Origin of the sequence: Ruegeria haliotis, from assembly GCF_013377785.1 — a bacterium.
Lineage (GTDB): Bacteria > Pseudomonadota > Alphaproteobacteria > Rhodobacterales > Rhodobacteraceae > Ruegeria > Ruegeria haliotis.
Window position 1 is genome coordinate 57,672 of the sequence record NZ_JABXWT010000014.1, and the last position, 57,671, is coordinate 115,342.

The window sequence follows — 57,671 nt, forward strand, 5'->3', positions numbered from 1 at the left end:
GAACGGTGGCGCCAAAGACGGTGGATTTGCCCACAACACGGGTGAGGGCGGTCTGTCGCCGCATCATCTGGCCGAAGGCGGTGACATCATCTGGCAGATTGGCACCGGTTATTTCGGGTGCCGCACTCCCGAGGGTGGATTCGACAAGGATGCCTTTGCTGAAAAGGCTAAAAAGGACGTGGTCAAAGCGATTGAGATCAAGCTGTCCCAAGGTGCAAAGCCTTCGCACGGCGGCGTCTTGCCCGCCGCAAAGGTCGATCAGGAAATCGCCGAGATCCGCGGTGTTCCGGAACATCAGGATGTCATCTCTCCGCCGATTCATTCAGCTTTCGAAGGGCCGACTGGCCTGATGAACTTTGTGCAACACTTGCGAGAGATGTCAGGTGGCAAGCCCATCGGGTTCAAGCTGTGCATTGGTAATCCGTCAGAATTCATGGCCATCTGCAAGGCTATGCTAGAGACTGGAATTCTGCCGGACTTCATCACCATAGATGGATCCGAGGGTGGCACCGGGGCGGCACCGGTTGAGTTCACCAATCGTCTGGGCATGCCATTGAACGAAGCCTTGATCTTTGTGAACAATTGCCTGCGCGGTGTCGGTCTGCGCGACAAGATCCGGATCATCTGTTCGGGTAAAGTGGCAACCGGATACGATATGGTAGAAAAATTCGCGCTTGGTGCGGACATGTGCAATGCGGCGCGCGCCATGATGTTTGCCGTGGGCTGTATTCAGGCCTTGCATTGCAACACGAATCGCTGCCCTTCGGGCGTCGCCACGCAGGACCCGATCCGGGGCCGGGCAGTGAATGTTCCGCAAAAACGGCAGCGTGTTCATCGCTTTCATGACGCCACACTGGAAAGCTTCCGAGAGTTGTTGGGGGCGATGGGCAAGGCAAAGGTTTCGGATCTGAGTCCGGGCGACATCCGACGCCGCACAGCGGACGAACGCGAACGATCCTATGCCGAGCTTTATATGTGTCTCGATGACGGGGTACTGCTGACCGATACCATCCCGCAGGAGTTTGCGGCTGACTGGAAACGTGCCTCGGCTGACCACTTTTAATTTTTTTTGCACCATTGCCAAGGATTGACCTTTCTCATCCGTCTTACAAACGTGATGCGGATGAAAACTTCGGATGAAGACTTGGCCATGGCGGCGGCTAACGGTGATGCTGATGCGTTCGCCACTCTTTTGGCGCGCCATTATGATCGCGTGTTCCGTCTGGCGTTTCGTCTGACTGGACAGGCCGAGCGGGCCGAGGATCTGACGCAGGACATCTGCGCCGCGTTACCGACCAAAATCGCGGGGTTCAGGGCGCAGGCAAAATTCACCACTTGGCTGTATCGGGTGGTCGTCAATGCCGCTGAAGACGCCCGCCGCCGCCATGTCACTCATGACCGTGCTGCTGCGGGTTGGGGAGATTTCGAACGCATGCGGCGCGCTGAGGAAGCTGAGGCGGCAGACGCTGTGGATTGGCTTCATCGTGCAATGAGGGACCTGCCGCAAGAGTTACAGGATACATTGGCCCTGACGCTGGACGACGAGCTGACTCATGCCGATGCGGCCGAAGTGCTTGGAATTTCCGAAGGCACGGTATCTTGGCGAATGTCGGAGATACGCAAACGCTTGCGGGCGATGCGACAAGAGGAGCTGGCGCAATGACAGACGATCTTGATGACCTGAAGGCACTGATGACCGCGGCAACCCCGGCGCCGGATGCAAGCCGCCGTGTGGAAAATCTGGATATGGCACAGAAAAACTTCGCTTGCGCCCAAGGATCGCGTGCCGGGATGCGTCCCACTGTTGTGCGAGGCCCGATGGCCCGCCTGACAGAAGGAGCGAAATCCATGTTGAATGCCCTCTCACATCGCGGTGCGTTGACGGCGACAACCGCAATTGCTGCCGTTGCTTTGGTAATGATCGTGCCGCAGACCCGGGATATTGTTGTGAGTCCCACGTCTTGGACCGAAAGCCGGAGGCCGGAGGCACAACCTGAGCCCTCGGAGGCTGACCAAGAATACAGTCCTTTGGGAGGGACGTCTGAGGCACCCCTCGTTGAGGCCCCGGTTGCTATTGAAGAAGAAGTCGCGCCGCCGCCGAGCCAATCCCCCAACGTTCGGCTGTCTAAGGACGCTGCGCGTTTTGGCATCGCTAGCGATTCTTTGTATGGGAATGAAGCCCGATCGTCGGTTGCACCAACCTTTAGGGACGACAGCGTTGCATCAAGCCCAAACACCGAGGCATTTGCCAATTCTGATGTGAACCCGCTGAAAGTGACGGCTGATGACCCGGTTTCGACATTCTCAATTGATGTTGATACCGCCTCCTACTCCATCATCCGGTCGTCATTGATGAACGGCCAACTGCCACCCGAAGATGCGGTGCGGGTTGAGGAGATGGTGAATTATTTCCCCTACAACTACCCTGCTCCGGCAGAGGGCGTTCCGTTCCGGCCCACAATAACGGTTTCACCAACACCGTGGAACGAGGGTACACAGCTTGTGCATATCGGCATTCAGGGGGTTTTGCCTGAGATTGATAGTCGCTCGCCCCTGAACCTTGTTTTTCTGATCGATACGTCGGGATCGATGCAGGATGCTGACAAACTGCCTTTGCTGAAGCAGTCGTTCCGCTTGTTATTGTCTGAACTGAGACCCGACGATCAGGTGTCCATCGTTACTTACGCAGGCAGTGCCGGACAGGTTTTGGAACCGACCGATGCATCTGAGCGCACAAAAATTCTGACCGCTTTGGAGCAGTTGGAGGCGGGTGGCTCGACTGCCGGGCAGGCGGGTCTACAGCAAGCTTATCAAGTCGCCGAAGGTATGGCAGCGGACGGAGAAGTGACTCGTGTAATTTTGGCCACGGATGGCGATTTCAACGTGGGTTTGTCCGACCCGGATGCACTGAAGGATTTCATATCCCGCAAGCGTGACAGTGGTACTTTCCTGAGTGTTCTTGGTTTTGGACGTGGCAATCTGGATGACGCGACGATGCAGGCGTTGGCGCAGAACGGGAACGGGCAGGCGGCCTATGTCGACACACTGAGCGAGGCACAAAAAGTGCTGGTCGACCAATTGACGGGCGCTTTGTTCCCCATTGCCAACGATGTAAAGATCCAAGTCGAATTCAACCCGGCCCAAATTGCTGAATATCGTCTGATCGGCTATGAAACCCGGACCTTACGGCGTGAGGATTTCTCGAATGACAAGGTTGATGCGGGTGATATCGGTGCAGGCCATAGCGTAACTGCGATTTACGAAGTAACACCAGTGGGTTCCGATGCGATCCGCAATGGGCCACTGCGCTATTCGGCCAATCAGGCACCGGAAGAAGCTGAAGAAATCGGCTTTTTCAAACTACGCTATAAAATACCCGGCGCTGACCAAAGTCAGTTGATCGAGCAACCGATCCTACCGGATCAGGGGGTAAGGGGCGACGATGTGGAATTCTCCTACGCGATCGCAGGTTTTGGGCAATTGCTGCGTGGAGGTGCCTATCTGGGGAATTGGTCGTATGATGACGCAATAGCTTTGGCAACTGCGGCCAAAGGGGATGATCCGTTCGGATACCGGGCAGAGGCCGTCACCTTGATGCGCTTGGCGCAGACGCTGTCACGATAAACCCAAAGGGCGGGTTGCTGTACTGCAGCCCGCCCTTTGCACCATCAGTAAGGGGAAGTCCGTGGATTGTTCACGGCATGAGAGTTGATCTTACGAATGCTCCATTCAACGGCATCGCGCATCGTCTTCCCAAGGGCGTCATCGAACGCCCTGACCAAATCCGGGGTCTGATCGCTGGCAGCGACCACATTTTCCTGGAACGAGCTTGAGGCAATGATCTTGTCTTCGAACTCGTCAATGATCTTGATGTTCATGCGAACTTCGATGCGCACGGTTTTTGCGTTTTCGGTATCGGCAACCACAATGCCCTGAAACTCGCGCAGGTCCGGAACGATGACGTAATCGGCGCGCAACCCAACGGTCGAGCGCCCAACCGCCGCCACCTTGCCGGAGTTCTCATAGCTTTCTACCAACAGCGCCTGAACGATCAGCGGTGCGCGATCCACCCAACGCGCGCGGGGCAGATACTGCACTTGCAGGCGTGTTGGTTGTACCGCGATCTGATCGGTGTTGACCGCCGCCGTCGCAGTTGGTTCCTGAACAACGATCTGTTTTTGAATACGAGGCAGCGAAGAAGAAAACGTGCTTTTGGGTGACAACAGATACAGATCGTTGGGTTTGGCGGCCTGCTTCAAGGTCCCCAAACCGGCGCAGCCGCCCAATGACGCAACCAACAGGGTCATAAGAAATGGCCTAATCATTGACGGAACTCCGATGCTTGGGTGCCCAATAGGAAGCGCGCGGGGTCGCGCTCGATCTTGTCTACAAGACGATCCAGGCTGATGACCAGTCGCTGGGATTCTTCGACAAACCGAACGAATTGTGGCAGGCCTACACGCAGGAAGTCCGACACTTGCCGACGGTTACTTTGGACGATGCCATCAATCGTTCCCAGCAACTCGGATGCAGAGTTTGAGGCACTGAGGACATCATCAGAAATTTTATCGATTTTCTCGGTGATGTTTGAAACCGTGGTGGTGACCTGGTTCGCCGCTTTGCGAATATCTTCCGCAACTGGTGCCACATCTTCTTTCATCACCCGATTGGCCGATTTAAAGGCAGTTTCAGCCGAAGTCAGCGCGCCTTTTGCTGTATCCATAGCTGATGTGATCGAGCCCAGCGTGGTGTTCGCATTCAACACCGTCTCAGTCACGACACCCAATGTCACGCTACCTTCATCCGACAGCCGGGTCAGGCGTTCCGCCAGTTGCGAGCCACGCTCGATGAAGGGTTTCAGGTCCTCTTTGATCACTGTGTTCGCGGTGGCCAGCGTCTCTTTGGCCCCGTCCAGCGTCACCTTGGCAGAATCCGACGCAGTCTTGATGCTTTTAAGTGTTTCGGTGCCAGTGGTCAGCGTGGTTTCGGCTTTTTCGATCAACGGGTCCAATCGTTTGGTGAAGGCGCCGATGTCTTTAGCCGCACCGCCGATATCACTGGACACGGATTCGAAATCCGACATGGTTTTGTCCAACCGCCCGGTAGCAGAAGCCAGGTTTTCCAAGATGTCGGACACAGCCTTGCGGTTTTTTTCATCCACGACCGAATTCAACTCTTTCAATAATGTGATGGCCTCATCCAGCACCTTGGGCGCGCCTTCGAACAGAGATTGGATCGCACTGCGTTTGCTTTTGATTACGCTATCTTGAGGCAACCGCTCGGCGGACGCTGATCCACCGGTCAGTTCGACATATCCGACGCCGGTGACACCAAGAGATTGCAATTGTGCGACCGTTTCAGCGGTAACAGGGATATCGGCATCCACTTCGATCCGAACCCGCACCTTCGAGGGGTTTTTGTCATCCAGATTCAGCGAAATCACTTGTCCTACGGGCAGGCCATTGTAGCTGACCCCACCCGCCGCAGACAGGCCCGAGACGTTATCGAACAGCACGTCGTAATAGGCATATTGGCGGCTCACTTCGAATTTGGCGAGCCACAGGAAAAAGCCGAACGCGCCCAGAAGACCCGCAAGGGTGAACGCGCCGATCAGGATATAATTCGCTCGGGTTTCCATTGCCTCTACCTGTCCTGTCCCTTCTGTTGCGCCGCGCGGGCGCGGGGACCTGTGAAGTATTCCTTGACCCAAGGATGATCGACCTTGGTCATGTCTTCAATCGGACCTTCAACCAGCACGCGTTTTTCTGCAAGCACTGCAACACGGTCACAGATGGCATAAAGGCTGTCCAGATCATGGGTTACCATGAACACTGTCAGGCCAAGCGCCTGCTGTAGCTCTCCGATCAACTCATCATAGGCGGCGGCCCCGATCGGATCCAAACCTGCGGTGGGTTCGTCCAGAAACACAATCTCGGGGTCCAGCGAGAGGGCCCGCGCCAAAGCGGCGCGTTTGCGCATGCCGCCCGACAATTCAGACGGGAACTTTCCACAGCTCAGTTGCGGCAAACCCACCAGGCTGATCTTGAGCGCCCCAAGCGCCTCCATCAATTTTTCGCTAATTCCTGTGTGCTCGCGCAGCGGGGCCATCACGTTTTGCAGCACGGTCAGCGAGGAAAACAATGCCCCGTCCTGAAAAGCCACACCCCAATGTCGTTCAATCCTGCGCCGGTCTTCCTCAGGGCCGTTCAGGACATCAACGCCCAAAACCTCGATGCTGCCGGCGGCGGGTGTGTTCAGGCCAACAATCGTGCGCAGCAGAACTGATTTGCCGGTGCCTGATCCGCCAACGATGCCCAAAACTTCGCCACGCCAGACGTCGAGATCCAGATCATCATGCACTACCTGTTGGCCGAACTGGTTTCTAAGGCCGCGCACGCGGATCACAGCCTCGCGTTGCGCGTCAGCCTGTGCCATTTGCTGCTGAACAGTGCCATCCATGTCACACACCGATCTGAGAGAAGAAGATCGAAAACAGCGCGTCGATGGCAATCACCATGAAGATGGATTGCACGACTGATGCGGTGGTTCTTTGTCCAACACTTTGCGCCGAACCTTTGACCTGCATGGCCTGCCAACAGGCGACCACGCCGATGACCAGGGCGAAAAACGGTGCCTTGATCAGGCCAACGGCCAATTGCCAGACATCGGTGTTTTCCTTCAGGCGCGTGATGAACATGCCGGGGCTGACGCCAAGGTCTATCCAGCTCATCAAGGCGCCGCCGAACAGACCTGCCATGTCGGCGACAAAACCCAAAATAGGAAGCATGATCAGCAGGGCCAGTACACGTGGGATGACCAACACCTCGATGGGGTCCAGACCCAGTGTACGCATTGCGTCGATTTCTTCCTGAACTTTCATCGACCCGATGGATGCGGTGAAGGCCGACCCCGACCGACCCGCAACAATGATGGCTGTCAGTAGAATTCCCAATTCGCGTAGGACTGAGATCGAGATCAGCTCGACCACAAAAATCTCGGCTCCGAACTGTTTCAGCTGGGTGGCACCTTGAAAAGCCAGAACAACACCGATCAGAAAGCCCATAAGGGCGACAATGGGCAGGGCTTTGAAACCAGTCTCTTCCATATGTGTGACCAAGGCCGCGCGGCGCAGCCGCCAGGGCATGGCAAATGTGCGGACAAGCCGATGCAATGTGAGGCCCAGAAACCCAAGGATCGACAGCGTGTCTTGCCACGCCCCGAATGTACCCCGGCCCACGTGTTCGACCCAATCCACAAAACTGCGCGGCTTGGCAAGCTGACCAGGATCATCGGGAATGTTGTGCGACACGGTATCAATCAGTGCCGCGTGCGCGGGCAAGACGCCCTCAAACTGCAGTTTCGCGCCGTCGGACGTGAAACGCCGCGCCAGATCTGCGACCAGCCAGGCGCCGCCGGTATCCAGCGCTTCGACGCCGGATAGGTCCATTGTCACGTCGCCCCCAGCAGGTTGAATCGCGGCAAAGTCGTGTTCCACGGCTTCCAGTGAATGCGTCAGCATTTCACCAGCAATCCGCACATGGGTGCAGTTGGTATTATGCTCTGATGTTATCGTTGGCCGCGTCATGACGATATGTGAAGTGAAATGACCAAGGGCTGCAACGGTTTATGTCGCTTGGTTCGGATTTGACTGCTCAGGATGGCGCAGTTGCGACACCCGGTGACATATCCGCCAGACCTTTTCCCGAAGGATAGACGGTCAAAGGACTTGTTTCACTCGGTGGTGATGTTATCCTTAAGGATGTAATTGTGTTTTTGTTATTTGGTTGTGTTCCATGTCTGATCATCACTCCAATGTTGATGTCGAAATCGGGTCCGAGCGTGGGTTTGGATTTGTCTTTACCGCGGTTTTTCTAATCATCGCTCTGTGGCCGCTTTGGGGCGGGGGGACGGTGCGTTGGATTCCATTGGCTATCGCTGCAACCATTTTGGCGCTCAGCCTTTTAGCCCCGCAAACGCTGACCACACCCAATCGACTGTGGTTCAAGTTTGGTATGTTGCTGGGTGCAGTTGTTGCGCCGATCGTAATGTTCCTGGTGTTCATCACGACATTTGTACCGTTCGGCGTAGTGGCGCGCCTGTTTGGCAAAGATCTTTTGTCTGAGAAATTAGACAGTTCGGCAAAAAGCTACTGGATCGATCGCAAAGATCAGCCTGGCAGCATGAAACAACAGTTTTAAGGAAGGGAGTACCAGGCGTGACATTTGTTTCCGAGCTCTGGTCATTTATGAGGGTTAGAAAGAAGTTTTGGCTGCTGCCCATCCTGATTGTGTTGGGTATTTTCGGCGGCCTGATCGTGCTTAGCCAAGGTTCGGCGATTGCACCGTTCGTCTATACGCTGTTCTGATCCATGACGTATATTCTAGGCATTTCCGCGCTGTATCATGACAGCGCAGCGGCATTGCTGCGCGACGGCAAGATTGTTGCCGCCGCGCAGGAAGAACGTTTTACCCGTCGCAAACACGACCCGGGATTTCCTGAAGAGGCCATCGCTTACGTTCTGGCCGAATCAGGGATCAGCCTCTCGGACGTGGACAATGTTGTTTTTTATGACAAACCGTTTCTCAAGTTCGAACGGCTCATCGAAACCTACATCGCGGTCGCTCCGCGCGGTTTCAATTCGTTCCGTATGGCGATGCCGGTTTGGCTGCGCGAAAAGCTGTTTCTCAAGGATCTGTTGAACAAGCAGCTGCGCAAGATCGACCCGGAGTTTACGGTCGATAAGATTCTGTTTTCTGAACACCACGTCAGCCACGCGGCCAGTGCGTTTTATCCATCACCCTTCGAAGAAGCGATTGTTCTGACAGTAGACGGTGTGGGCGAATGGGCCACAACGACGGTTGGTATAGGTCGCGGCAATGATCTGACCATAGTGAAGGAGCTGCACTTCCCCCACTCTCTGGGGCTGCTTTATTCAGCTTTCACCTATTATACCGGGTTCAAGGTCAATTCTGGCGAGTACAAGGTCATGGGCCTCGCGCCCTATGGTGTGTCGCAATACAAGGACCTGATCCTTGAGCATCTGGTTGATCTGAAAGAGGACGGATCGTTCCGTCTGAACCAGAAGTATTTCAACTACACGGCTGGTCTGACGATGACCAACAAGGCGCTGGAGGATTTGTTTGGTCATCCCGTGCGCAAACCGGAAACGGATCAGCTGACGCAATTCCACATGGACATCGCGGCCTCGGTTCAAGCCGTGACCGAGGAAATCATGTTGCGCATCACCCGTGATTTGGCGCGTGAACATGGTATTCGAAACCTGTGCATGGCAGGCGGCGTGGCACTGAATTGTGTCGCCAATGGTAAAATCCTGCGCGATGGTGCGTTTGACAATCTATGGGTACAGCCCGCGGCTGGCGATGCCGGGGGGGCCTTGGGTGCCGCTTATGCCGCTTGGCATCAAGAGATGAAGCAGCCACGTGAAGTTCCTTCGGGCGATCAAATGCAAGGGTCCTACCTTGGGCCGCATTTCGAAGATGACGAAATCGCGCGTGAATTGTCCGAAGTAGGGGCGAAATTCACGACCTATGAAAACGGCGAGATGGTCGATCAGACCGCGCAGGCGCTGGCCGATGGCAAAGCCGTTGGGTGGTTTCAGGGGCGTATGGAGTTCGGGCCGCGTGCCCTGGGCGCGCGTTCGATCCTGGGCGATCCGCGGTCGGAGTCGATGCAGAAAACGCTCAACCTCAAGGTCAAATACCGCGAGAGTTTTAGACCTTTCGCGCCTTCCGTATTGCGCGAAGACGTATCCGAGTGGTTCGAGTTGGACGGTGACAGCCCCTATATGCTGATCGTCGCCGACGTTCAGGATCGTATCCGGCGTCAAATGACAGACGATGAAAACGCTTTGTTTGGCATCGAAAAGCTGAACGTAAAGCGGTCCGATATCCCGGCCGTCACGCATGTGGACTATTCCGCGCGTATCCAGACAGTGCATGAAGAGACGAACCCGGCCTATCACGCTCTGATCTCCAAGTTCAAAGAATTGACGGGCTGTTCGCTGGTGGTGAACACCTCGTTCAACGTGCGTGGAGAACCGATCGTGTGTACGCCTACGGACGCGTTTCGTTGTTTCATGGGCACGGATATCGAGGTGCTGTCCATCGGCAATTGCCTGTTGCGCAAGGACGATCAGGACCCGGCGCTACGGGAGAATTACGAGACTAAATACGAGCTGGATTAACCAGTTGCATGGGCGTTTGAACCACGACACATTCCGCATCTGAACAACGGGTGCAGAATCGGGGATCGTGGCATGCGTCAGGCTGGAAACGTCTTATTCATCATCATCGATCAGCTGCGGGCGGATTGCCTGTCCGGCGCATTGGCGTCGCATGTGGATTTGCCGAACCTGCGCGCCTTCATGGGCGAGGCAGTGACATTCACGCGGCACTTTTCGGTCACCAATCCTTGTGGACCGTCGCGCGCCTCGCTGCTGACTGGTCAATACGCCATGAACCACCGGTCGGTGCGCAACGGCACACCGCTGCGCCACGACACACCCAACCTCGCGACCGAAATGCGTAAGGCCGGATATCTGCCCAAGCTGTTCGGCTACACAGATACCTCCGCCGATCCTCGGGTGCATGATCCCAATGACCCCATGCTCAAGTCGTATGAGCAGGTGATGGATGGTTTCCTGGAAGTCGTGGAAATGCGCGCGGATGTATCCCATCCTTGGCAGTCGTATTTGATGAAGAAAGGCTATGCTTTTGATCGCTATTGGGACGTTTACAAGCCGGTTTCCCCGAACGGCGGCACGCCGAAGCTGAACGACCCCGCATTGTACAAAGCCGAAGACAGCGACACCGCTTTCTTAACGGATGCGTTTCTTGATGGCATTGCGCCGCTTCGTGGTCAGAACTGGTTTGCACATCTGACGTATATCCGCCCACACCCGCCATTGGTTGCGCCTGCGCCGTTTAACGACATGTATGACCCGGCTGGCATTCCTCTGCCCGCGCGAATGGATACGGTCGAAACTGAACGGGCACAGCATCCGTTCTTTGGCCCAAAACTCAATGCAAATGCGGCTCGCGATTTTGTTCATGGATTTGATGATCTCGAGCCTACGGACGAGGATATCCGAACCCTGCGCGCCATCTATCTGGGGTTGGCGACAGAGGTTGATCATCACATCGGGCGTGTCGTTCAATACCTCAAGGATAGCGGGCAACACGACGACACGCTCGTGGTGATCTCCGCCGATCATGGCGAAATGCTTGGGGATCGGCATAGCTGGGGTAAAATGACAGTCTATGACGCGGCTTACCATACGCCGCTGATGATCCGTATGCCTGACAATCAGGCACAGGCCGGGACGTCTGTTACGGTTCCGACCGAGGCCGTGGATATCACGCCAACCATCCTTGATTGGGTCGGTCAATCGGTCCCAAATGCGATGGACGGTCGGTCCTTGCTGCCCCTGTTGCAGGGCAATGTGCCCGAAGACTGGCGCAGCTATTCCTTTAGCGAACTGGATTTTTCCGAACCCGAAAAGCCTACCGTTTGGCAACAACAGCTGGGCACCAGCAACAGCGACTCGTGTCTTGGCATCTTGCGAGATGAACAGTTTACACTGGTTGAATTTGCGGCTGACCTGCCGCCGATCCTGTTTGATCATCATGGCAAGGGCGAGTTCGAGAACGTTGCGTGCAAACCCGAGTTTGCAGCAGACCTCGCGCGACTTGGCCGTCAGATGCTGCGGCACCGGATGCGTAACATGGATCATACGCTGTCGTTGCACACGATCACGGCGGCAGGTGCAAAGTCGCGCCCAAGGTACTAACAGATTGTTTGGTTACGTCTTGTAGCTGGAAAAATCCTAGACAAATTCATATCTTACGATATCGTCATCTTCAAAATACTTTGTTTTGATTGAACTTCGCCGGGCGGCAGTGTCGGTATGGTGGGCTGATTTTTATTCATATGGTTTGTCGACGCTGAATGTCCGCGGCTTCTGGGATCTTGGGTGTTCCTGACACATTGTCAGGATGACCCGACGCATGGGAGGTAGACGATGGTCGAATGGTTTGTGAATGTGTTGCGAACCTATCCTGAATTGGCGGTATTTCTTTCGATAGGTATCGGATTTCTGATCGGGCCCTGGAAATTCATGGGCTTCAGTCTGGGGACTGTTACCGGGACGTTACTTGCTGCTGTGGTGATCGGTCAGGTTCACATCGACATTGATTCCGCCGTCAAATCGACATTCTTCATCATGTTCATCTTCGCTGTCGGTTACGGCGTCGGACCACAGTTCATTCGGGGCCTGAAGGCTGATGGCGCCCGCGAGGTGCTTTTTGCGCTCAGCGTTTTGGCGCTTTGCCTGATTGTACCGCTTATTGCTGCCAAAATCGCCGGGTTGGAACTGGGCTATGCCGCAGGTCTGTACGCTGGATCGCAGACAATTTCTGCGGCGATCGGGGTGGCGACTGATCAGATCAACCATTTGGGGCTTTCGACCGAACAGGTACAAACATATGCCAACCAGATTCCCATCGCATATGCGGTAACCTATATTTACGGGACCATTGGATCCGCCATCATTCTGGCCAAGATCGGACCTCGACTGATTGGCGTTGATTTGGTCGCGGCATGCAAGGAATACGAGGCCAAGCTGGGCGGCGGCGCGGCGACTGAAACCGGTGAAGGCATAGTGTCGGCTTATCGGGCCATCGAAGCCCGGGCTTTTGATATCCCCGAAGGAAGTGATCTGTTGGGCCAACCGGTTAAGAATCTGCTTCCCGGCGTTCGCATTTATGCGGAACGGATCAAACGCGGCGACCAGATTATCGAAGTTGATGACAACACGATGTTGCAGGCGGGTGATATCGTAATGTTCTCGGGTCGGCGTGCGGATTTGGTGGGTCTGCTTGAGAACAGCTTGAAGGAATCTGATGCACCCGAACTGCTTAGCATTCCATCGGAGAAACTGGATGTTCTGATCACGAATAAGGAAGTCCATGGAAAGACTCTGGAACAACTGGGCAGGTTGTCCATTTCACGTGGTGTTTATGTTTCGAAACTGATGCGGAACATGATTGAACTACCATTGCTGCCCGGAACCATCGTGCATCGCGGCGATATATTGACGGTGCTTGGCAGCAAGCGCCATGTTGAGGCTGCGATTGCCGAGATAGGGTACGCAGACCGCCCGGTGGACACCACCGATCTGGCGTTTGTTGGTTGGGGCATATTCCTCGGAGGATTGATCGGCACGTTGGCGGTCATGATGGGTGGATTTCCGATCAGCCTGTCGACAACTGGTGGCGCGCTGTTGGCTGGGTTGTTGCTGGGTTGGTTGCGCACTGTGCACCCCACGTTTGGTCGCATTCCCGGCCCATCGCTCTGGTTGATGAACACGCTGGGACTGAACGTTTTCATTGCAGTGATTGGTATAACGGCAGGTCCCGGGTTTATCGCGGGCTTGCAACAGGCAGGTATTGCCCTGTTGCTATGGGGTATTGTGGCCACGTCCTTGCCGATGATCTTTTCAGTTTATGTCGGCCACTACGTTTTCAAGTTTCACCCCGCCATCCTGTTCGGCGCCTGTGCGGGCGCTCGGACCACGACGGCCGCCCTGGGGATGATCCAAGAGGCCGCCCAAAGCCGCATCCCAGCATTGGGGTATGGCATGCCCTATGCCATCGGCAACACATTGTTGACCATCTTTGGTATGGTCGTCGTTTTGATCCTCAGCTGATTTGGAAAGGTTTGATTCATGGACCGCCTGAAACTGCACGATTACGAAGCGCTCAGCCCTTTTCAAATCAAGGACGAGCTCATCAAATTGGCCTCGGACGAGGCGCGCAAATCCAACAGTGCGTTTTTGAATGCCGGACGCGGTAACCCCAACTGGGTCGCTGTTCGACCCAGAGAGGCGTTTTTTGCCTTGGGGCAGTTCGCAGTCGTCGAGTCCAGGCGAGTTATGAACCATCCCGCCGGTCTGGGCGGGATGCCGGCGATGAAAGGTTGCTATGACCGCCTGCTAAGCTGGGCCGAAACCAATGCAGACATGCCGGGCGTGAACACCCTGCTGGAGGTCGTCAAACATGCCATTTTCGCCTTCGATTTTGATGCCGACGAATTTGTGCACGAGCTGACAGATTCCATAATTGGCGACAATTACCCCGTGCCGGATCGTATTCTGAAACACAACGCTGTCATCGCGCATGAATACCTCATGTGGGCCATGTGTTCAGGCCACCGGCCGGACGCCCAATTTGACCTGTTTGCTGTCGAAGGTGGCACTGCCGCGATGTGCTATATCTTCAAGACGCTCAAGGCGAACCGGGTGCTGAATCCCGGCGATACAATCGCGCTGTGTACCCCGATCTTCACCCCCTATCTGGAGATGCCAGAGCTTGAGGATTACAGCTTGGAATCCGTCCATGTCGAAACGGATGAAAAAGACGGATTCCAGCTAACTGATGCGGCAGTGGAAAAGCTAAAGGACCCCAAGGTCAAGGCGTTCTTTCTGGTCAATCCCGGCAACCCATCCTCGGTCGCACTGAACACGGCGTCGTTGCAGAAACTGGCAGATTTGGTCGATAATCACCGACCCGATCTGATTGTTCTGACCGATGACGTCTACGGTACGTTTGTGCATGATTTCACGTCCGTAATGGGGCAGCTGCCGCGCAACACGATTGGGGTTTATTCCTACTCGAAGTACTTCGGGTGCACCGGATGGCGACTCGGTGTGATCGCGGTGGCGAAGGACAATATCTTTGACATCAAATTGGCGGATCATCCAGAAGACATCAAACAGGCACTGGACAAACGTTATGGAACGCTCAGCCTGACACCGCGGGACATCCGATTTATCGACCGTCTGGTCGCAGACAGCCGGGACGTTGCGCTGAACCACACCGCCGGGCTTTCCCTGCCTCAGCAAGTGATGATGACCCTATTTTCATTGGTTGAATTGGTAGACACCAAAAAGGATTACCAAACCGCATGTATGGAGCTGGTTCATCGCCGTTTCCAAATGCTGACCGAGGCGATGGGAATCGATGTGAAAGCGGGCGAAAACTATGATGCCTATTACGGGATCATTGATTTTGAATACTGGTTGCGCAAATACGTGGGCGAGGATGTCGTCGCGTGGATCAAGCAGAACGTCCATCCACTGGATATCGCGTTCAAACTGGCTGAGGATTACGGCATTGTCCTACTGAACGGCAGCGGGTTTGATGCGCCGGGCTGGTCGGCGCGGGTGTCCTTTGCCAACCTTCCAGACGAGGCTTATGCGCAGATTGGCCGCGCCGTGCGTTCTGTTGCGCGGGGCTATGTCGAGGCTTATCGCGCGGCGAACAACCAACCTATGCACGGATAGTTTTAGCGTGCGGTCGTGTCAGCCGCATACTGCGCTCTATCTGATTTTGTGGGTGCAATCCCCTCTACACCTGCAGCACATCTGATGTTACGCATGTGCCGCGGGGAGGATGAATTTGGAAATCACCGAACAGCGCATCAAGGCGATGACAACCGCCGGTCTGAATCTGATCGGTCAGGCCCTTTCCATTTATGACAGTAAGTTGCGGTTGGTGCTCAGCAATCGACGCTTCCAAGAGATGTTTGATCTGCCGGATGATCTGGTACGGCCCGGGGCCTTGTTTCGCGATACCATCAATTTTCTTGCCAGCCGTGGTGAGTATGGCGAGGAAGAAGGTATCGAAGACATCGTGGCTCTGCGTGTCGATCAGGCCCTTGCGTTCGAACCTCATTATATGGAACGCGTTCGACCCAATGGGCAAGTGGTGTCCATCGAAGGTGCGCCGCTGCCTCAAGGTGGTTGGGTTGCAGTCTATACCGATATAACGGGAACCAAACGCGCCGAAAATCTGCTGCGCGCGCGGTCCGAAGAATTATCGGGGCAACTGCTGAGCCACGCCGAGGAATTGTCTGCCACCAACCGAAAGCTGGCGGCGACCATAACCGCTCTGGAAGAGGCAAAGCGGGAACTCACCGAGATCGAAGCGCGCACGCGCATGACGACCGAGATGATGCCCGCCCATATCGCGCATCTTGATGGTAACGGGCTGTATGATTACTCGAACCGGCGCCTCAGTTCCGTTATGCCGGGGCGCCCGTCCGAGATTCTGGGTCTCCATATTTCCCAAGCATTGGGAGCAGCCGCCTTTCGCCGAGTCGAATCTTTTTTGCAAAAGGCATATGACGGCGAAACTTCGGTCTTTGAGTTTACAGAGGATCACGATTCCCGCCGAATTCGGGCTTCGTTCACCCCGGATGGGACAGGGGGCGTATACGTAATGTCTGTGGACATTACCGAAGAGACCCAGGCCCGAGTCGCGCTGCAGCAAACCCGCCGCCGTGAGATGGCCGCGCAAATGACCAGCGGATTGGCGCATGACTTTTCCAACCTGTTGACCATCATTTTGGGCATGCAGGCCAGACTGGACAAAATGGGTATCCCAGACGACGCCCGTGAGCTTGTGACGGCCACCCGGCAAACGGCGCGAAGGGGAGGGCAATTGCTGAACCGGATTGCGGATATGACCGGCAACCGGACGCCTCAGCCGCAGGCAACTGATATGCGTGGTCTTTTAGAGGATCTGCGGGTTCTGGCCTCACCCTCACTGCCGCGCGGGATGGGGCTGTCTGTGATCAATACACTGCCGGACCAAGCGCTGATGCTGGATCCCGGAATGGTACAGGATGCTCTGTTGAACCTCGTGTTGAATGCGCGTGATGCCTGTGGCAGCACCGGTCAGATCACCATCAGCGCCCATGCTATTGGGGCAATTTGGGTTGAGATCACCGTATCCGACACAGGTCCCGGCTTTTCCTCTGATGCGTTGGAGAAGGCATTGAATCCGTTTTTTACCACCAAAGGCAGCGAAGGCTCCGGCCTGGGTCTGCCAATGGTGTATGACACGGTCAAGCTGGCCGGTGGTGATCTTAATTTGCGCAACACTCCGTCTGGCGCTTCCGTTGTGCTGCGCCTGCCTTATCGCCCTGCGGCCCCGGTTCAGGACGGGCTGGTGCTATTGGTCGAGGACAATAATGATCTGCGCGGTCAGTTCCGCGACATGTTGGTGGATTTGGGCTTTTCGGTGATCGAGGCGACCTCGGTGGATGAGGCGCAGGCCCTGATCGCGGATATCGCGGATATTGCCCTGGTTCTGTCCGATATCCGATTGGAAGGGTCAGAGACTGGCCTTGATCTGCTGACACAACTGAGAAACGGACCGCCGTGTATTCTGATGACCTCCCTACCATATTCTGATCCGTTGCATCGACAGGCGCTTGCTATGGCCCCAGTGTTGCGCAAACCGTTTACGCGGGCCCAATTGTCCGCGCTGATCCGAACCGAGGCGACCTCATGACCCAACCGCTGGTGACCATTCTTGATGATGAGCCCGATGTCCGTCGCATCCTGACCGAGGCGTTGGAGGATGCCGGTTTCCGAACACAGAGCTTTTCTCGTGCACGGGAGTTTGAGGCCGCGCTGAATCGCGTGACGCCTGATGTTTGCCTTGTTGACCTGTCGTTGCCGGATACGGACGGGCTGGCGCTGGTTCATCGGTTGGCACTGGAACAGGGTGCGGCGGTGATCATTATTTCAGGGCGCGCGCAGGTTCAGGATCGCGTGACGGGTCTGGAGCTTGGGGCAGATGATTACATTACCAAACCCTTTGACCCGGCTGAAGTCGTTGCGCGCATACGCGCCAGGTTGCGATCCCCTCGTGGACAGACCGCACATTCGGATGTTGCTGAATTCAACGACTGGATTGCGCATTTTGACCGGTACGTTCTAGAGGATGGCACCGGTACAGAAACTCCGTTCAGCCATGCTGAAGGAGAAGTTTTGCGTCTGTTTCTGGAAAGCCCAAAACGGTTGATCAGTCGCGCCCAGATGCAGGAATCGCTAGGTGGTGCGGCAGGAGACAGTTTTGACCGGGCAATGGATGTCCGAATCTCGCGGCTTCGGACCAAGCTTGGCGAAGATCCGAAGAATCCGCGCTTGATCAAGACAATCTATGGTGCCGGCTACATTTTTGTGGGAGATGTGGAATGGCGATGAAGAAGCCACTAGGTTTGGTGGTACAGCCTTCCCATTCATGGAAAACTCCGCTCAGATTGATATGCCATGGCAATGATCAAGGGCTGATGTCTCAGCCGTTTACTAACGTATGGTCATATTGAGCGCAGAATTGCGCGAATTGATTGTGCTACGTGCTTTTGCTACTCGCGCAGCGCTTGATCTTTGATCTTCACGACGGGTTGAACCAAGTAGTCCAATACTGACTTGCGACCGGACAGAATATCCACTTCGGCGATCATGCCTGGAATGATTTCAACAGCAATTCCTTTGCCGTCCAGCATCGTGTTGGTCGTGCGGATTTCAACCACAAAAACCTCTTCGTCATTACGCTCGGACCGGGTGATGGTGTCTGCGCCAATTCGAATGATCTCACCGTCCAACCCCCCGTACCGCGCAAAATCATAGGCCGTTATCTTTACCTTTACCGGCTGACCCGCCCGCAAGAAGGCGATATCCTCAGGGCGCACATAGGCTTCGACCAGTAGCGTGTCGTCCAGAGGCACGATTTCGATCAGGTCCTCTCCGCTACGCGCAAGGCCACCTATTGTTGTCCCGTGTATTCGATTGACGATCCCCCGAACCGGGGATCGAACCTGCGCGCGCGAAGCCCGGTCGCGTAAAGCGGGAAGGACAGGTTGCAATGCCGCGAGTTCTGCCGTTGCCAATGCCAAATCCGTCAGCGCAGCACTGCGGAATCGGATGCGCGTGGCAAGAATACGATCGTCTATCTCGCCCAGACCAGTTTTCAGCCTGTTGGTCACAGCCTCAGCCCTGACTTTGCGACCCTTCCATTCCGCTTCGCTACGGCGTAATGCCAACAAAGTCGTTGCCGGTTCCATCTGCCGCTCGACCAGCGGGGCCATAATTGCGCGCTCCTCAGCCAATACGATGAGCGTTTCGTCCGCGGTCACACGATCCACCAGGCCTTCTTCATACTCACGATGCCGCTGTTGCCTTTGGCGCTCTAGGATGGCAATTTCAGCGCGCAACTCCGCCTGTCGCCCTTGGTACAGTGCGGTTTCAGAACGCACGACATCCGGTGCACCCTTGATCAGCTGTGCGTCAAATTTCAGATCGGTTTCATCAATTTCTGCCTGTAAACGCTGCGCCCGCGCCATAAGGCCAAAAGCGCGCTGTTGTTCCTGGCTTAGCTGACTGTCGATCTGTGTTGTATCCAGTTCCATCAGCAATGCGCCTTTGGCTACCACCTGACCTTCGCGAACATGCAAAGATTGCAGCACACCCGGTTCAGTCGCCTCGATCAGCTGTACATCTCCAGATGGCACGATCCGCCCATCCACGCGCGTTACATCGTCCAGCTCTGTTACATAGGCCCATAATCCGGCTGCCAACAGACAAGACAGGATCACCAGCAGCAGGAGCGAGCCGCGCAAAGGTGAACGTCCGTGCATTTCACGCGCCAGAGCGGCCAGATCAGGATGCTGCGACATTTAGGTGCCTTCCCGTACGGCGTGTGTGTTGTGTCAGTAGGCTTTTGGGACCATCCGCACCGATCTTACCGCCTTCGATGACAATTACGCGGTCGACGAGGTTCAGTAAGCTTGTCCTATGTGTGACAATCACCATGGTTGTGTCTTGGGTGGCTTGTTTGAGACGTTGGATGACCTGTGCCTCGGTCTTGACATCCATTGCGCTGGTTGGCTCATCAAGCAGCAGAACCGGAGGTCGCCCGATCAGCGCGCGCGCCAAGGCGATAGCTTGCTTTTGTCCACCCGAAAGTCCCTCTCCGCGCTCAGCAATTCTCAGGTCATAACCACAGGGGTTGTTCGCCACAAAATTTTCCACTCCCGCTACACGGCCAGCTTCGATCAGATCTTCGTCACGCGGACGTATCGCGCCGCTGGCAATGTTTTCCCGTACCGAACCGGAAAATAGCCAGACATCCTGCAACACCGATCCGATGTTGCGGCGCAGGTCGCCCGGGTCAATCTGGCGAATATCCAAACCATCCAGTAATACGGATCCGACGCGCGGCGTGTATAGCCCCAGTAGAAGCCGTGCAATTGTACTTTTCCCAGAGCCGATTTGACCTAGAATTGCTACCTTTTCACCGGGGTTTATTGTGAATGACACTCCGTTCAGCGTGTCTTCGCTCTGATCCGGGTAGGAAAAATGAACATTGCTAAAGGAAATCCGCCCGTTGAAGCCAGAACGATTGATCCAGTTGCGCCCGGCGGGCCGTTCGCTTTCGGCTTGCATCAACGTGTTGAGGTTTCGATACGCACTGCGCGCCTGATTGACCCGGGTGAGGGTCTGAGCCAATTGGCCAAGCGGTGCCAGCGCACGGCCGGTCAGCATGACAGATGCAACAAGCGCACCCATGCTCGCCTGACCTTCTGTGACCAAAAATACACCATAGAAAACGATCAGAACCTGAGCCGCCTGTTGCGTGAACCCGGTTAGATTAAGAGCAAATTGTGTGACTGCCCGACTGCGCGCGCTATGCGCGGATTGCTGCTCGATGGCCTTTTCCCATCTGGTGCGCATTTGCCGTCCGGCGGCCGTAGTTTTGATGGTCTCGAGACCAGAGACAGCCTCGATAAGAACCGATTGCTTGGATTGGCCATCGGCAAGGCTTTTGTCCGCCATGCGTGACAGGATTGGTTGCACGGCCAGACCGGCCAGCAAAACAATCGGAACGGCCAGAGCGGGAATCAGAGCCAATGGCCCTCCGACCAGGTAAATTACAAAAATGAACAAACCGATGAATGGCAGATCAACCACGGCTACCAGAGTCGCCGACGTAAAAAATTCTCGCAACGTTTCAAACTCGCGAACGGTACTGGTCATTGCACCGGTGGATCCAGTGCGTGACTTCATCTGAATGTTGAGCAACTGGTCAAATACACGACGCCCCATGAACATATCCGCCCTTTGTCCTGCCCGGTCGATGAACCCAGCCCTCAACAGTTTAAGAACAAAGTCGAACACCAACGCCAGGCACACTCCTGCCGTCAAGGCAATCAGAGATTCCGTCGCCTCGTTCGGCAGGACGCGGTCATAAACAACCATGATGAAAACAGATGTAGACAGGCCCAGCAGATTGGCCAGCGCCGCCGCCAAGGCGACCTGCATGTAAGACCATCTGTTGGCTGAAAGGGCTGACCAGAACCAATGACTTGTTTGAGACACATCTCCTGTGGATATGTCATCGTTGTGATTACGGCGAAGTAAAATGGCATAGCCGGTATAAGTTAGTTTCAACTTGTCTTCGGGAATTTCGCCAATTCCTTCACCGAGCTCCGGATCAAAGATCAACAAAGTGCCGTTGGGTGTTCGTCCGTGGTAGACAACAGCTCGGTTTCCGCCCAACAGCAGAATTGCCGGGGCCAAGCCGTCGTCAAAGGCGGCCAGATGCCGTTTGCCGTAACCGGCCTGCAATCCTGTCCGGTGTGCCACATCGATGATATCACGTACGGTCAGGTCGTCGTTTGAACCGGATTGCGCGGCATGCAACGAGGCAAGCGTTAGCGGTTGCTCAAGCGTGGCAGCCACATTCAAAAGACAGGCCTCAAATGCGGTCAAACAAGATATTTCAGGAACAGCATTTGGTTTCGTCATTACAGTCCACCCCAGGAGTTCAGCGAAATCCCAAGCAGGTCGAGAATATCTCCCGTCAAGCTGAGAGCTGCATAATTTGTCAGGAAAGAGCTTTGTTCCGCCAGGATAAACCGCTCCTGCGCATTCACATAGTCGCGCTGTGCATCCAGAATTTCAATTAAACTACGGCGCCCGATTGTGAATTGCGCGCGGGCTGCTGTGACGCTGTCCGCGTTGGCCTGCGACGCAACTCTGGCGGCGCGAAGTCGCTCAGCACCTGCTTTTTGATCCGATCGAATGAACTCTAGTTCGCGACGGATCTCGCGGATCAGGGACTCGCGTGCGAATTCTGCTTCCTTGACTTGTGCTTCGGCAGCGGCGATTGCGGCACGGCGTTGGCCGGTGCTGTCCAACTCGTAGTTAAAGGAAAGATCCACTCCGAAATTGGCGTCGCTGCTGTCGTCCTGATTGGCGAAAGCGGCGACGCGTACATCCGGCTGGCGGCGTGCCTGTGTGGCGACCCACTCAGCCTTGGCCGCCATCAAACTGGCGTTGGCGCGTCGAATCTGGGGGCTGTCCATTACGATTTGAGTGTCACTGCGCGTCAGATCTGGGGCTGGCACAGGTGCCGGTAATACACCGGGCGCAGTTCCGAACACTTCGCGAAACCGGGCCTCGGCGCGGTCGACTCGGGCCTTGGCATCGGCGAACCGGGTGCGGGCGTCAGCCATGCGAGACCTGGCCGTCAAGACGTCCGCGTTTGATCCGGCACCACTTGCCGCGCGATCAGAGATCTGGCGTACCAATGCTTCATGTACAGCGACATTCTGGGCGGTTATGTCCAGAATTTTACGACGATCCAAAACAAAGACATAGGTTTCTACAGCCGCAAGCGCAGTTGCGGCGGCCGTCTGCAATTGATTGCCGCGGCTTTCCAATAGGCGTGCCCGAGCAGCTGCCAGATCGCCCGAGGCCGCTCCGCCATCGTACACCAGCTGCGACACGCGTAGATAGGGCGATACATCTGCGATATCCGACTCGATACGCTCAGATCGCGCGTTTATGCCCAGTGAGACTTGTGGCAAAAATGCGCCTTTGGCCGCGTCCTTATTGGCGTTGGCGATCTCCATTCTGGTGTCGCTTTGTACGAGGTTTGGACTGGTTTCCACGGCTGAGCGCACCCTTTTTCCAAACTCGCTTCGGGTAAGGTTTGCTGAGGGTCGCGTTGCGCCCGCACCTGTCGTACTGGCAGAAAACGATGCCTCAACCGCCGACAGATCCGGCGGCGTTGCGCAAGCGGAAATCTGAACCGTCATGAGCAAAACGGCCAGCCGCTGAAGAACGTGTTCAAACATCGGCATGGAATCTCTCCGGTTCGTGGAATGCGAACATCTCTTCGGTTTGCTGTGCGGATGCCATTGCATCCAGGAAACCGGAAACATCCGAAAGTTCGCCACTTTTGGGATGCGGGCTATGCTGCCTTGCCTGTTGTTGAGCTCGCATCAGCCAGGCCGTGTGAGAGAGAGAAACCTGATGCGCATGTATCAAACGCAGGGCTTCGCTGTTTGTCAGAACCGCCTTCTGGGCTTGTGGTAGGTCCCGGAGCGCCCTCGAATTGATACCCAGCAGTCCGGGCGGATATTCCATCCCCAGGTGTCGGGTCAGGGGGGTAAACAATTTCATCCCATCTATGATGCGACACAGTTCGAACGTTTCGTCAGCAGCCACTGTACGGGCCTGAAAGAAAGCTAGAATCTTTTGCAATTCAGGTGTCAGTTCGCCTGTTGGATCAAAAAAGGCCTCGTCGGTTGGATCGTCTGTCAAAAGGCCAAGGGTTTCATCAACCAACAATTGGAGCTGGGTTTTGGGTTCGTTTTCGCACGCCTTGACCCGACTGACGTGAAACGGGGGGCAGCGCAGGGCGGATGGTACATAGGGTGCCAGCCATGCCCCGTCGCCCGAAACAAAAGGTGTTGAAGATTCCGGGATCAAAGACAGTATGGCCACAGGTTCGTGCCCCTCTGCTACGGACCTGAATGCGATCGGCAATGCAGCCGCTATCTGAAGTATTTCCGTCTCTACCACTGGGCAATCGGTGACGTTTCGCGCGAACTCATACGAAGTAAAACGTCGCCAAAACCGATGCCCGTGCCTTGGATAGCTGATTGGAGTTAAGCCATTCTGCGCCATAACTGCCTCATAAGATTTGCGTGACCCTTTGTGATTTAAAAGTTCGGCTGCGGGCTTGCTTAGGCCGTTGCTCCAGTTGGATCGGTGTGCAGGATATTGTCCGAATCCAGGCCGCTTAGATCGTTCAAGCCATCGAATATGGCGATGGTTTCAATGCTGGCAGTGTCCGGAGTTGAATAGTCGACTTTCACCAAGACACTGTCGTTTCCATCAGTTGCAAGCACGTAAACTTCGTCACCGGATATCGCCCCGGAGAAGCTTTCCACCGCGGTTTCAATCGTTCCCGCTGTGAGGTCCGAAAGGACCGTGGTCAGACCGACAAAGCCCGTATCGGCGCCAAGAGCACTGCCAAGCGTGAGGGTTTCGGTGTCGGTGCCATCGCCCCGCAAAGATCCGACATCCAACCCACTAAACATCAGCGCGTCGGAAACTTCTGACGCCGGACCGACCGTGAATCCTGTGACTGTATCGATGCCGTTATCCGCAGGGGTTGCTTCGAACACGACAACGTCTCGACCAGCATCCGTGACATCGATGGCGTCGTCACCTTCGCCGCCGCGAATGATGGTATCAACTTCTGTTGCAGTGAGGGTATCGTTGCCATCGGTGCCAAGTTGTAAAGCTGTCGGCCCGCCATCAGGTGTAGTGATCGTCAATTCGATTGGCTGGCTTGCGTCCTGAACCGTCATGGTGAACGTAACCAGAGGTTGAGAAAGGTCGGTAAAAGTTGTCGCTGCTCCGGCAAAATTGATGGTATCTCCTGTGCCGGGATTTGCCAGGAACAGGTCAAACTCGCCGTTTTTTGTTTCTGATCCTGTGTCAAAGGTGGCGACTGACGAGTCGAACGCCAGTTCTGCGGTGATGGCCAAACCGCTGGAGATATCGCGATCAGAATCTGCATGGATCGCAAATGTCACGGTTGATCCACTGTGCGCCACTTCAGTAATGACATAGGCTGCGGCAACGTGTGCCGTGATCCCATCGGACACGGGCAGAGGATCAGGCCCGCTGACTACCGTGGCCTGCGCTGAGAAATTCAAGTTGTCACCTGCAACTACCCCAGAAAAGTCAGATGCAGGAACGGTCAAGGACCATGAGCCGTCCGCCCCCACGGTGGCAGTACCGACCGAAGTGCTGTTGAGCAGAACGTCTACTGTTTGACCCATACTTAAACCGACCGAAGAGCCGCTGATTGCCACACCTGCAGTCTGCGCATCTGTCAGTGAAAGCGTATCGTTTGACCCAACGGCATTCAGGCTCAGAACGGGTCGAAAATCTGTGGCGATCGAAGCCGTCGCCACGGAAGAGCTGTTTCCGGCCGCGTCATCAACGGTTGCCGTGATAGGAAAACTCGTTCCGTCAGCCAGCGCAGCGAGATCCACAGCAGGCACTGTGGTCGTCCACGAACCTCCCGATGCGACAGCGGGATAGGTCTCGCCACCCAGAGTGACAGAAATTGTCTGCCCGTCTTCGGCTGTTGTGGTGCCTGAGATGTCAAGATCGCTGCCCCGTTCTACGACGTCAAGCACAGTGCCGACGGGCAACGCGTCCAGCGAGATGGTCGGCGCTGTGAAATCTGTTGTAAAAGTGGAAACATCCTGATTGGTGTTGCCTGCTGTATCCGAGACAGAAGCACTAACCCCATAAACTTCAGCATCCTGCAGCGTACTTAGGTCGGAAGCAGTAGCTGTATAAGTCCAAGTCCCACCAGTCACAGTGGTGGTTCCACTGACATCCACTGTGCCGTCAGCGCGTTCAATATTGACTGATATCACTGTGCCATCAGGCGCGTCCGAGGTTCCGGACACAGCCAGATCAGTACCTTGCTCGACAGCATTCATCACCGAACCATCCGACAAGCCTGTTATGGCAAGCGTGGGAGATGTGAAATCCGTAGCATAGCTATTGCTGGCTTGAACGGCAGGATTACCGGCAACGTCAAGGACATCTGCAGTAACGTTCACAGTCGCTCCGTCCGAAAGGGCGGTAAGATTGGCGGCGGGAACGGTCACGCTCCATCCGCCGCTCGAAGCCGTGCCGGTATAACTCTGACCATTCATGGTGACCGTTACAGTTTGCCCATCTTCAGCCGTTGTCGAACCTGTGATGGTTAGGTCGGTTCCTTGTTCCGCCGCACTCATGATCGGGCCGTCGGAAAAACTGTCGATACTGAGCGTTGGTGCGCTGACATCCTTTGATAGGGGGACGCTGGCTTGTGGGGCGACAAGGCCGTCCGCATCGGTGACGTCGGCCGTTATGGTAAAATCATTTCCATCCGCCAATGCTGTCAGGTTCGCGGTTGGGACCCTGACGCTCCAGCTGTCGCCTGACACTGTCGCGGAATAGGTCTGACCGTCCAGTGTTACGGTGACTTGTTGACCATCGGCGATATTGCCGGTTGTACCGGTGATGGTCAGGTCCGACCCAACTTCGCTTGCGTTCAGAATGGCTCCCACAGGCAGTGATGATATGGTGATCGAAGGGCCAGTCAGGTCCACCGGGACCGACACCGAGGCCGGTACCGCCGGGTTGCCTGCCGCATCGTCCACTGTCACGCTGATCAATGCCGGAGTTCCAGAGGTCAGGCCGGCAAGATCGCCGCTTGGGATAGTGATATTCCAACCGCCGCCTGTGGCCGTGCCGGTATAAGTTTGACCGATAAACGTTACGGTTACAGCCTGTCCGTCTTCGGCTGTGGTTGTGCCTGTCAGGGTTAGATCGCTGCCCAGATCGATCAGGTCGATCGACCCACCCGCCACGGCGTCAAGAGTAACGGTTGGCGCACTGAAATCAGTGTCGAAACTACCACTGACCTGAACTGCAGGGTTGCCCGCGCTGTCGGCAACATCCGCAGTGACAGCAATGGTTGCGCCATCCGGCAGTGCGGTAAGATCCGCTGCCGGAACTGTCACACTCCACTGTCCACCTGATACGGTACCCGTATAGTCCTGCCCATTCACTGAGACGGTTACAGCTTGCCCATTTTCCGCGTCTGTCGTGCCTGTTACGATCAGATCCGTTGCCTGTTCGGCGGTGTTCAAAACGGCTCCGTCCGAAAACCCGGCAATCGACAGGGTAGGTGGGAAAGTATCGACGTTGAACTGGGTGGTCTCAACAGACAATTCTTGACCCGCGTCATCCAGATTTCGGATTGTCACGGTCGAGACACCTTGGGGCAAGCTGCTGGCCTCAGCTGGTGTTAGCGAAATACTCCAACTTCCGTCAGCATTGGGCGTAACGGTTTTGACCAAAGAGCCAATTGTGACTTCAACAGTGGTTGTTCCGTCCGTGGCGAAGGCGTTGGTGCTGGTGCTGTTCAGGGCAGTGGATTGAAGCCCGGCAAGGTTCAGGCTCGGGTGACTGGGTGTTGGCGCATCTGTGTCATCGCCACCGCCGCCTCCACCACCGGCCGCCGCTGCGGCGCCGGCCAGGCCAACGCCACCCAATGCCATACCGGCACCACTGATGCCACCTGCTGCAGCAGCACCGCCAGCTTCAGCGACACTGAACTGTGCAATTTCCGCGATTGCTTCTTCGGCGATCATGATTGCGCCACTGTCCAGAATCTGAACGTTTTCAGCGGCCACAATCAGCGTGCGCCCGTCGGCCATTTTCAGCAAAGCATCGCCATTTTTCAACAGCTTGACCGATCGCACACCAGGAATCGTTTCCGCGAATTGAAAGGCGTATAGTTCTTCAACCGAGGCTTGGGACAACGCTGGTAAAGCCATCAGTGTCGATCCAAACCCACCGGCGATGCCGCGTCCGGCCCAGCGACGGACCTTTCCGTCAATCCATTGACGGATGTGCTGTTTGCGTTCGGTGTCCGGTTGATCAGCAGCCGGATGAATAATGGAATCAGTTGCTTTGGTCATCGTTCGTGCCCTCACATGTGGTTTCCGCGTTCTTCCAAGGGGACAGGCCGGCCCGGTTGGGGTTTTGTTCATCTGTCTTGCCCTCTGATTATTGCTGCGATCGGACGAGGAAAAATTGAGTTAAACTGAAGCCGAACTCCTCGTTTTCACCACATTCTTGCTTTGGTTTAGGTCTGGGCATCGGATCATCCTGTTGTCAGTGCCAGGGGTGGCGTTGGAGGTGACGGTTGTGATGCTTCAGTTCGAAGGTGTGGTGGCAACGGGGAGCGTGGCGCTCGATTCAGGTATCGGCGATACGGCTTTAAAAACGTTTAACGGGGACACGTATCTCTACACCGTGACCGGACCGACCGGTGGCATTGCCGTGTGGCGGCTGGTGGACGGGGCGCTGCCGCAAATTGTGGATACCGAGTATTACGGCGGCGCGATCACTTTTCAGATGGGCCGCAGCGGTATCCCGGTGACGCTGGCAGGAGAAGACCAGTTGGTGTTGGACGTGAACACCGCGACGGGTCTGGTCGGTTATGATCTGAATGCTGACGGCACCATAGGCAGCCTGCAGGAAACTGACACGCTGAGTGGTGGTGGCGATATCTCGGCATTGGTTCAGATGTCGCTGGGATCAGCCGATCTGCTAGCCATCGCGCATGAAGATACCGGTCAAATCGGGACATATCATGTCAATAATGACGGGACGCTCAGTCTTGCGGGGTTCGTGGTCGGAGAGGCTGATTCGATGCAGGCCATCCAGTCCGGGGCAGGGCGGTTCGTAGTCTCCTCCGATGCGGCCAGCAATGCCATCACCACCTACAGAGTTGATCCAAATAGCGGCACCTTGAGTGCAATCGACAACAGTGCCACCACTGGAACACTTGGGATTGCAACGCCCACAGCGGTCGAGGTCGTTGAAGCCTATGGTCAGTCCTGGGTGGTCGTGGCGGGCTCTGGCAGTAATTCGGTCAGTGTGATGAGGCTGAGCAGCGATGGGCGCCTGATCCCTACAGATCACGTGCTGGACACACTCGATACGCGGTTTGAATCGGTTCAGGACCTCTCTGTGATCGAGGTGGATGGGCGCGTCTTTGTTGTCGCCGCTGGAGGGGATGACGGGATCACATTGTATACCCTGACGCCCGACGGGCAGTTGGTACATCTCGACAGCATTGCGGATTCGGTGGAGAGCGGGCTGCAAAACGTTCAAACCCTGAGCGTCGCTCATGTTGGGGACGAGTTACAGATTCTAGCCACTGCCCAGCAGGATGCCGGAGTGAATCTGCTGACCGTATCGGTCGCTGATCTGGGTGTGGTGCGCGAGGGGTTTGGCACAGTCAATGGCACCGCCTCGGATGACATGCTGAGTGGCAGCGTATTGGAAACCACGCTGTTGGGTGGGGCCGGAGAGGACATCCTGATCGCCGGTACTGCTGCCACCACGATGACAGGCGGGTCAGGTGCCGACATCTTTGTTATGCAAGCTGGGAGTGACCCGACCACGATCACTGATTTCGAAGCCGGCATCGACCGATTGGACCTGTTCGACTACCTGTTGCTGCGGTCGCCCACGCAATTGACGTTTACCACGACGGCCCAGGGGGCCGAGATCGAATACCGGGATGAGTCAATTCAGATATTCTCGGCCTCGGGTGGGTCTCTGACGAGCGCTGAGGTGTTTGGTGCGGGATTCGGCGGTCCGGATCACATCCCGGTTGATTTTGGTGATTTTGGTGGATTGGAACCTGACAGTTCGGGCGGTGTTCAGGGGGGTATTTCTGTGAATTCAGAGACAGCCAATCCCGGCCTGACTGACGCGGAGATCAGATTCACACCAGACGGCGGCGGCACAATCAGCGTTACAGCTGATGAGGATGGGGCGTTCGATCTGGACCTACCCTCTGGAACCTTCCCCGGCGCGTTGGAGATCATCAAAACGTATTCCACAGCCAGTGGTGAAATAAATGCGCTGGATGCCTTGCAGGTTTTGCGCATCTCGGTCGGGTTGGATCCAACGTGGGGACCGGCTACGCCCGAGAACCTGATCGCGGCAGATATCACGCAGGACGGAACCATCAATGCGTTGGATGCTCTGGCTATTTTGCAGGTGGCAGTAGGGCAATCCACGGCGCACGAGGCCGAATGGGTATTTCTGGATGCCGATGCTGACCTGTCGGGCATCACACCAAACAATGTGCATTACGAAACGGGCGTTGATGTTGTGGCCATGGATGGCTTGATCTCAATCGACATGACCTCGATCCTTCTGGGCAATCTGGAAGCCGTCTGATTTCTTGCACTGGTTTTTCTAGCGTCACTCACCGTTTGTGCGTCATTGGTTTTGGTCGACCGGTTGAGGAGCGGGCGTTCGTTTAACATGCAGAGAGCTCTGGCAAAGAACCCTACCGGTCTGAAACGGCATTGGTCGATGCCATTCGCATTTTCTGCATAGTTGCTTGGTGGACGTGCATGTATCAATGACCAGCCGATGACGATGGGGAAACCTACTGTATGATACTACGCAGCGCTTGAATCGGCCAGACGGTAGACAAAACTGACGTTCATGCCCTTGTTAAAGGCCCGTCACAAAATACGATTGCGGATTGACTTTGCGATGTCAGAATTTCCCGTTCTCGTTCTTCCATTCATGGCGTGGTGCAATCGCTGAGACGGTGTTCCAGTGTTCCACAATTTTGCCGTCGGCCACACGGAACAGATCATACAAACCCGAATGAACGCCATTTTTGCTTCCTTCGCACATGCACAATACAAAATTTCCTTCGGCAAGAACGCGATGCAAGTGCTGGTAGGCGATCCGGGGCGTGCCGTCAGGCAGCAAAGCTTCAAGCGAAGCCCGAAGGGACGTACTGCTGTCAGGGATCTCCGGGTCATGCTGGACAAGGTCGTCAACGGCGAACGTTTCCAACAGCTCGTGGCGCCGTTCGACAAGCACCTTTTGCGCAAATGTGGTCACCAGGGCCCGGTTGACTTCTGTTTTGTCCAAATCGGTGATAGCCGTTTCACCATCGAGCATGCCCCGGCCCGACGGGTTGGGTGGCTGTCTCATCTGGATGTTGTCCCAGTGTTCGACCGCCTTGCCATTTTCGAACCGAAACACTTCAAAGGCCACTTCTACGCCGTTGAAATCATATTCGTTATGGGCGAAGGCGAAATCACCATCCTCAAAGACACGTACAAAGGTAACGCGCGGATTCGTACTGGCGAGGTGCGCAAACAGTTCGGCGAGACCAAGGCTGCCCCCGCCTGTGCGCGGGTTGTGTTGGATGTATGTGTCCTCGTTAACAACCGTGGCCGCCTCTGGATCTCCGGTTTCGATACCCTTCAGAAGTTTTTGCAGCAATTCCTTTTTAGCCATCATGCCGTGGGGTTCCTTGTTTGCACCCGTCCGGCCAATGCCCGGGTTGGATTGGTGCGCTGATTTAGATGGTAGATTAAGTGGTGCGAACTATTTCGGGAAGTACAGATAGCGCGACCGGCCGAGATCAACAAAGGTGATGCAGACCTCCGGGCCTTCACAGCGGTCACAATGGAATCTCCCGCCTTTCATGAAGGCTAATGCCTTCCGCCGGTCGCTGCTTTGACTCCATCCCCACGACGTTCCGTGCGACGTTGCCAAACCTGACTAGATACCCCGACTGCCGCCAGCTCTGTGTCGCGGGGTCAATATGTTGATGCAGTTATTCTAGGGTTCCCACCCTGGCACGTCGGGCACCTTGCATGAACAGCTGCTTACCATAGTAGAGACGGCGATGTTGTGCTGGAAAAAAGCCCGGACCTGAAAGAAACTTTGGCAATCCCCTCTCGGAAATACACGGCGCAAAAGCAAAGTTTAACTAACATTGGAATCAGGTGCAGCGAATTTGCACTTCTCTTTGCAACCATTTTTGGTCCGGTTCGGTTGGACCGCTGCACGCATGTGTCGGAGCGGTCGTAGAGCGCCCAACTTAGTCCCATGCCTCAAATTGAGCAGTGCGAACCTGAGGTATAATCATCCGCAGAGCTCATCCGGTAAAGAACGATCCCGTCTCTGGTTTTTGAAAGGGGTATCAGGTCATGTTGCTCCTTCCATCTGCCTATGACGGAATTCAGTTTTTTCGGTCTACAAGAGCCTAACCTGCTGGGTGAAGCAGCCTGTACATCCCACTATTGGCGGATGCTGTACATTGCCTGAAAGGCTGCTCTGATCATGCATGGGCAATGCGTTGATTGCGGTGACGCTTCCAGACGGTAACAATCATCAGTGTGGCGGCGACCTGAACGGTCGCGAAAACTGCCATCGCGGATAACAGCCCGAACTGGTCAGCCAATGCACCGCTCGCAATCACGGGTAGTGGAAACCCGAAATATGCATAGGCGAGCATGCCCGCTGTCGCCCGTGCCCTGTCTTCATCGGCGCGCAACGAAACCTCGGCCAAGGATGCAAGGTATGTGAAGCCATAGCTTGCCGCACTCGTGATGCAGGTTCCAGCGAGAATCAGCATCAGCATTTCGGCCCAAACTCCGGCAAGCAGGACAAGGAAACCCATCGGTATCAGGACGAACCCCAAGGCCAGAGCTTGAGTGTTGCTCATGCGTTTTGCGATGGGTTGGCACAGAAAACCTACGAATATAGCGAGGAAGATAACGAGGCCTGTCCACCCTCCAAGATCATTTGCGGCGAGCTGGAGAGGCACGACGGAAATGGTCATGCCTGTCGTGGACCAAGCCAGAGCCATCGCCGCCCCGAACACCCAAGTGCCGGTTGGAAAAACGGGAAGGCGCAAGAGGGATACGGGTTTGGAATGAAACACTTTGGGCAATCGCAGTGCGATTATTGCCAAGACCGGAGCGATCACAAACAGCACGATATAGCTGGTCGGCAAAAGCGTGGGGCCTTGTACCTTCAGGCTAATGCCTGTCGCCAAAGCGCCGCCTCCGAAACCAAGTGATGTAGCCGAAGTCACCATCAATGCAGCAGTCTTTGCACGGTTTATGCCGAGGATCTCGGTCATATACGCTGTCCCGGATGTCGTGGCGAGAGCGGTTCCAATGCCCAGCAGAACCCGCGCCACAACAAGGTTTGTCCAACTTGGGGCTTGAACCAGCAATGTCGTTGCCACCGACCCCAAAACCAGAGCTAACGCAATGGGAATGCGCCGCCCGATCCTGTCCGACAACCCACCAAGCAGCAACAACGTGGGCATCAGCCCGCCCACATAGGCGGAAAATGCGACTGTCACCGCTGTCGCGCCGACATTACTTGCTGCAGCATATACGTCGTAAAGCGGGGCCTGGAGATTCACTGCGAAGGTAACGGTGAACAGGCATAGCGCCAGTAAAGCAGACGGGACAACACGCGACATCGAACGAACCTCATTGATTGACTCAGGTTCGAAATGTCACGAGGATCACTTTATGACAATTTTTCTATTGTACTAATAACAGTTCAGCCAATCACGGTACTCCGATGAGGAAACCCCGCTACGAACGTCTTGCCGATATGCTTTCAAGCGCGATCCGAGACGGCAAGCTGGCTCCCGGCTCCAAATTGCCAACCCATCGGGACTTCGCCGAGAAATCTGGCGTCGCGCTCGCCACAGCTACGCGCGTATACAAGCTGTTGGAACAACGGGGGTTGGTCCGAGGCGAGGCTGGCCGTGGGACGTTTGTTCGTGATCCCAATTTGCCCATGACGCTCGGTGTCCACCAAACCGCAGAAGAGGGTGTGACAGATCTTGTGTTCAACATGCCCGGAGAAGCCACAGACGCTGACATGCTGCGTGCTGGATTGCGGCGATTGGCATTGGCGGGGGATCTGGAGGCAATGTTGCGCTATCAGCCCCATGGAGGGCGCATGCATGAACGTCAGATTATCGCCAAGCACCTTGCGCCAACTGTTGGTCCGTTTGACCCTCAGCGCTTGCTGGTGACATCCGGGGCGCAACACGGGTTGTCGATCACCTGTTTGGGACTGTTGCGACACGGCGATGTAATCGCCACCGATGCGCTGACCTATCCTGGGTTCAAATCCGCTGCTGCCTTGCGAGGGATAGAACCAGCTCCGATCGAAGGCGTAATTGGTATAATGGACCCTGACGATCTGGACCGTCAGTGTTGCCAGCGGGATATCCGCGCTGTCTATCTTATGCCCACAGTCCAAAGCCCACTTGGATCGGTGATGGATGAGCCGACACGTAAACGTCTGCTGGAAGTCGCCAGAAGGCATGACTTGATCCTGATTGAGGATGCCACGTACGCGTTTCTGGAGCCCGATCCGCCGCCTAGCTTCCTGTCATTGGCTCCTGAACGGACGGTCCACATTGGTGGGTTCTCCAAAAGCTTGGCTACCGGATTACGGTTAGGATATGTGATAGCGCCTCTGAAACACATCACGCCCCTGCAAGAGGCGATCCGTGCCACAACTTGGAATGCTCCGGCATTGATCTCCGGCCTGATCACTGGGTGGATCGAAGATGGCACGCTTGCAAAATCAGAAGAAAATCGTAGACGTGATGGGGCTGAGCGTCAGTCAATTTTCCGTAGTGCGTTTGGTTCGCGCCCCGTTATGGCTCATCGCAATGCGGCATTTGCTTGGTTGCCGTTGGAAAAAGGTATTCGTGCCCACTCGGTCATTACCCATTTGAAAGTGCAGAAAATCACAATCTCTGGGGCGGATCCATTTGCGACAACAGCCGCCACACCACAGGCGCTCAGACTTGCTTTTGGTGGGGTGGCGAAAGCTAATCTCCCAATCATATTGCAAACAGTGCGTGAGGCGATCTGCATGGCAAAGGTGGAATAGAAATCCTGAAGCTGTCATTTGGGATAACTTCAGCGAACTGGCACCTTGTCGAGTAGTGTTTGAATTCCCCTGCCACCTGACTTTGCGGGCGCAGCGAAAACCCGTATTGCCGGGTCGCAGCAGCGTCCGATTGGTCCGCTCAACGACTGCAATGGATCGTCCGCGCGTTGAATTGTTGGTGTAGTCTGGGATTTTTTTTACGGGGGCCTCGATAAGTGATTTCTCGGCTGTCTACCTTCCAGACGTGTCGTGATTTCAGACAGGCGAGACCAGGACTGTAAACTCACCGGCAAGGTCAGCGCTGCTTCAGCAAATTCCCACGAATAGCTGACAATCGAAAAGATTGCCCCAGGGCTGACGTTCAGACTTTGCGTTGCAAACCAAAGGTTGAACAGAACCAGACCAATCAGCAAAACAAAGATCGCGCCATAAAGAATAGCTTCGGTATCCGAGAGTCTCATCTCGAACTGGCGTAGTCTTTTGAGATGAACATGCAGAGGACGGGCGCGGCGCTGTTCGAGTATCCGGACCTGCTGTTCCGTTTGTTCGTTCAACTCCCGGTTCCAACGCCAGAAAGTCGTGTGAAACACGCCATAGACGGAAATCATGCCGAACAGAACGATACAGGCCGATAGGGCGAGCGTTGGAGAGAAGTAGTACAACAAGATTGCTGAGACCACGAACTGCATGACACCGGCAATGGCCGTGGGTAGCATGTCTTCCAGAAAATCAGCCAATTCACGTCCCATGCCAATCCGCGCATTCAGCAATGATATTGGCAAGTTGGAAAACCGAGCCGCAAGAGCCTTGCCCATCTCAACTCGGATGGTTCCGTAAACTCGCGTATCGTATATCCGTCGGACTACGCCGATCAGGACCAAGCCCACCATAAGTAAGCCGAGATGTAGAAAGGGCTGAAAGGCGCCATCCAGCAGTCCATCGATGGCGAAGCCGATGAACAATGGGATCATAACGGTGATCGCGGATTCAGACAGGATCAGAAACCACGTCAACCCGACGCGCCAGCGAAAAACGCCCAGAAGCGTGCGAATGGTCAGGCTTCGATCCGTCAACATGATGGCTATTGATCGTAGTGGATACGGATGCGCACATCGCCGGGCCAGACCGAGGCGGCTGCAAAATCCGGTTCATCCTTAGGGCTCGGTGCGCCAGTAGAACCGAGCCCCTCCAAAAGATGTGTTGCGGTCATATTCAGGTTTTCGTCGTTGTTTTCATCGTGAAACAACAAAACCGCGTAAGGGCCTGCATTCAGGTCAGAGAACGCATGACTGACCGCGCCTTTTTTCGAGGGGACCTTTGCATAATCTATTGCGCTCCAGACGTCGAAGTTGTCATAGGCGCGGGCATCGTCGAAGATGAGGATCACGATGGTCCCTTTGGAATTGCGAATACCGTCAATCACTACATTCAGACCGTCAGCTAGAGCGGGCGTTGCAAGTGTTAAAGAGACGAGCGCTGAGCATAGGAGGTTCCGGATCATGCCGTGTTCCTTTGAGTTTTCGGTTGTTGGGGGATAGGTTTGAAAAGCGCGATGACGTCTTCGGTAATCGCAATGAGCACTGGGACAAGCACTAGCATCAGAGCGGTGCCAAAAAGCTCCCCAAACGCCAATGAGATCGCTGCGGGGATCAGGTATTGTGCTTGTTCAGATGTTTCGGTCAGAAGGGGGAGCAATCCGATCACCGTTGTCGCGGTGGTCAGAAAGATGGCTTTGAACCGTCCAACACCCGCGCTGTGCAGTGCACCATCGACAGGTTGACCGCCGTCTCGGGCCTGATTGTAACGGGTGATCATAACTAGGCTGTCATTCACGATGACACCCGTCAGCGCGAGCATGCCAAAAAAGGAAAAGAGAGAAAGCGACACACCCATGATCAGATGCCCAACCGCAGCCGCGACAAAGCCAAATGGGACGATGGCCAGAATGACGAATGGTTGCCAGTAGCTTTTTAACGGCACGGCCATCAGCACATAAATCAATACAGCGGCCAATAGCAAAGCTCGCTTCAACCCGTCGCTGATGTCCGACATTTCCTCAAGTTCACCTGCCGGTAGGACGGTCACACTCGGGTATTTTCTGCGAAGTTCAGGCGCGAGTTGTTCAAACACCGCCTGGCCAATCTCTTCCGGGGCGACAAGATTGCGGTCGATTGATGCGGCCACCACATTCATGCGTTTGCCGTCCCGTCGGTTTATGACTCCAGATGTGTAAGTGCTCTGGATATCCGCGACGGTGCCCAGCGGCACCCATGCCCCGTTGGCGCTGCGCAGTTGGGTCTGCATCAAATCGGCCAGAGTATCGCTGTTTTCTCGTGCGTTTTGAACGACGACGCGGACCTCGGACCCGTCGCGCATGACCTTGGCCACCTCGGAGCCGCCGAACCCATAACTGATTTGTCTGGCCAAGGTCTCGGCGTTGAACCCAAGGTGACGAGCATCCGAGCGCAGGCGCAGTTTCAACTCTGGTTGCCCCCCCACAAGGCCATCCCGAACATTTGCCACACCTTCAAGGTTGGATAAGAATGCCCGCATCTCTGCGCTGGCCTGTCGCAACAGGTCTTCGTCTTTTGAAACCAAACGGATGCGGAACCCGCCAGCTAGAGCCTCTGATCCGGTGAATTCCAATTCGGTAGCACCTTCGACTTCACCGACTTTGTCTCGCCAATCGCGAACGACCTTCAGGATCGGAACGTTCGGGCGATCGGCTACAGGGATCATTTCGGCATAAATCTGTGCGTCACCTGCGCTGTTTACATTCGTGAACACGGTTTGGACGGGCAGGGGGGTCATGTCCGCGTCTTTGGCAAGGTCCGAGTTAAGTTTGTTAAGCTCGGCCTCGATCCGGTTCACGTTTGCACGGGTTAATGCGAAGGGCGCGCGGGCGTCCATTTCGAGGTTCATCGTGATGATTTGGCCCGGGACTTCAGGAAAGAAAACCGTCCTGACTTTGCCTTTGTACATCAGGCCCAGTCCCAACATCGCCGCCGCGAGAAACAGGATCAGCACGGCGTAGCGTTGACGCACTGCTGAGACTAGAACTGGCTGATAGATACGGTCTCGGACCCAAAGCAGCCCGCCTTGCGCCGTATCCTGGATCCGTCCCCAGATACGGGTCAGCAAATAGCGGCGTTCTTGTCCTATCGAGACTCGTGCCAGATGAGCAGGCAATATAAATTTGCTCTCGATGAGCGAAAAGATCAGCGTCAGGATCACAATGCCCGAAAATCCAGCCAGCACTTTGCCCAGAGGATTGTCCATCAGCAGCATAGGAAAGAAAGCCGCGATCGTGGTCAGTACGCCAAATACGGTGGCAACGGCCACGTGGTGTACACCACGTTCAGTATCCTTGATCGGGTCTTCGCCCTTTCGGCGTTCCTCGAAGACGCTTTCGCCAACCACAACCGCATCGTCGACCAGTATACCCAACGCGATGATCAGGCCGAAGGTGGTGACATCGTTCAGAGAATAGTCGATCCATTTCGTTCCTGAAACCGCGATGGCGCCCATCACCGAAACCGGAATGCCCATCGCGACCCAGAAGGCCAGCCGCACATTCAGAAACACCGACAGCATGAGGGTGACAAGTAATAGCCCCTGCACCCCGTTCGACCGCAGCAAGGCAAGCCGATCCGAAATGTACCCGGCGCTGTCGCCCCAGATCTCAATCTGGATCTGATCGGGTAGCTGACGGCTGAAATCATCGACGGTGCTATGAACCACTTTACTGATGTCCAGCAGGTTTTCTTTTTGTCCGACAAGCACTTCCATTCCGACCGTCGGATTGCCATTCAGGCGGAACAGATACTCTCCGTCCAGAAACCCATCTTCGATTGTTGCGATATCCCCGAGCGAGACAAAGGGCCCATCTTCGCGCTCGACGACCGGCAATGCTGCGTATTCCGGAGCGTATTTGGCCCTGTTGTCTGCCCGCAGAAAAATGGTGCCATCTTCGGTTCGAAGACGACCGGCTTGAGATGTCAGTGAGTTCTCATCTATGGCCCTGGAGACATCCGAAACTGTCAGGCCATATTGGCGCAACCTTGCCGGATCGATCTCGATCCGCATCTCACGCGGAATGAGTCCCCAGATTTGCAGGCGAGACAGCTCTGGTTGTGCAAGCAACTCTTCTTTGAGCCGTTGTGCCAAGGTCTGCAACGTGGCCGGGTCCGTCTCGCCGTAGATGTTCAGATAAAGTGCCGGAAAGTCGAAGCCCGATGCCTCGATTACTGGTCGGCGGGCTGTGTCTGGAAGGTCGGTCATGCCATCTATTCGAATACGAACGCGGTCCAAAACCGCCTGCAGTTTCTCACCACCTGCCCGTCGAATCGTGACCGAGCTGAAATCGTTTTCCGACCGTGAAGTGATGCTGCGTACACCCTCCACCCCTTCCAATGCCTGCTCGATCTTTTGAGTGACCAATTCGTCAACCTGTTCGGCGGTCGCATCAGGATATTCGATTGCGATAGTCACGCTTTCCGGCGGAATGCGCGGGAAGCCTTCGATGCGGATATTCAGCAGGGTTTGCACCCCAAGAAACAGGATCAACGCCATCATCAGGTTGGCGGCGACCGGATTGCGGATGAACCAGGATGTCAGCACATGCATGGTTCAGCCCTCATCTGACTGCGGCGTAACCCGCTGACCCGGCAGAAACGAAGCCAAGGGAGTTTTTGCGACACGCCATGGGCCGGTGCCCTCTGGCGCTGAGATTGTGATTGTTCCGTCGTTTCTGAACAAAATCTCTGGGGTTACTCGCTGCAACCGATCGCCGATGTTGATCAGCCATATATAGCCTGCGCGGGTCAGGGTGCTTTCCGGCAAAGTCAACGTATCCGCAATCGTCCGGCCTGCAATTTGAACCTGTAGAAAATCTCCGGCGAGTATCCGGTCATCCGGCTCTGCAATCTCCAGAAAAACACGTACCTGACGCGTGTCTTGATCTAGAAACCCGCCACCTCGGCGTACCCGTGCCTGTCCCAATGGCTCATCAGAGCGATGTATTAAAGTTGCGAAAGCACCCGATATGGGGTGATCCAACAGCGCCCAGTCTGCCTGACTGAACTCAGCGACGAGTTCGAATTGCTGGTCGTCGGACAGATGCACCAAAGCCTCACCCGGAGTCACAGTCTGACCCAGGCTGGCAAAACGCCGTGTAACAAAGCCCGAGAACGGAGCGGTCACATCAGTGTCCGACAATTCACTTTGTGCTGCGTTCAAGCGCGATTGTGCCGCCTCCACAGTCTTTTCCGCGATGCCCAGTTGCGGCAATCGCAGTGCCAGATCGTTGGGAGGGTCCACCCTATCTCTCTCAAATTGTCGACGGGCAACGGTAACATCGTTCTGCGCCCGTAAAAGGGTTAGCCTCGCCTGTTCAAGCCCCATTTGGGCATCGGCTACCGCACTTTCATAAGGTGCTTTCTCGATCGAAAATAATGGATCGCCGCGTGAAACCTGCGCCCCGGCCAGAGCCGCGTCATGCACGGTCGTGATGCGCCCGGATATTGCGGAACGTAACTCCGCATCCCATCGCGGCTGAACTTCGGCAAAGGATGAAATCTGTGCCCGTGCGGATTTAGCAGTGACGGTTATGACAGAAACCTTAGGCGGTAGCAGCGGCGATTGAGAGGTCTGTACATCGACGGTGTCTTCTGCTGAGAACAGCAAGACGACAACTGCAATCAATAGCAAGAAAGCCAGGCAGATCCACAGCCATCGGCGAAGCGGCTTTGGTGGTGATTTAGCGGATTTATCGGCCATTATTGGATCTTTCCCGTCTGAAACGAATCGAGCGAGCCTTGCAGTTGTGCACTGGTTGTTATATAATATGAACGATCGTTCGTTCAATATAGAAATGTAAAATGACAAAATCCGGAAAGAAACCAGCAACCAATAGGGACAAGGCAACGGCCAAACGGCGCAATCAAATACTGGAAGCGGCGGTGATATGCTTTCTTGAACGTGGCTATCATCAGACCGGCGTGCGAGATATTGCGACGCGCGCGGGGGTCAGTCTTGGCAATCTCTACAATCATTTTCCGGGCAAGCACGACGTGTTGGTCGAAATCGCGATGCTCGAACGGCAGGAGATGGAGCCGTTCCTGAAGATTCTGGCTGCGCAGTCACCCGCCCCGAAAGTGCTGGAGAAGTTCCTGAAAGCCTACGGCAAGTATTTGGCGGCGCCAGAAAACGTAATTCTCACGTTGGAAATCACAAGCGAGGCGATCCGTCAGCCGGATATCGCACAGCTATTTCTTGAAAACGGTGACGAGCTGACCAATGCACTCACCGCTGTGTTGAGGCGGGGAATAGAAGACGGTGATCTGCGGCGCGTTCCAGACCCAGAGCAGGTGTCGCAAATGATCCTGGATGTGCTGGAAGGCGGCGCCTATCGCAGCGTGCTTTCAAAGGTTCCGATGCGCAAAGTTGTCGGGAGCGTTGTGGATTTTGTGCAGGCTTCGTTGCTTCCACGGCAATGAATTTGGTTCCTGCCATCTGATTTCGATATCTCCGGTTAGTCGAGCAATTCTTGGGACCTGTTTATTCAACTAGCCAACAAGCGAGGCGCGGTGAGCAAAGCGAAAATCTCAAGCACCGTATCTAGGCTGGTCGTCTTCGCCAAAATCTCAAACCGGTTTTTTCTTTCACGCGCAATTAAGTAACCGCACGAGCCGCAAAGATTGTCTGTGACCGATAGGTGAACCGCGACTTTTGTTAGGCTAACGGTAGGGGCTCATCACTTCCGGGCACCGGCAGAGCGCGACGCAAACTCCATGAGGCGCTTGAATTTCGGGCATTCCATATGGGTTTCTGCCGGACAATCCGCCACATGACGGAGCGCATCACGTAGTCTGGTGAGGTCACGAATTTGTTCATCAAGCGCATCTGCGCGCAGGTGCAGCTCGGCGCGCGGCAATTGCGGCGTTCCATCTTTGGCGAACATGCCCTTGATGTCAGCAAGCGAGAACCCCGCCATTTTCCCCATCGAGATTAGTGCGAGCTGTGTCACTACAAGCGTATCGAATTGTCGCCGTAACCCATTTCGCGCGACCGACTGGATCAGCCCGATTTCCTCATAATAGCGCAACGTCGAGGGGGGGGCACCGCTCAATTCTGACAGAATACCGATATCAAGGAGTTTCATGGTTGACCTCAAGTTGACTTGAAGTGGCAGAGTAACTCTCCACTGATGCACGAGACAAGAGAATTCACCATGACTGATACGGAACAGACCCAAACGCCCATTCTCATCCTGATCACTCTCGCCGCAGCAACACTGACAGCCTCAATGGGCATCAGTATTGCGGCGGTACTGCTTCCAACCTTGACACGCAGTTTTTCGGCGACAGTGTCGGACGTACAGTGGGTGGTATTGGCCTATCTCGCGTCCGTGACCATCACAATCGTCTCGGCCGGGCGGCTGGGTGATCTCTTCGGTCATCGCCGCGTCCTGATTTCCGGTCTCGTCGTTTTTATTGCAGCGTCGATTCTGAGCGCGGCAGCCCCGAGCCTAAGCCTGTTGATTGCTGGTCGCGCGCTTCAGGGGTTTGGCGGAGCGATCCTGATCGCACTTCCGATGTCTATCGCACGTGATCTCGTCCCGACACGGCAGCTTGGCACGGCGATGGGGTTGCTTGGGACGACCTCTGCCGCCGGGACAGCATTAGGTCCGTCGCTGGGTGGTGTGCTACTGGCCTTGGGTAACTGGCGCATGGCGTTCTGGCTCCTTGCCGGATTCGCTTGTGTCACGCTTGTTCTGTCCGTCATCTCCATCACTTGCAATTCAGAACGGCGGGCCGCCTCGGCCAAGGACTTGGATTTTCCAGGAACGTTTGTGTTGATGATCGCGCTTGCTGCTTATGCGCTGGCAACCAGTGGCGGAGCGGCTGGTATCCCTGTGTCATCAGGCGTGCTGTTTTCCTGTGCTCTGACAGCGATCGCCCTGTTTGTGATCATCGAAACCCGTGTCGCCTCGCCGCTGGTGCCAATGACTTTGCTTCTGGACCGCAGGACGGGCATCGGGTTTGCCATGAATCTAACTGTCAGCACTGTCATGATGTCCACCCTGATTGTTGGCCCGTTCTTTCTGGCCTTTTCGTTGGGGTTGAACGAGGCGCTCATTGGATTGGTCATGGCAGTTGGGCCAGTGGTTGCCGCACTCTTTGGTGTTCCGGCGGGTCGGCTAACGGACCGCATTGGTGCAAATCGAGCGATGATCATCGGCCTTGGACAGACTGTGGTCGGTTTACTGTGTCTGGCCTTCCTGCCACGATATTTCGGAGTTGGCGGATATGTGGCCGCGCTCTTCACCCTGACGCCAGCCTTTCAATTGTTTCTTGCTGCGAACAACACGGCAGTTCTGGTTGACGCCTCTAAGGAACAGCGGGGCCGTCTCTCCGGTTTGCTCGGTCTTTCGCGGAACCTTGGCTTGATGACGGGAGCTTCTGCCATGCCTACGCTGTTTGTTGCCATTGTCGGGGAAGAAGGTACCGCGAAAGCTTCTGTTGCGGATGTTGCACATGCCTTTTCGATGACCTTCACGGCCGCTGCGGTCTTGGCCCTACTTACTTTGGGATTGGCGATCTACGGCCAAACCGGGCACGCTAACAAAGCAACCAATCCAGCAGAGTGACAATTGGATTGCACACCGTGAAAGCGGCCTGGGGACGTTTGCTGGCGCGCGGATGTTCTGTAATGGGGATCGAGATCTGTTTTCAGGTCCGGGCCTTTTCAAAGACCGCCCACGCGTCTTCGAAGGCGGCGAAATCGAAACCTTCGGCGCGGGCGGGTTCAAGTACCAGTTTCTCGGTGTCCAGGAGCGTGCGGATTGCGTCAGAAAGTTCAGGGATATCCTCCTGCGGGATCACCAGAGCGCCATGTCGGTCGACATGGATCAGATCGCCGTCTGCGACCTCCAATCCGAATACGGTAACCGGGGTCCCGATCTCGCGCACATGGACGAAGGCATGACTGGGGCCGACTGAACCGGCGATCACCGGAAAACCCTCGGGTAAATCTCCAAGGTCCCGCATGACGCCATTTGTAAGTGCACCAGACAGGCCAAATCCCTTGTGGATGGTCGTATTGATCTCGCCCCAAAAGGCGCCTACGGCGTTTTTGCCGTCCACGTCTTCGACAACGGCAATACCAGGGCGCGGACCTTTGGCCATATGACGGTAATAGTCCATGCGACGCATCTTGAGGATGTCAGGCGGTTCCGAGGGCGGATCGGCCGCCGCAATCTTGGCGGTTCGGGCATAGCCGACGATCGCGCCCGCATCCGGGTCACTACACAGCACGGTACCGCGTGTGAAACGGTCGAAGCCACGACTGCCTTGAGCTACCTCGATTGCGTTGCAGACGGTTGGTGTATCAACAGATTTCAAAAGCGCCAGTAGATCATCGTTCATCGTCAATCTCCTTCAGCCAGCGGCGCAGGGCGTGTGTGGTCTCATGGGGTTTTTCAAGTGTTGGCAGATGTCCTGCACCGTCGATGATCACCAGTTCCGATCGCGGTAGCAGTTTGTGCATCAATTCATGTCGGGAAATCGGGCAGAGCTTGTCTTCCCGTCCGCACAGCACTAGCGCCGGTTTGTTGAAATGGCGCAAGGTTTCGCTCTGGTCTGGCCTGTCTCGCAGCGCGATGGACTGTTCGCAAAACACGTCGGGGCCCAGTTCCAGTGCCATATTCATGCACAGTTCCAGAATTGCAGCCCGGTTTTCGCCGTCGCTGAGGTAATTGGGCTTCATTTCGTCTCGCATAACGCTGTCGAGTTGTCCGGTGCGGGCGCGCTTCATCTGCGGGCCGCGGCGGGCTTGGATCTCTTCGGTCTCGGCCGACGGGTTGGTGTCCAACAGCGCCAGTCCAGCAACACGGTCAGGAGCCTGCCGCAGCACCTCCATTGCCGCGATTCCACCCATCGAAAGACCGCCCAGTGCGAAACGCTCAGGCGCATTTTTCAGGACCTCGGTCGCAAGCCTTTCCATCGTGTTGCTGCCGGACAAGGTGGGGACGAACACGGGTCGCTCTGAAGATAATGCCTCGGTTTGTGATGCGAACAGCCGTGCATCGCACATCATACCCGGCAGCAGGATCAGTGGCGTCATCTATTCCCCCGGCACGGATGCAGCGCCTTCAGACAGAACCGCCAGCTTGGCATATGCAATCGCCGGATCGACCGCGCCGAACCCGGCAAACGTACCAAAGCCGCAATCGCTGCCGGCAATCACCCTTTTGGTTCCGACGATGTCGGTGAAGCGTTTCAGGCGTTGCGCCACCAACTCGGGGTGTTCGACAAAGTTCGTGGTTGTATCGACGACGCCAGGTACCAATACCTTGTCCTCGGGGATATCCGCCTTGCGGTCACGGAATACGGACCATTCGTGACCGTGGCGGGGGTTGGATGTCTCGAAGAGAACATAGCGGGATTTGGTCGCCATCAGCGTATCGAACATCTTGGACATCGGGATGTCACACAGATGAGGACCTTCGTAATTGCCCCAGCAGATATGCACCCGTACGCGGTCTTGTGGTACGTCTGAGAGTGCATGGTTCAGCGCGTCCACATGCATCTGCGCCACATTCACGAACTCCTCATCCGAGAGATCGGTGAATAACATGTGCCGGGACAGAGCGAGGTCGGGGCAATCCAGTTGCAGATCCAGACCGGCAGCAACGATCGTTTCGTATTCCTCTTTCATCGCGTCGGCTAGCGCGGCAAGATAAGCCTCGCGCGATTTGTAGTAATCGTTTTGCAGGAACAGCGAGATAACCCCGGGACTGGCCGCATTCATAAAGCCACGGGAAATTCCGTGTTCAGTCATCGCCGATTTCAGATTGGCGATGTCCTTTTGCAACTCATCCTGTCCTTTTGAACGGACCTCACCGGTGCACATGGGGCGCACATATTGCGGCGTACCACCAGAGTCCGCAATGCGCTGTAGAAAGCTGGGGAACATCTTCAGGTCGGCAGGGGCATTTCGGGGGCTGTCGCCGGAGAAGCCGCTATAACGGTCCTTCACATAGGTCGCATAGCTGATCTTGGAAGTTTCGCCATCGGACACGATGTCGATCCCGGCGTCCTTTTGCTTTTTGACAGTGTCCGAGACCGCCATGGTCATGCAGGCGTCAAACGCCGCCGCGTCGTAGGGTTCTTCGCGTTCGCGGGCGAAGATGAAATCTACCACATCTTGCGAGCGGGGCAGGCTGCCCACATGGGTTGTCAGAACACGGGTCATCTTGATCTTCTCCCTTGTCTTTTTTGGAAACCACAGCTTTGGATGTTGGGAGGCGGCCAGTGTTAAACCGGCCACCGTATTACGTTCAGGTCCCTGTCCAGGTGGTTCCAGCCGGATCGTCGGTTGCGGTAATGCGATAGAGACCCGCCTGACCGGTCATCGACGGCTCGGCACTGTAGCTTTCACCGGGCAGAACCAGCGCGGTATCGCCACTGGACAGAGTGGTTTCGTACCCGTCTACGATGATGCTCCAATGGCCGCTGGCGGGCATCAACACGACGGGTGTTACCGCCTTCACCGGCTTGGAAACGCAAGAACCGCGCCCAAGGAAGTCGACCTCAAACCCCGGCTTGTCTTTGATTAGGCCGTTTTCGCCGATTACCACTGCGGGTTTGTTGGCCGAAAGCGCCATCAGGTCCCAATACCGGGCGACGTACTTGCCCACGACCTCTTCGACCGGCACCTCTGGGTAGCCCTTAAGTTGCTCTTCGGTCAACAGAGGCATCGGGCGCACGTTGTGCGGCAGTTCGTGCCCTTTTTTTGAGTCATACAGCACACCGTTGTCACCCAGCATCAGCCCGTGCGCCTGTGCGTCTTCGATGACCTGAGGCGCCCATGTCACCCCGCCACCCGCATCGTCACCGCCCAGAATGGCCATAATCATCCCGTAGTCCTGACCTACATTCTCGAACCCGCGAAAGATCCCGGTCGGGATGTTGAAGATATCACCCTCCTCGGCAATGAACTCTCCGGCTGTGCCATAACGGCCCCAGAAAAAGCGCCAGCGCCCCTTGGCGACAAAAAACACCTCGGCTGTGGTGTGGCTGTGCAATGAGTTGCGGCATTTCGGTGGTTGGCCCGCCGCGCCGATGTTGAACCCGATCTTGTCAGTGATGTGGACGTGCTGATCCGGGCTTTCCGATACACCGCCGCCGATGATGGTAAAGTTCTCTTTCTGGTCCGATCCCGGTGTGTGGGCGTCGATGAACGCAGTCTTGCAGGGTTTTAGCTCTCCGTAGCGAACGATGCGGTCTTGTACAGTGCTCATAGTTTAATCTCCTTGGAAGTGGGGGGTGATGGGATCAAACCCCGTCCCCGGGAGGGCGATTGTTCAGCCGCCGTGCGCGCACGCTGGCACGATGCGCATGAAAGCGTCGCGCGGCCTGACTGGCATCCAGATATGAGACTGCCCGGACCACTCAGGTATCGCCGGTCTGCAACAGGATCTGCTTCCAGATCGCGACCTCGTCGTAGAGGCTGAATTCCCGGCGCAAACCCCAAGGGCCGAATTCGGCATGGGACATTCCCATGACATGCACCTTTGCACCTGTCGGACGTCCAAAGGCACCCCAGCCGTCATGCGTTCCGTCCAGAGACCAGCGGATCGCGGCGCGCGGGGACATCATGCCCCCGTCCATGCCAATTTGGTGGTGAATTTTGAATTGCGCGTTTGGGAAGGATGACCGCAAGCCAACCCAAAACTGACAGGCGGCCTCGCGTCCGATGGCTTGTTTTCCGCTTGCGTATTCGCCGATCACAGCACGGTCATAGTCTACAAGGATGTGATTGAAATCCTTATTCATGATCCGGGTCAGAGTGTCGGCGTAACCCGCACCCCATTCGTTGTCATTACCGGACCCGTGATACCCGCCATCCAAGTCGATTTCGGGCGTAAACGGTGCAGTTGCGAGTTCCGGACCACCTTCAGCCGCAATTAGGTCACGTGTGTATTCTTCGGGTTCCAGCCCCAACTGGCGCACGAGGCCGCCGTAGTCCCGCACCAACCATTCGTCATAGATCGTTTCGCCTTTGGCGGCGCAATCGGCGATCACACGAACGGTCCATTTCTTGCCGCTGGCCTTGCCGAATTGCCCGTCCTGCAAGTGTGTGGCCGTCGTCAGCAATCGGTGCGAAGACAAGTGCCCGTGTTCTTCGGACTCGGACCAGATTACATCCTCGGCCAGCAATTGACGGTCAGGGAATTCATGACAGGTCGCCATGGTCGCCGCGATAACACCCTGATTGCCGCGACTGATACCCATTGGCGTGCGCACCGGAATATCGGGCGCGTAATAACGGTTGAGCGTTTCGGTTCCGCGACCCTCCCAAATCTCTTTGGTGATGCCTATGATGTAGTCCGGAAAATCTTTCCACTTCTCGGCATATGTCATCGGGTGAAGCCTTTCGGTTTTTTCGCCGACCCTCGGATTTTGAGGGGGCCGGGAATCTGGATACGTTCTGAAGCGGCGTCATTTTCAATTCTTGCAAGCAGCACATCGACAGTTGCATTGACCATCTGATTGATGGGCTGTCGTATCGTGGTAAGATCATATGCGGGCCAGGCAGCTATGGGCACATCGTCATAACCGATGACACTCACGTCATCCGGGACCGACAGCCCAAGTTCAAAACGCAATGTGTCCATAACGGCAAAGGCCATGTGGTCATTGCCGACAAAGATTGCATCTGGCCTATCTGGTGAATCGCACAGGCTGCGAGTAATTTCTGACGCGATTTTTTGGCTGTATCTGCCATCTTCAACGGCAACAGGTGCGATACCGTGTTCCGCTAACCCGTCGACAAAGCCACGCATGCGGTCGAGGCCGGTGGACGATTCAAGCCAGCCCGAAATATGTGCAATCTTGCGATGCCCCCCGGCAAACAGAAAGTTAGCAACGGTGCGGCCGCCTTTGACGTTGTCGGATGTCACCTGCGCCAGATTGCCGGTATCTTGCCCCCGGTTAAACAAGACCACCGGGATGCCAGCGTCATGGCATCGTTTTGCGATGTCATTCGACATGGCGACAGAGGCGGTAATGATCCCTTCCACCTGATAGGACATTAGTTCTTCGACAATTTGGCCAACGCTGTCATCGTTTTTGGCCATAAACAGCATGATATGATAGCCGCGTGCCTTCAGGGCGTGATCAAGGTGTTCCAGTGCCATCGGGTAGAACTGGTTTTCCAGATAGGCCACAACCACGCCGATCACGCGACTTTTGCCGGTAATCATCGCACGGGCCAGCGTGTTCGGGCGGTAACCCAGTTCTTCGGCCGCCTTGATCACCTTACTTCGGGTCGCCGCCGAGGCAGATGCACCGGGCGTAAAAACACGGCTGACCGCTGATTGGCTGACGCCCGCTTGGCGGGCAACGTCGAAGGATGTGACCTTATCCGCCATCAGTCTGCCGTCCAGCCGCCATCAACCAGCAGTGCGGTGCCGGTGACAAGGTTTGAAGCGTCCGATGCGAGGTACACAGCGGCTCCGGTGATATCGCTCAACTCACCTACACGGCCCAGCTTGATCTTGTCTTCAATCCATGCGCGGCGTTCAGGAATGGCCAGTGTTTGTTCCGCCAATGGCGTTCGAATGAATGTGGGCGCGATCGTGTTGACGCGAATACCGAGCTGCCCCCATTCAATAGCCATTGCCTTGGTGAAGCCTTCGACCGCGTGTTTGGTGCCGCAATATACCGCCCGGTCAATCCCTCCGACTTGGCCCATCTGGCTGGTAATGTTGATGAGGCTGCCCGGTTTGCCCGCCTTGATCAGTCCGCGCGCGACGACACGGGTCAGAAAGTAGGCGCCTTTGAAGTTCAGGTCGTTGACAGCGTCGAAATCGACCTCGGTGGTTTCAAGCGCCGGAGAGTGTCGGGCAAGTCCGGCGGAATTGATCAGAATGTCGAAAAGGCCATTGGCCTCCACCGCCGTCTCGGTCGCGGATATGTCGGACACGTCCAGCGTTAAACTGTCGGCGCTCCAACCTTTCGCAATGAATGCTTCGACGATTTCGGACAGCCTGTCCGCCCGGCGGGCCGCCAGTGTCACCTCTGCCCCGTGGCTGGCCAATGCGGTTGCGCAGGCAAGGCCAATTCCCGACGAAGCACCAGCGACAAGCGCGCGTTTGCCATCAAGGCGGAAAGATGGAGGTGGGGGTAAGTTCATCAGGGATCTCCGACAGGGTAAGGCACGCGCCCCGGAACGCGGGCCTTATTGAATTCGCGCAATCGCCTGAAGACGTCCACCCCCAACTGTCGGTATGCATCCAGAAGATCGACCATGACCCAGTTTTCACGGATACGACCATCGGAAATTCTCCAGAAATCCAGACTGCGCATGGTGATCCGCTTGCCAGAGGGCGCGATACCCATCCACCCGTCATCCGTAACTGTCTGGATCATGTCAGGCCAGCCAGTGACAGCCACATAAGGTCCATCGCCGAAGAAGTGATAGGTGATCTCATCCAGATGTTGCCCACGATCCGGCATGCCTGACAGGAACGGAATCTGGTGCCAGTTGCGAAAGCCCCGGATGCCCCGGCACGTGCCAATCCCGGCAGGACCATACCAGGTCATACACTCGTGCCAGAATCGCGACATCTCCATCACCTCGGGTCCGCCTTGCGACGGGTGCCGTTTCATATGGTTCAGCATATCGACAATCAGATCGCGGCTGGTGTTACTTTCTGCAGGATCGCGTGAGGCGCGCAACAGACCGTCAGCTGAGGCTGGTCCGGGGACAAGTATTTCAGCACCCAAAGACGGTGCCATGGGCCACGCGCCGACCTGCATCATGACTTCGGGAATGTCCCAGATCATCTGCATCTCAGCGATCTTTCCATCCACGATGCGATAGTACTCGTGGAACCGCATATGCACGAAGTGCCCGGACGGCGGAATGTCCAGCAGCGGCCCTGCAAAGGTGCCTACGTAATGCCCGCCGCAGCCGACCCACTCATTGTCGTGCTCATCCTCACCAGCCATGACCAGCCAGTCGCGTCGTTCTGCATCCGGCCAAGCCTCGCGCAACGGGGTAAGAACGTTTTGAAAGAACGCCTCGGGGCCGATTTGATCCCCAAACGGGTGACAGCAATGGAAGATTGCATCCGGTGTCGCACACGTATCAAGCACGTTCCGAATACTGACATCATCCCAATTGTACAGGGCGGCCCGCAGCGGGGTCAGCAAATCGCAGTTCATGTCGTGGGGCGCGGGCATCTGATGCTACTCAGCCGCCTCGACCGGTAGAACGGGTTCACCATACGGCACATTGCGGCCCCCATAACGGCGCACACGGATGTTGCATTGCTCGGCATGGCCCACAAAGCCTTCGAGCATGCACAGACGTGATCCGTATTCACCGATCAGGGCGGCGGCCTCATCTGTGGTGATCTTCTGATAACTATGAGTTTTCAAAAACTTACCGACCCATAATCCACCAGTATAGCGACCCGCTTTTCTCGTCGGCAGCGTGTGGTTTGTACCAATCACCTTGTCACCATTGGCCACATTGGTGCGCGGTCCAAGGAACAACGCACCGTAAGAGTGCATGTTCTCAAGGTACCAATCATCCCGATCGGTCATGACCTGCACGTGTTCATAGGCCATGTCATTGGCCACCTGCAGCATCTCTTCGTGGCTGTCGCACACGATAACATCGCCATAATCCTCCCATGAGGTCAAAGCAGTTTCCCGCGTTGGCAGAATTTTCACCAGCCGATCGATTTCGGACAGGGTGCCCTCGGCAAGGCTGCGCGAGTTAGTGATCAGGCAGGCCGGAGAGTTGTATCCATGCTCAGCCTGACCCAGCAGGTCAGTTGCGCACATTTCGGCATCTACGGTGTCATCGGCAATGACCATTGTCTCGGTCGGGCCCGCAAAAAGGTCGATCCCGACGCGCCCGAACAGCTGCCTTTTCGCTTCGGCGACGAAGGCGTTGCCGGGGCCGACGATCATGTGGACCGGATCAATGGTCTCGGTCCCGATAGCCATGGCACCAATGGCCTGTATACCACCCAGAACAAATATCTCGTGCGCGCCGCCCAGATGCATCGCAGCAACGATGGCGGGATGCGGAGCGCCATCGACGGGCGGGGCTGACGCAACAATGCGCGGCACACCGGCGACCTGCGCGGTCAGAACAGACATGTGCGCGGACGCAACCATCGGGAATTTTCCGCCGGGGACATAACAACCAACGGATTGCACTGGAATATTCTTATGCCCCAAAATGACGCCGGGCATAGTTTCAACCTCGACATCCGTCATTGACGCCCGCTGCGCTTCGGCGAAGCGACGGATCTGCGTCTGGGCAAACCGGATATCCTCCATGTCGCGCGTCGAAACCTTTTGCATGGCCGCTTCGATCTCCGAGACGCTGAGACGGAACGAGGCAGGGCTATAGCCGTCGAATTTAGCACTCAACTCTCGGACCGCCGTGTCACCCAGTGCCCCGATCTTAACCAGAGTTTCCTCGACAACCTGGCGCACCCTTGCGTCTTCTTCTGCGCGGGCTTTGGCAGGTTTGCCGGACTTCAAGAATTGGATTGCCATTTCTGCCTCCTAAGCTGCGGGGTGCGTTTCAAAGTTCTTGGGAGCCTCGTGTCCCCAGCCTTTGCCGAGGAATACGTCACCGCCCAATTGCTGCACTATGCTTGCAAAATCGACGCGCACGATGTTCTCGGCAATTTTTGTGCCTTCGACCCGCCAGAAGTCGATATAGGGAATGCGGATCTTCTGGCCGGTGGCTCTGATACCCATGAAATCGCGATCCAAGGTAGCGTGACAGGCACCGAAACAAGCCGCCCAGTTGCCATCCTGCATGAAATGTTCAGTCGCAAAATCCCGGTTTCCAAAGAAGTTACGGAATGGAAGATACCACCCGCTTTCGAATTCACTAAGACCGTGTTTCAGTCCGCAGCCATAATTGGCATCCCAGACAAAGTCCTCGTGGAAAAAGTCGGACACATCGACATCAGAGCGTTGCAGGGCTGCTTCCATCGCGTGAACGACGTCAAGCGGTTTTACGACCGCACCGTGGCACTGTTTTCCCCGCCACAAACGGGTGACGGGCAGATCAAGGCGATCCCACCCTTTGCCGTCGAATACATCCCGGCCCAGTTGCGCCGCGACGCTGGCCAGATCAACACTCACCTTATTGTAGGCAATACGACCATCGCGGACCTGCCAGAAATCGACATAAGGAATGTGTAGCGGCCGCCCGGTCGCAGGGATGCCCATGAATGCGCCCGAGTGAGTAGCATGACAAGTTCCCACACAAGCCGCCCACTTGCCGTCTTCAAGCCAAATCTTGGTGTCAAAGCGACGATCGTCAAAGGCGGCCCGGAACGGCTGCTGCCAGCCCTGTTCGAAATCGCGTAGGCCGGACTTCCGACCACAGCCTGCATTGCCATCCCAGATGAAGTCGTCGTGAAACCAGGGCGACATATCCGCCTCGGACCGGCCAAGCGCCCGCTCCATGTCTTTGACCAGATCGAGAACAGCGCCCATTACGATGCTCCCGGAGGTTGGGGTGGCGTTGCTTCGCCTCGGTCAAATGCTTCCCAGCCTTGACCGTCAAAGACGTCATGCCCGATTTGCGACAACACATGTGGGAAATCGACCATGACCCAGTTGTCGACAATTTTGCCGTCCACGACTTTCCAGAAATCCATGTACCGGATTTCGATCCGTTTGCCGGTTGGGGCAATTCCCATGAACGCGCCAGAATGCGTTGCTTCCTGACGGCCAAACGCAGCGGCCCATTCCCCCATGTAGAGACGTGCTTCGTCGACACAGACCTTGTCCGAGAACGCCGCTTGGAATGGGCGCTGCCAGTTGTCCTGAAATTCTTTGAGCCCATCCTTGGTTCCGCAGCCATAATTGCCCATCCAGCGGAACCCTTGGGTAAAGAAATCACCGATGTCGCTGATACGATGATCGTTTAAGCCATCAACCATACCTTCGATCACTGCTCGCGTTTCATCGGTTTTACTCATGTCCGTATCGCGGCTCAGGACGGCCTGTTCGGGGCGAGAACCTTTCATGCGGCGTCCTCCGAGATGGTGCGACCGGCTCGGTACTCGATCATCATTGGTGGTGCGTTGGTATTCGCGCTGGTGATTTTTGGCATGATGCTTGCATTCGCGCCCCATAAGTCATCGAACCCGCGAACCTTCAGTCGTTCCGTATCGGGGGTTGCGGTGTCAGTTCCCATGCTCAACGTGCCAACCGGGTGAAAAGCCGCAGCGGCACAGCCGGCGGAACCTGCGCCGATGACGATGAAATCGTATTCTGCTTGGTTGGACATGGTGTGTTAGTCCAGTCTTTCGCCGGTTGTGGCGTCAAAAAGATGGCAGACTTCGGGTGGGATATGCACGGCGGTATGGTCGCCGATTTCAGCGCGGTATTCTTTGCCAGCGCGAACCGACGCGATGGTTCCGCCCAGTTTCAATGTTGCAATCGTGGCATCGCCCAACAGTTCAAGCGAGTAGAGCGGGGCCGAGGACGTCCCGTTCGGATCCAGAGTGGCGTCTTCGGCGCGAAACCCCAGCGTCACATTACTTTCAAGCTTACTCGAAAGCCCGCTGATCGAAACATTCTGACCCGTAAATGTCCCGCCCGAAATTTCACCCTCGAGAAGGTTCATGGCGGGACTCCCAATAAAGCTGGCGACGAATGTATTTGCAGGCCTGTCATAAATGTCTGTGGGCGTGCCCACTTGCTGAACCACGCCGTTGCTCATCACAACGACCCGATCGGCCAGCGTCATTGCCTCTATCTGGTCATGGGTTACGTAGATTGTTGTCACCTGCAACTCATGGCTGAGGTTCTTGATCTGGTGGCGGGTCGAAACCCGCAGTTTGGCGTCTAGGTTGGAAAGTGGCTCGTCCATCAGGAACACATTGGGCTCCCGCACAATGGCCCGGGCCAGTGCTACACGCTGTCGTTGGCCGCCCGACAATTCGGCAGGTCGGCGGTGCATGAAATCGGTCAACTCGACCATTTCTGCCGCGCGTTTGACGCGTTCATCATGAGTTGAAGGGTCGATTTTGCGCACCTTCAGCGGAAAGCGGATGTTCTCGTAAACGTCCAGATTCGGATAAAGAGCATAGCTTTGGAACACCATCGCCACGTCTCGGTCTTTTGGATTCAGGTCATTGACCGTGCGCCCATCAATCGTGATCTCGCCTTCGGTTACGTCCTCCAGGCCCGCGATCATTCGCATTGTGGTTGTTTTACCGCAGCCAGACGGGCCGAGCAGAACCAGAAACTCTTTGTCGGCAATGGTCAGGTCGAAATTCTGGACCCCGACAAACGAACCCCAGCGCTTTGAAATGTTCTTCAGCTGAATCTCTGCCATCCTGCATCCATCCTTTGCATTCGTTCCCAAAAATTTGCCAGTGAATGCAATTATTGGCAAGTGGAACTTTTGGGTTGATGTGTTTTGATGCGTAGTTCAGAGGTAGAATTCCGTGATATTGGTGTATTTACAGTTATTTTAGGGAAAAGAAGGAATTTCTTGTCACATGCGCGAATATTGGCATAATGATGAATGCGAATGCATAATTATCGTCAGAATAGCGATTCGATAACGCTGCAGGCATCGACCTGCAAAACAGGGTCCAACCGGAGGGTTATTAATATGTCTTTCATGAAAAGCTTTGCAGCCGGTACTGTTGCGGCGCTTATGGCGACCGCAGCCTATGCCGAGTGCGAGATCGCCAGCGGCAACGTCAATGTGCTGGCGAATGATTTTCCGGCGCTAAAGGCCATTACGTCAACGGCCGCTGAATGCACTGGCGGCGTCACGATAGCGGCCAACCACAACAAGGATTTCCGCAACTTTTCCGTTCAAGCGCTGACGCCAAATCCGGCCGAGTATACTTCGGTCATCGTTGCCAATTCCTCGATCGTTCCACTGTTGAACGAAGGGTTGATCCGTCCGCTGGATGATCTGGTCGCCAAGCATGGTCAGAACCTGGGCAAGAACCAGTTGATCACCATTGACGGCAAGATCATGGCGATTGCTTTCATGGCCAACGCGCAGCATCTGTTCGTGCGTCAAGATATTCTGGATCAGGTGGGCAAGCCTGTGCCGACGACATGGGAAGAGGTGGTCGAAACAGGTCAGTCTATTCGCGATGCAGGTATCATGGATCACCCCTTTGCATTCCTTAGCATGTCTGACTGGAACTTGGGTGAGGAATTCGTGAACATGTATCTGGGTCACGGGGGCGAGTTTTTCAAACCCGGCACGGCGGAACCTGCGATTAACAACGAAATTGGTGTAGCGACTCTGAATATGTTGAAAGAGTTGGTGTCGATGTCGAACCCGGATTTCCTGACCTACAATACTGCGACAGTGGTGCCGATTTGGAAATCGGGAAACTTGGCCATTGCACAGCTTTGGGGCTCCAGCGGTGGCGAACTTTTGGGCAGTGAGGGGTCCGCGGAAGGTGTTGCCGAGAATACCGTTTTGGCCGGTGCCCCCACCGTTGCAGGCGGTGATACTCCGTCGTCCACATTGTGGTGGGATGGGTTCACAATCGCCAAGAACATTTCGGACGAAGATGCCGAGGCAACCTTTATCGCAATGATGCACGGTACGTCGGACAAGATGGTCGAAGCCAATAACGACGCAGCGGTCTGGCTGATGGACTCGTACAAGCCTGGCCCGGCGGCAGTCGGCGTTGCTGAAACTGCAACCGGTGGGGCCGATCCATATCCGATGTTGCCTTACATGGGCTTGCTGCATCAGGCGATCTTTGAAGAGCTGCCCGATTTCCTGCAGGGTAATGAAAGCGCCGAAAAGACGCTGGCAGACATCGAGGCCGCCTATATCGCAGCGGCCCAGGAAGCTGGCTACCTCTAAGAACCGAACCCGGGGCGGTTTCGACCGTCCCGGAATCTTCCGCCCAGTTCGTGGGGCAGATGTAGGTATTGGGTCATGAAGCACCGCACATTCTTTTGGTTTATCCTGCCATCTCTGGCCGCGATGATCTTCTTCATTGCTTTGCCGATCGTGTCGGTTGCGGTGCAATCGCTGTTCGTTGAACACGAGCAGATCATGGTCGAGGTTGAAAACTGCGGGCCATTCAATTGCGAAACGGTGCTACAGGTCGACAATGAAGCCACGGCGGCATTGCAGGAAGAGGCGCCTCTGGGGCGTTTCAATGGACTGGGAACCTACACAAACCGTAAACATCTTGCCTTGAAAGAGGTGGGTGTCGCCTGGGACGAGACAGAAACGTTTGGCGCGTTCCTGTCCGAACTTATCAATCTGCCGTTCTACAAGGCGTTGTTCTTCACGCTGACCTATACTGCAATTGTGACGCCCTTCGTGATCACGTTGGGGCTTGGCGTAGCACTGGCTGTGAACACATTGCCGCAGCTTCTCAAAGGCCCGACAATCTTTGTCTCACTTTTACCAATGATCGTGACACCTCTTATCGGTGCGCTGATCCTGTTCTGGATGGTTGATGCAGACGGCATCATTGGCGCGACATTGCAGAAAATCTTCAACGATCCGAATTTGTCAATGAAGGCATCAACTCCGCTGACATGGATCATGCTTATCGTTTACGGAATCTGGAGCTCGACCCCCTTCAGTTTCATCGTTTTTTATGCAGGCTTACAGACCGTGCCAAAAGAAACGCTTGAGGCCGCCGAAATCGATGGTGCCTCGCGATGGCAGGCCATCCGCTATGTGGTTGTGCCTTACATGATGCCGCTGGTGGTGTTCATTACTCTGATGCAGTTGATGGACAATTTCCGGATGCTTGAACCCATCGTCGCCTTTTCGGCTTCGGCTAAAGCGACGTCACTGTCGTGGCTTATTTTCAACGACCTGCGCGGTGGCGACGTCCAGCTATTTGGTTCAGCCGGGGCCACATCAATTCTGACCATTCTCGGCGTCGCAATCTTGTTGACACCCGTACTGATCCGTACCTGGCGAGACTTTAACCGGAAGAGGGCCTGATCATGTCATCATCTGCTGCAGCGAGACGGTCTAAGGGGCTGATCTGGTTAACCGCAAGCTTTGTTGTTCTATGGATCTTTATCGCAGCAGGCCCGTTCCTGTGGACGGTCTGGGGCTCGTTCAAGGTTCAGCCGGATTTCTT

Annotated in this window: 47 protein-coding genes (2 of these 47 cut by a window edge); 18 read left to right on the top strand and 29 right to left on the bottom strand. The window is 55.6% G+C overall.

The window, feature by feature from the left end:
• The 3 genes in view from HW561_RS18315 to HW561_RS18325 are tightly spaced (at most 60 nt apart) and all read left to right on the top strand, a layout consistent with a single transcriptional unit that may run on beyond the window.
• A protein-coding gene (locus HW561_RS18315; protein ID WP_176866820.1) for an FMN-binding glutamate synthase family protein crosses the window boundary here: on the top strand, window positions 1-1,063 show its 3' portion. 518 nt of this gene lie to the left of the window's left edge; 1,063 of the gene's 1,581 nt are visible here — the last part of the coding sequence; its start codon lies off the left edge, out of view; it ends in the stop codon at window positions 1,061-1,063.
• Between the two features lie 60 nt (window positions 1,064-1,123).
• Window positions 1,124-1,663 (top strand): RNA polymerase sigma factor, encoded by a 540-nt coding sequence (locus HW561_RS18320; protein WP_176866821.1) that lies wholly within the window; start codon window positions 1,124-1,126, stop codon window positions 1,661-1,663.
• Window positions 1,664-1,692: 29 nt separating this feature from the next.
• Window positions 1,693-3,624, top strand: a complete 1,932-nt coding sequence (locus tag HW561_RS18325) for a vWA domain-containing protein (protein ID WP_408015402.1) — start codon at window positions 1,693-1,695, stop codon at window positions 3,622-3,624.
• A 44-nt stretch (window positions 3,625-3,668) separates the two neighbouring features.
• On the opposite strand, the gene HW561_RS18330 is transcribed toward HW561_RS18325, so the two are convergent.
• Genes HW561_RS18330 through HW561_RS18345 form a run of 4 tightly spaced genes read right to left on the bottom strand, consistent with a single transcriptional unit; the run spans window position 3,669 to window position 7,585 of the window.
• Window positions 3,669-4,307 carry an ABC-type transport auxiliary lipoprotein family protein gene (locus HW561_RS18330; protein ID WP_235962976.1) on the bottom strand — a complete coding sequence of 213 codons (639 nt, stop codon included), beginning with the start codon at window positions 4,305-4,307 and terminating at the stop codon, window positions 3,669-3,671.
• 14 nt (window positions 4,308-4,321) lie between these two features.
• On the bottom strand, window positions 4,322-5,638 hold the full coding sequence (locus HW561_RS18335) for an MlaD family protein (RefSeq protein ID WP_176866824.1): 1,317 nt from the start codon (window positions 5,636-5,638) through the stop codon (window positions 4,322-4,324).
• A 5-nt stretch (window positions 5,639-5,643) separates the two neighbouring features.
• On the bottom strand, window positions 5,644-6,459 hold the full coding sequence (locus HW561_RS18340; RefSeq protein WP_176866825.1) for an ABC transporter ATP-binding protein: 816 nt from the start codon (window positions 6,457-6,459) through the stop codon (window positions 5,644-5,646).
• Window position 6,460: 1 nt separating this feature from the next.
• Complete coding sequence (locus HW561_RS18345; protein ID WP_176866826.1) at window positions 6,461-7,585, bottom strand: ABC transporter permease; 1,125 nt, start codon at window positions 7,583-7,585, stop codon at window positions 6,461-6,463.
• A 208-nt stretch (window positions 7,586-7,793) separates the two neighbouring features.
• Here HW561_RS18345 and HW561_RS18350 point away from each other — a divergent pair, with 208 nt between their 5' ends.
• The 8 genes from HW561_RS18350 to HW561_RS18385 all read left to right on the top strand — a co-directional run bounded on the left by HW561_RS18350 (window position 7,794) and on the right by HW561_RS18385 (window position 18,073).
• Complete coding sequence (locus HW561_RS18350) at window positions 7,794-8,198, top strand: SxtJ family membrane protein (protein ID WP_176866827.1); 405 nt, start codon at window positions 7,794-7,796, stop codon at window positions 8,196-8,198.
• A gap of 17 nt (window positions 8,199-8,215) precedes the next feature.
• Window positions 8,216-8,365: a DUF5989 family protein gene (locus HW561_RS24145; protein ID WP_176866828.1), complete on the top strand. Its 150-nt coding sequence runs from the start codon at window positions 8,216-8,218 to the stop codon at window positions 8,363-8,365.
• 3 nt (window positions 8,366-8,368) lie between these two features.
• A complete protein-coding gene (locus HW561_RS18360; RefSeq protein WP_176866829.1) occupies window positions 8,369-10,204 on the top strand; it encodes a carbamoyltransferase family protein in 1,836 nt (611 codons plus the stop codon).
• Window positions 10,205-10,276: 72 nt separating this feature from the next.
• The gene (locus HW561_RS18365) at window positions 10,277-11,809 is read left to right on the top strand and encodes a sulfatase-like hydrolase/transferase (RefSeq protein ID WP_176866830.1); all 1,533 of its coding nucleotides are present in this window, start codon (window positions 10,277-10,279) and stop codon (window positions 11,807-11,809) included.
• Between the two features lie 231 nt (window positions 11,810-12,040).
• Complete coding sequence (gene aspT, locus HW561_RS18370; RefSeq protein WP_176866831.1) at window positions 12,041-13,726, top strand: aspartate-alanine antiporter; 1,686 nt, start codon at window positions 12,041-12,043, stop codon at window positions 13,724-13,726.
• Between the two features lie 18 nt (window positions 13,727-13,744).
• Window positions 13,745-15,361 carry a bifunctional aspartate transaminase/aspartate 4-decarboxylase gene (locus HW561_RS18375; RefSeq protein ID WP_176866832.1) on the top strand — a complete coding sequence of 539 codons (1,617 nt, stop codon included), beginning with the start codon at window positions 13,745-13,747 and terminating at the stop codon, window positions 15,359-15,361.
• Between the two features lie 109 nt (window positions 15,362-15,470).
• A complete protein-coding gene (locus HW561_RS18380) occupies window positions 15,471-17,375 on the top strand; it encodes a PAS-domain containing protein (RefSeq protein ID WP_176866833.1) in 1,905 nt (634 codons plus the stop codon).
• Complete coding sequence (locus HW561_RS18385; RefSeq protein ID WP_176866834.1) at window positions 17,372-18,073, top strand: response regulator transcription factor; 702 nt, start codon at window positions 17,372-17,374, stop codon at window positions 18,071-18,073. Before HW561_RS18380 ends, HW561_RS18385 begins: the two co-directional genes overlap by 4 nt.
• A 161-nt stretch (window positions 18,074-18,234) precedes the next feature.
• Here the strand turns inward: HW561_RS18385 and HW561_RS18390 are convergent, their stop codons facing one another.
• From HW561_RS18390 to HW561_RS18410, 5 genes are read right to left on the bottom strand one after another with little or no spacing between them, the layout of a single operon-like run.
• Window positions 18,235-19,545: an HlyD family type I secretion periplasmic adaptor subunit gene (locus HW561_RS18390; RefSeq protein WP_176866835.1), complete on the bottom strand. Its 1,311-nt coding sequence runs from the start codon at window positions 19,543-19,545 to the stop codon at window positions 18,235-18,237.
• The gene (locus tag HW561_RS18395; RefSeq protein ID WP_176866836.1) at window positions 19,529-21,676 is read right to left on the bottom strand and encodes a type I secretion system permease/ATPase; all 2,148 of its coding nucleotides are present in this window, start codon (window positions 21,674-21,676) and stop codon (window positions 19,529-19,531) included. Before HW561_RS18395 ends, HW561_RS18390 begins: the two co-directional genes overlap by 17 nt.
• On the bottom strand, window positions 21,676-23,016 hold the full coding sequence (locus tag HW561_RS18400) for a TolC family protein (protein ID WP_176866837.1): 1,341 nt from the start codon (window positions 23,014-23,016) through the stop codon (window positions 21,676-21,678). Before HW561_RS18400 ends, HW561_RS18395 begins: the two co-directional genes overlap by 1 nt.
• Window positions 23,003-23,845: a SapC family protein gene (locus HW561_RS18405; protein WP_176866838.1), complete on the bottom strand. Its 843-nt coding sequence runs from the start codon at window positions 23,843-23,845 to the stop codon at window positions 23,003-23,005. The genes HW561_RS18400 and HW561_RS18405 overlap by 14 nt, the downstream gene beginning before the upstream one ends.
• A 59-nt stretch (window positions 23,846-23,904) precedes the next feature.
• Window positions 23,905-27,720, bottom strand: a complete 3,816-nt coding sequence (locus tag HW561_RS18410; RefSeq protein WP_176866839.1) for a beta strand repeat-containing protein — start codon at window positions 27,718-27,720, stop codon at window positions 23,905-23,907.
• A gap of 232 nt (window positions 27,721-27,952) precedes the next feature.
• On the opposite strand from HW561_RS18410, the gene HW561_RS18415 reads away from it, so the two are divergent.
• Window positions 27,953-30,001 carry a beta-propeller fold lactonase family protein gene (locus HW561_RS18415; RefSeq protein WP_211198692.1) on the top strand — a complete coding sequence of 683 codons (2,049 nt, stop codon included), beginning with the start codon at window positions 27,953-27,955 and terminating at the stop codon, window positions 29,999-30,001.
• A 327-nt stretch (window positions 30,002-30,328) separates the two neighbouring features.
• Here the strand turns inward: HW561_RS18415 and HW561_RS18420 are convergent, their stop codons facing one another.
• Window positions 30,329-31,090 carry a nuclear transport factor 2 family protein gene (locus HW561_RS18420; protein ID WP_176866840.1) on the bottom strand — a complete coding sequence of 254 codons (762 nt, stop codon included), beginning with the start codon at window positions 31,088-31,090 and terminating at the stop codon, window positions 30,329-30,331.
• An 826-nt stretch (window positions 31,091-31,916) separates the two neighbouring features.
• Complete coding sequence (locus tag HW561_RS18425; protein WP_176866841.1) at window positions 31,917-33,074, bottom strand: MFS transporter; 1,158 nt, start codon at window positions 33,072-33,074, stop codon at window positions 31,917-31,919.
• 104 nt (window positions 33,075-33,178) lie between these two features.
• Between HW561_RS18425 and HW561_RS18430 the strand changes: the two genes are divergently transcribed.
• Window positions 33,179-34,513, top strand: coding sequence for an aminotransferase-like domain-containing protein (locus tag HW561_RS18430; protein ID WP_176866842.1), 1,335 nt, complete (start codon window positions 33,179-33,181; stop codon window positions 34,511-34,513).
• Window positions 34,514-34,710: 197 nt separating this feature from the next.
• Here HW561_RS18430 and HW561_RS18435 read toward each other — a convergent pair whose 3' ends face one another.
• The 4 genes from HW561_RS18435 to HW561_RS18450 are packed head-to-tail and all read right to left on the bottom strand — an operon-like array spanning window position 34,711 to window position 40,291.
• Window positions 34,711-35,589, bottom strand: a complete 879-nt coding sequence (locus HW561_RS18435) for an ABC transporter six-transmembrane domain-containing protein (protein WP_176866843.1) — start codon at window positions 35,587-35,589, stop codon at window positions 34,711-34,713.
• A gap of 5 nt (window positions 35,590-35,594) precedes the next feature.
• On the bottom strand, window positions 35,595-36,014 hold the full coding sequence (locus HW561_RS18440; RefSeq protein WP_176866844.1) for a DUF2141 domain-containing protein: 420 nt from the start codon (window positions 36,012-36,014) through the stop codon (window positions 35,595-35,597).
• On the bottom strand, window positions 36,011-39,139 hold the full coding sequence (locus HW561_RS18445; RefSeq protein WP_176866845.1) for an efflux RND transporter permease subunit: 3,129 nt from the start codon (window positions 39,137-39,139) through the stop codon (window positions 36,011-36,013). The genes HW561_RS18440 and HW561_RS18445 overlap by 4 nt, the downstream gene beginning before the upstream one ends.
• 3 nt (window positions 39,140-39,142) lie before the next feature.
• Complete coding sequence (locus HW561_RS18450) at window positions 39,143-40,291, bottom strand: efflux RND transporter periplasmic adaptor subunit (protein ID WP_176866846.1); 1,149 nt, start codon at window positions 40,289-40,291, stop codon at window positions 39,143-39,145.
• 101 nt (window positions 40,292-40,392) lie between these two features.
• Between HW561_RS18450 and HW561_RS18455 the strand changes: the two genes are divergently transcribed.
• The gene (locus tag HW561_RS18455; RefSeq protein WP_176866847.1) at window positions 40,393-41,010 is read left to right on the top strand and encodes a TetR/AcrR family transcriptional regulator; all 618 of its coding nucleotides are present in this window, start codon (window positions 40,393-40,395) and stop codon (window positions 41,008-41,010) included.
• 257 nt (window positions 41,011-41,267) lie between these two features.
• Here the strand turns inward: HW561_RS18455 and HW561_RS18460 are convergent, their stop codons facing one another.
• The gene (locus HW561_RS18460) at window positions 41,268-41,675 is read right to left on the bottom strand and encodes a helix-turn-helix domain-containing protein (RefSeq protein WP_176866848.1); all 408 of its coding nucleotides are present in this window, start codon (window positions 41,673-41,675) and stop codon (window positions 41,268-41,270) included.
• A 69-nt stretch (window positions 41,676-41,744) separates the two neighbouring features.
• Here HW561_RS18460 and HW561_RS18465 point away from each other — a divergent pair, with 69 nt between their 5' ends.
• Window positions 41,745-43,163: an MFS transporter gene (locus HW561_RS18465; protein WP_176866849.1), complete on the top strand. Its 1,419-nt coding sequence runs from the start codon at window positions 41,745-41,747 to the stop codon at window positions 43,161-43,163.
• Window positions 43,164-43,245: 82 nt separating this feature from the next.
• Here HW561_RS18465 and HW561_RS18470 read toward each other — a convergent pair whose 3' ends face one another.
• The 13 genes from HW561_RS18470 to HW561_RS18535 all read right to left on the bottom strand — a co-directional run bounded on the left by HW561_RS18470 (window position 43,246) and on the right by HW561_RS18535 (window position 54,910).
• Window positions 43,246-43,941 (bottom strand): RraA family protein, encoded by a 696-nt coding sequence (locus tag HW561_RS18470; protein WP_176866850.1) that lies wholly within the window; start codon window positions 43,939-43,941, stop codon window positions 43,246-43,248.
• The gene (locus HW561_RS18475; RefSeq protein ID WP_176866851.1) at window positions 43,931-44,638 is read right to left on the bottom strand and encodes an alpha/beta fold hydrolase; all 708 of its coding nucleotides are present in this window, start codon (window positions 44,636-44,638) and stop codon (window positions 43,931-43,933) included. The genes HW561_RS18470 and HW561_RS18475 overlap by 11 nt, the downstream gene beginning before the upstream one ends.
• A complete protein-coding gene (locus tag HW561_RS18480) occupies window positions 44,639-45,769 on the bottom strand; it encodes a cobalamin-independent methionine synthase II family protein (protein ID WP_176866852.1) in 1,131 nt (376 codons plus the stop codon).
• An 85-nt stretch (window positions 45,770-45,854) separates the two neighbouring features.
• The gene (locus tag HW561_RS18485) at window positions 45,855-46,817 is read right to left on the bottom strand and encodes a cupin domain-containing protein (protein WP_176866853.1); all 963 of its coding nucleotides are present in this window, start codon (window positions 46,815-46,817) and stop codon (window positions 45,855-45,857) included.
• Between the two features lie 151 nt (window positions 46,818-46,968).
• On the bottom strand, window positions 46,969-47,940 hold the full coding sequence (locus HW561_RS18490; protein ID WP_176866854.1) for a nuclear transport factor 2 family protein: 972 nt from the start codon (window positions 47,938-47,940) through the stop codon (window positions 46,969-46,971).
• Complete coding sequence (locus HW561_RS18495; protein WP_176866871.1) at window positions 47,937-48,953, bottom strand: LacI family DNA-binding transcriptional regulator; 1,017 nt, start codon at window positions 48,951-48,953, stop codon at window positions 47,937-47,939. Before HW561_RS18495 ends, HW561_RS18490 begins: the two co-directional genes overlap by 4 nt.
• Complete coding sequence (locus tag HW561_RS18500; RefSeq protein WP_176866855.1) at window positions 48,950-49,714, bottom strand: SDR family NAD(P)-dependent oxidoreductase; 765 nt, start codon at window positions 49,712-49,714, stop codon at window positions 48,950-48,952. The genes HW561_RS18495 and HW561_RS18500 overlap by 4 nt, the downstream gene beginning before the upstream one ends.
• Window positions 49,714-50,766, bottom strand: coding sequence for an ester cyclase (locus HW561_RS18505; protein WP_176866856.1), 1,053 nt, complete (start codon window positions 50,764-50,766; stop codon window positions 49,714-49,716). The genes HW561_RS18500 and HW561_RS18505 overlap by 1 nt, the downstream gene beginning before the upstream one ends.
• Window positions 50,767-50,772: 6 nt before the next feature.
• Window positions 50,773-52,101, bottom strand: coding sequence for a histidinol dehydrogenase (gene hisD, locus HW561_RS18510; protein WP_176866857.1), 1,329 nt, complete (start codon window positions 52,099-52,101; stop codon window positions 50,773-50,775).
• Between the two features lie 9 nt (window positions 52,102-52,110).
• On the bottom strand, window positions 52,111-53,058 hold the full coding sequence (locus HW561_RS24015) for an ester cyclase (protein WP_235962978.1): 948 nt from the start codon (window positions 53,056-53,058) through the stop codon (window positions 52,111-52,113).
• Complete coding sequence (locus tag HW561_RS18525) at window positions 53,058-53,594, bottom strand: ester cyclase (RefSeq protein ID WP_176866858.1); 537 nt, start codon at window positions 53,592-53,594, stop codon at window positions 53,058-53,060. The genes HW561_RS24015 and HW561_RS18525 overlap by 1 nt, the downstream gene beginning before the upstream one ends.
• Window positions 53,591-53,857, bottom strand: coding sequence for a GMC oxidoreductase (locus HW561_RS18530; RefSeq protein WP_176866859.1), 267 nt, complete (start codon window positions 53,855-53,857; stop codon window positions 53,591-53,593). The genes HW561_RS18525 and HW561_RS18530 overlap by 4 nt, the downstream gene beginning before the upstream one ends.
• Window positions 53,858-53,863: 6 nt before the next feature.
• Entirely contained in the window at window positions 53,864-54,910 is a 1,047-nt protein-coding gene (locus tag HW561_RS18535) for an ABC transporter ATP-binding protein (RefSeq protein WP_176866860.1), read from the bottom strand.
• A 282-nt stretch (window positions 54,911-55,192) separates the two neighbouring features.
• Here HW561_RS18535 and HW561_RS18540 point away from each other — a divergent pair, with 282 nt between their 5' ends.
• The 3 genes from HW561_RS18540 to HW561_RS18550 all read left to right on the top strand — a co-directional run.
• The gene (locus HW561_RS18540) at window positions 55,193-56,422 is read left to right on the top strand and encodes an ABC transporter substrate-binding protein (RefSeq protein ID WP_176866861.1); all 1,230 of its coding nucleotides are present in this window, start codon (window positions 55,193-55,195) and stop codon (window positions 56,420-56,422) included.
• A gap of 75 nt (window positions 56,423-56,497) precedes the next feature.
• Window positions 56,498-57,529, top strand: coding sequence for a carbohydrate ABC transporter permease (locus tag HW561_RS18545; RefSeq protein WP_176866862.1), 1,032 nt, complete (start codon window positions 56,498-56,500; stop codon window positions 57,527-57,529).
• A 2-nt stretch (window positions 57,530-57,531) separates the two neighbouring features.
• On the top strand, window positions 57,532-57,671 hold the start of the coding sequence (locus HW561_RS18550; RefSeq protein WP_176866863.1) for a carbohydrate ABC transporter permease. 745 nt of this gene lie beyond the right edge of the window; only the first 140 of its 885 coding nucleotides appear in the window; it begins with the start codon at window positions 57,532-57,534; the stop codon falls past the right edge of the window.

Excerpts from the sequence above, each read along its gene's own strand:
- HW561_RS18425 (WP_176866841.1), bottom strand. The coding sequence starts at position 33,074 with ATGTCGCGTGTTGTCCCGTCTGCTTTACTGGCGCTATGCCTGTTCACC.
- HW561_RS18350 (WP_176866827.1), top strand. The coding sequence starts at position 7,794 with ATGTCTGATCATCACTCCAATGTTGATGTCGAAATCGGGTCCGAGCGT.
- HW561_RS18545 (WP_176866862.1), top strand. The coding sequence starts at position 56,498 with ATGAAGCACCGCACATTCTTTTGGTTTATCCTGCCATCTCTGGCCGCG.
- aspT (WP_176866831.1), top strand. The coding sequence starts at position 12,041 with ATGGTCGAATGGTTTGTGAATGTGTTGCGAACCTATCCTGAATTGGCG.
- HW561_RS18365 (WP_176866830.1), top strand. The coding sequence starts at position 10,277 with ATGCGTCAGGCTGGAAACGTCTTATTCATCATCATCGATCAGCTGCGG.
- HW561_RS18375 (WP_176866832.1), top strand. The coding sequence starts at position 13,745 with ATGGACCGCCTGAAACTGCACGATTACGAAGCGCTCAGCCCTTTTCAA.
- HW561_RS18400 (WP_176866837.1), bottom strand. The coding sequence starts at position 23,016 with ATGCCGATGTTTGAACACGTTCTTCAGCGGCTGGCCGTTTTGCTCATG.
- HW561_RS18525 (WP_176866858.1), bottom strand. The coding sequence starts at position 53,594 with ATGAAAGGTTCTCGCCCCGAACAGGCCGTCCTGAGCCGCGATACGGAC.
- HW561_RS18490 (WP_176866854.1), bottom strand. The coding sequence starts at position 47,940 with ATGACATATGCCGAGAAGTGGAAAGATTTTCCGGACTACATCATAGGC.
- HW561_RS18530 (WP_176866859.1), bottom strand. The coding sequence starts at position 53,857 with ATGTCCAACCAAGCAGAATACGATTTCATCGTCATCGGCGCAGGTTCC.
- HW561_RS18480 (WP_176866852.1), bottom strand. The coding sequence starts at position 45,769 with ATGACCCGTGTTCTGACAACCCATGTGGGCAGCCTGCCCCGCTCGCAA.
- HW561_RS18385 (WP_176866834.1), top strand. The coding sequence starts at position 17,372 with ATGACCCAACCGCTGGTGACCATTCTTGATGATGAGCCCGATGTCCGT.
- HW561_RS18540 (WP_176866861.1), top strand. The coding sequence starts at position 55,193 with ATGTCTTTCATGAAAAGCTTTGCAGCCGGTACTGTTGCGGCGCTTATG.
- HW561_RS18470 (WP_176866850.1), bottom strand. The coding sequence starts at position 43,941 with ATGAACGATGATCTACTGGCGCTTTTGAAATCTGTTGATACACCAACC.
- HW561_RS18380 (WP_176866833.1), top strand. The coding sequence starts at position 15,471 with ATGAATTTGGAAATCACCGAACAGCGCATCAAGGCGATGACAACCGCC.
- HW561_RS18340 (WP_176866825.1), bottom strand. The coding sequence starts at position 6,459 with ATGGATGGCACTGTTCAGCAGCAAATGGCACAGGCTGACGCGCAACGC.
- HW561_RS18445 (WP_176866845.1), bottom strand. The coding sequence starts at position 39,139 with ATGCATGTGCTGACATCCTGGTTCATCCGCAATCCGGTCGCCGCCAAC.
- HW561_RS18405 (WP_176866838.1), bottom strand. The coding sequence starts at position 23,845 with ATGGCGCAGAATGGCTTAACTCCAATCAGCTATCCAAGGCACGGGCAT.
- HW561_RS18325 (WP_408015402.1), top strand. The coding sequence starts at position 1,693 with ATGACCGCGGCAACCCCGGCGCCGGATGCAAGCCGCCGTGTGGAAAAT.
- HW561_RS18420 (WP_176866840.1), bottom strand. The coding sequence starts at position 31,090 with ATGATGGCTAAAAAGGAATTGCTGCAAAAACTTCTGAAGGGTATCGAA.
- HW561_RS18500 (WP_176866855.1), bottom strand. The coding sequence starts at position 49,714 with ATGAACTTACCCCCACCTCCATCTTTCCGCCTTGATGGCAAACGCGCG.
- HW561_RS18455 (WP_176866847.1), top strand. The coding sequence starts at position 40,393 with ATGACAAAATCCGGAAAGAAACCAGCAACCAATAGGGACAAGGCAACG.
- HW561_RS24015 (WP_235962978.1), bottom strand. The coding sequence starts at position 53,058 with ATGGGCGCTGTTCTCGATCTGGTCAAAGACATGGAGCGGGCGCTTGGC.
- HW561_RS18390 (WP_176866835.1), bottom strand. The coding sequence starts at position 19,545 with ATGTCGCAGCATCCTGATCTGGCCGCTCTGGCGCGTGAAATGCACGGA.
- HW561_RS18435 (WP_176866843.1), bottom strand. The coding sequence starts at position 35,589 with ATGTTGACGGATCGAAGCCTGACCATTCGCACGCTTCTGGGCGTTTTT.
- HW561_RS18395 (WP_176866836.1), bottom strand. The coding sequence starts at position 21,676 with ATGACGAAACCAAATGCTGTTCCTGAAATATCTTGTTTGACCGCATTT.
- HW561_RS18345 (WP_176866826.1), bottom strand. The coding sequence starts at position 7,585 with ATGACGCGGCCAACGATAACATCAGAGCATAATACCAACTGCACCCAT.
- HW561_RS18430 (WP_176866842.1), top strand. The coding sequence starts at position 33,179 with ATGAGGAAACCCCGCTACGAACGTCTTGCCGATATGCTTTCAAGCGCG.
- HW561_RS18465 (WP_176866849.1), top strand. The coding sequence starts at position 41,745 with ATGACTGATACGGAACAGACCCAAACGCCCATTCTCATCCTGATCACT.
- HW561_RS18360 (WP_176866829.1), top strand. The coding sequence starts at position 8,369 with ATGACGTATATTCTAGGCATTTCCGCGCTGTATCATGACAGCGCAGCG.
- HW561_RS18485 (WP_176866853.1), bottom strand. The coding sequence starts at position 46,817 with ATGAGCACTGTACAAGACCGCATCGTTCGCTACGGAGAGCTAAAACCC.
- HW561_RS18440 (WP_176866844.1), bottom strand. The coding sequence starts at position 36,014 with ATGATCCGGAACCTCCTATGCTCAGCGCTCGTCTCTTTAACACTTGCA.
- HW561_RS18335 (WP_176866824.1), bottom strand. The coding sequence starts at position 5,638 with ATGGAAACCCGAGCGAATTATATCCTGATCGGCGCGTTCACCCTTGCG.
- HW561_RS18505 (WP_176866856.1), bottom strand. The coding sequence starts at position 50,766 with ATGCCCGCGCCCCACGACATGAACTGCGATTTGCTGACCCCGCTGCGG.
- HW561_RS18460 (WP_176866848.1), bottom strand. The coding sequence starts at position 41,675 with ATGAAACTCCTTGATATCGGTATTCTGTCAGAATTGAGCGGTGCCCCC.
- HW561_RS18450 (WP_176866846.1), bottom strand. The coding sequence starts at position 40,291 with ATGGCCGATAAATCCGCTAAATCACCACCAAAGCCGCTTCGCCGATGG.
- HW561_RS18320 (WP_176866821.1), top strand. The coding sequence starts at position 1,124 with ATGAAAACTTCGGATGAAGACTTGGCCATGGCGGCGGCTAACGGTGAT.
- HW561_RS18410 (WP_176866839.1), bottom strand. The coding sequence starts at position 27,720 with ATGACCAAAGCAACTGATTCCATTATTCATCCGGCTGCTGATCAACCG.
- HW561_RS18535 (WP_176866860.1), bottom strand. The coding sequence starts at position 54,910 with ATGGCAGAGATTCAGCTGAAGAACATTTCAAAGCGCTGGGGTTCGTTT.
- HW561_RS18415 (WP_211198692.1), top strand. The coding sequence starts at position 27,953 with ATGCTTCAGTTCGAAGGTGTGGTGGCAACGGGGAGCGTGGCGCTCGAT.
- HW561_RS18330 (WP_235962976.1), bottom strand. The coding sequence starts at position 4,307 with ATGACCCTGTTGGTTGCGTCATTGGGCGGCTGCGCCGGTTTGGGGACC.
- HW561_RS18475 (WP_176866851.1), bottom strand. The coding sequence starts at position 44,638 with ATGACGCCACTGATCCTGCTGCCGGGTATGATGTGCGATGCACGGCTG.
- hisD (WP_176866857.1), bottom strand. The coding sequence starts at position 52,101 with ATGGCAATCCAATTCTTGAAGTCCGGCAAACCTGCCAAAGCCCGCGCA.